The following is a 56,363-nucleotide window of genomic DNA, read 5'->3' on the forward strand; positions in this document are numbered from 1 at the left end:
ATCGGGCGATTATCTGCGTGAAGCGCTGGCGGAAGCCGGGCATCAGGTGGTTGATCGCGCGATTGTGCCAGATAACCGCTATCGCATTCGCGCCACGGTATCGCGCTGGATTGCCAGCGACGATGTGCAAGTGGTGATCGTTAACGGCGGCACCGGTTTCAATAGCAAAAACAGCACGCCAGAAGCGTTGCTGCCGCTACTGGACCGCGAAATCGAAGGCTTTGGCGAGCTGTTCCGCATGATCTCCTATGAAGAGATCGGCAGCTCGACGCTGCAGTCGCGCACGGTGGCTGGATTAGCCAATCAGACGCTGATTTTTGCCGTGCCGGGATCGACCAACGCCTGCCGCAGCGCCTGGGAGCGCATTATCGAAGATCAGCTGGATGCGCGTACGCGTCCGTGTAATTTCGTCTCACATTTGAAGAAGTTGTAAGCATGTCATCGTTAACTCATATCAATGCCGCTGGCGAAGCCCACATGGTGGATGTCTCTGGCAAAACCGAAACGGTGCGCGAAGCGCAGGCCGAAGCGCTGGTGCTGATGAGCGCCGAAACGCTGCAGATGATTATTGACGGCAGCCATCACAAAGGTGACGTGTTCGCCACCGCGCGCATCGCCGGTATTCAGGCGGCAAAACGCACCTGGGAACTGATTCCGCTCTGTCATCCGCTGATGCTGAGCAAAGTGGAGGTTACCTTGCTGGCGGAACCGCAGCATAATCGCGTGCGCGTCACCTCGCTGTGTCGTCTGACCGGCAAAACTGGCGTCGAGATGGAAGCGTTGACGGCGGCATCCGTCGCGGCGCTGACCATCTATGACATGTGCAAAGCGGTGCAAAAAGACATCGTCATCGACCAGCTGCGTTTGCTGACTAAAAGCGGCGGCAAGTCCGGCGACTTCAAGGCGGTGAGCCATGATTAAGGTGCTGTTTTTTGCTCAGGTGCGTGAATTGACCGGCACCAGCTCACTGGATTTGGCTCCAGAATATGAGGACGTCGCGACATTGCGCGCGGCATTAGCGGAGAAGGGCGAACGCTGGGCGCTGGCGCTGGAATCCGGCAAGCTGCTGGCGGCGGTTAACCAAACGCTGGTGCCAATGACGCATCCGCTACGTGCCGGTGATGAAGTGGCCTTTTTCCCGCCGGTGACCGGAGGCTGATGATGGAAACGCGGATTCGTGTCGGATCAGAACCTTTCAACGTCGGCGAGGAGTACGGAAAACTCGCCGCCCATGACAGCGATGGCGCGGTCGTCACCTTTACCGGCAAAGTGCGCAATCACAATCTCGGTACCAGCGTGGCGGCCTTGACGCTGGAGCACTATCCCGGCATGACGGAAAAAGCGCTGGCCGATATCGTTGAAGATGCGCGTCAACGCTGGGCGCTGCAGCAGGTCACGGTAATTCATCGCGTTGGCGAACTGTTCCCCGGCGATGAGATCGTGTTTGTGGGCGTCAGCAGCGCGCATCGGGGCAGTGCATTCGCCGCTACCGAGTTCATCATGGATTACCTGAAAACTCGTGCGCCGTTCTGGAAGCGCGAAGCCACTGCCGCAGGCGAACGCTGGGTTGATGCGCGTGACAGCGATCATCAGGCTGCTGAGCGCTGGAGCTAGCGCGCAAAATCCTCCGGCTCCGATAGCGGCAGGCCACTGAAAACGTTAAGGTACGGTTTTTGTTGGCGTCAGGGAGCAGGATGAACACGAGCAAGATGATGAAAGGCGCAGCATTGCTGGCTGCGCTGGTACTGGTTGGTTGTAGCACTAAAAAAGAGCCGCAGGTGCCAGCGCGTCAGCCCGCCGATGTGAAAAGCCAAATCCAGCAGTTGTTGCCCAGCGACGTGAAGCAAAAATCCGCCTGGGCCGACGACATCTATACCGCGTTCCGCGTGCAGCAAATCGATGCCAGCGTCGGCAACATCTGCGCGGTCATTGCCGTCACCGATCAGGAATCCAACTTCAGTGCTGATGCGGAAGTGCCGGGCTTGCCGAAAATCGCCTGGGGCGAAATCGATCGCCGCGCCGCCAAAGTGCACGTTCCGGCATTTCTGGTGCGCACCGCACTGTTAATCAAATCGCCGAACGGTGAAAGCTATGCCGCGCGTCTGGATAAAGTGCGCAGCGAGAAAGAGCTGAGCGCCATCTTTGATGATTTTATCGATATGGTGCCGATGGGGCAGAAGCTGTTTGGCAATCTTAACCCGATTCATACTGGCGGGCCGATGCAGGTCAGTATTGAGTTTGCGGAAGCGCACGCCAAAGGCTATCCGTATGCGGTTGACGGCTCGATTCGTCGAGAAGTCTTCACGCGTCGCGGTGGTATCTATTTCGGCACGCTGCATCTGCTTGGCTATCCGGCCGATTATAGCCAGCCGCTCTATCGCTTTGCCGACTTCAACGCCGGTTGGTACGCCAGCCGCAACGCGGCATTCCAGGCGGCGATTGCGCGCGCCAGCGGCATCAAGCTGGAACTGGATGGCGATTTGATTATGTATGGCAGCGAGCAGGCCAGCTCCACCGAATTGGCGGTGCGCAGCCTGAGCAAGCAGCTGGATATGAGCAATCGTGAAATCCGCCGCGATTTGGAGAAGGGCGACACTGAAGATTTTGCCAAAAGCACGCTGTGGAAGCAGACCTTTATTCTTGCCGATAAGATGGCCGGAAAACGTCTGCCGCGCGAAATGCTGCCGGGCATCAAGCTGGAGAGCCCGAAAATCACCCGCAATCTCACCACCGCGTGGTTTGCCCAGCGCGTTAATGGCCGCTATCAACAGTGCTTGACGCGCCGTTGACGCAAACGGGTGTACACTCCACACTTACAGAGTTTGTCTAACATTTAATGAGGCGCTTCATGGATCGATATCCACGTAATGATTCAATCGTGCAGCAGGCATCCACTTCGCTGCAGACCTACATGGCGCAGGTGTATGGCTGGATGACCTGTGGCTTGCTGCTCACCGCGTTTGTTTCGTGGTTTGCTGCCCGTACACCTGCAGTAATGGAATTGGTGTTTGCTAACCGTATCACTTTCTTTGGTCTGATCATCGCGCAACTGGCGCTGGTGTTTGTGCTGTCTGGCATGGTGCAACGCATGAGCGGCGCAGTGGCTACCGCGCTGTTTATGCTCTATTCGGCGCTGACCGGTCTGACAATGGCGAGTATTTTCCTCGTCTACACCTACTCATCGATTGCCAGCACCTTCTTTGTGACGGCCGGGATGTTCGGTGCCATGAGCTTCTACGGTTACACCACCAAGCGCGACCTGAGCCGTTTTGGCAGTCTGCTGTTTATGGCGCTGATCGGTATTTTGCTGGCGTCGCTGGTGAACTTCTGGCTGAAAAGCCCGGCGCTGATGTGGGCGATTACCTATATCGGCGTGGTGGTGTTTGTTGGCTTAACCGCCTATGACACGCAGAGGCTGAAGGCGATTGGCGAGAACATCAACGTCAATGACAAAGAGAACCTGCGTCGCGCCTCAATCATGGGCGCGTTAACGCTGTATCTCGACTTTATCAACCTGTTCCTGATGCTGCTGCGCATCTTCGGCAACCGCCGCTAAACCACGCACCAAACTGTTCCCTCTCCCGCGTGCGGTCTGCACCAATCCGTCCCCTCTCCCGCCTGCGGGAGAGGGCCAGGGTGAGGGGAATCCCGCACAAAACTAGCGCGAAACCGATTTCTCCATCTTCTGCTCATTCTTCTGCCGCAAATGCTTCGCGCGGCTCTCCAGCCACAAATAGAGCACCAATGCCACCAACAGCGGCAGGATAAAGTAGAGCACGCGATAAGCCAGCAACGCCGCGATAATGCTGCCGTGCGAGGCATGTTGCCCACTCAGCAGCGCCAAAAATACCGCCTCCAGCACGCCAATCCCCGCGGGAATATGAATAATCACGCCCGCGATACTGCTGATCAACAGCACGCCTAACACAATCGGATAATCCACCTGACGTGCCAGCAGCAGCCAGATAATCATGCCCATCACCATCCAGTTGGCGCAAGAGACGGCAAACTGGAACAGCGCCATGCGCAGCGAAGGCAGCTGCAGATGCTGGCCATTTACCGTCCAGCGGCGCTTCTTCGCGAAGGCGCACGCCCACAAATAGACGGCCACCATCACCAGCAGCACCGCGCCAATAATGCGCAGGGTGGTTTCGCCAATGAACCAACCAGAAGGAATTGGCACCATGCCCGCCGCAAACACCACGCCGGCCAGCAGAATGTAGCCAAGCCAGTTGGTGGCGATGCTCAGCGAGAAGATGCGTGTAATGGTGTTGCCCGGCAAACCGAGACGCGAGTAGAGCCGATAACGCATCGCCACGCCGCCAACCCAGGTGCTGAGCGTCAGGTTGAAGGCATAGCAGATAAACGACACCAGCATCACCTGACGTTTCGCCAGCTTATGGCCGCAGTAGGCGCGTCCAATCAGGTCGTAAAGGCCGTAAGTCAGATAACTCACCACCACCAGCGCGGCGGCGCTCAGCACTACATAGCGGTTGTAGCCGACGATCACTGTATAAACGTCTTCCCAGTTCACCTTACGCGCATACACCACCAGCAGCACAATCACCGCGATAAAAAACAGCCAGGTGAGGATTTTCTTCGCCAGTTGCCAGCGCGGATTCTTTTTCGACATTAGGGTTTCGCTCCTGAATTATCGGCTTCAACCCGATCCTGGGTTTCCATTTCAGGCTGCACCGGCGGCGCAACCTGCGACAAGCGCGGCGTATGCGCAGGTAACCAACCGGCGATGGCCGGGAAGTGGCGTAAAAAGTGGAACACAATCACGCCTTTGGTCAGCTGCCACCAGTTGCGCGGCGGCAGCTTGTCATCTTCCACGCGCACACAGTCCTGCTGAATCAGCAGCTCCAGATTGTCGCGCAGCGTCTGATTGAAGGCGCGATCGTGCACCATCAAATTGGCTTCGAGATTGAGGGATAAACTCAGCGGATCAAGGTTGCTGGAACCGACCGTGGACCACTGCTGATCCTGCACCGCAATTTTGCCGTGCAGCGGGCGGCGGCAGTATTCATACACTTCTACGCCACCATCGACCAAATAGTTGTACAGCAACTCGGCCCCAACTTTAACGATCGGCATATCGGGTTCGCCCTGCACAATCAGCCTGACGCGCACGCCGCGCTGTGCCGCGCTGCGCATCTCGCGCAGCAGACGATAGCCGGGAAAGAAGTAAGCGTTGGCGATGATCACATCCTTCTGTGCCTTGCGCAGCATGGCGAGATAGTGCTGCTCAATGTCGTCGCGGTGTTCGTCGTTATCGCGATAGACAAACAGCACCTGCGCTTCACCGGGCATGGCGTTAACCGCTGGGCGGTGGGAACGCGCACCCCACCAGCGCCGCGTGTGCTGTTCGCTGCCCATCTGTTGCTGCACGTATTGGGCAATATCCAGCACCACCGGACCTTTCACCTCCACCGCATAATCCTGCTTGGCTTCTGCACCGAAATCGATGTTGTGTTCAGCGGAGAAGTTGATGCCGCCGACAAAGGCGATCGCTTCATCAATCACCACAATTTTGCGGTGCAGGCGACGAAACACGTTAGTGCGCATACCGAGCACCAGCGGACGCGGATCGTAATAGATAAAACGCACGCCAGCGGCGGTCAGGCTATCGACAAAGCGATCGGATAGATCCGGCGAGCCGTAGCCATCGACCATCACTTCAACTTTCACCCCGCGCTGCGCTGCGTGCAGCAGAGCTTCGTGCAGGTCGTTGCCCACTTCATCCTCAAACAGGATAAAGGTTTCCAGCAGCAGCGTGCGTTCGGCACGCTGAATCGCGCCCCACACGCGCGGGAAAAATTCGTCACCGTTCTCAAGCAAACGGAGCTGATTACCGTCGCGCCAATTGAAACTCATAGGAAAATCTCCACCGCTAATGGCGCATGATCGGACAGGTGTGACCAGGGTTTAACCGGCAGCGCCCACGGCTTACTGACCGTGGCGTTGCGGATGTAGATACGATCAAGCCGTAACAACGGAAAACGTGCCGGAAAAGTGCGGGCAGGGCGGCCAGTTTTGATACTGAACACTTCCTCTAAGCCCACCGCGCGCTTGAGAAAGCGATTGGCGCTGACCTGCCAGTCATTAAAATCACCGGCCACCACCAAGGGCGCATTGGGCGGCAGCGTATCAATGAAGTCGCACATCATCTTCATCTGCGCCTGACGATGCTTCTCCTTCAGACCGAGATGTACGCAGAACACATGCAGCGGCTCAGCACGATCCGGCAGGCGAATTTGGCAGTGCAACATGCCGCGCTTTTCACTTCCGGCGACGGAAATATCGCGGTTTTCATATTCAACGATGGGAAATCGTGACAATATCGCGTTCCCGTGATGTCCCTCGGGATAAACGGCGTTGCGGCCATAGGCGAAATCGTTCCACATGGTATCGGCCAGAAACTCGTAATGTGAGGTTTCCGGCCAGTTTTCGATGTTCAGTGAATGGATGGCGTGGGTGCCCATCACCTCTTGCAGGAAGACGATATCCGCCGATGTGGCGCGGACTGCGTCGCGCAATTCCGGCAGGATAAAGCGGCGATTAAAGCTGGTGAACCCCTTGTGGGTATTGATCGTCAGGACTTTAAATGAAAATCCTTGCGTATTTTGTGGCATACTTCGACGCGCTCCTTTTCATCATCAACAGCACAAAGTGTAGTCTTTGTCACAAATGGATGGTGTTAAGGGCAGAAAATTAGGGCGTAATCCGAAATTTGCTTTACATTGAGGACGTTCGTCTGGCCTCCAGCCAGATACACTTGGGCGACCTGTTGGGTCTGCCAGGAGAAGAGAATGAAATGGTCTAATCGTGTTCAGATTGTTACCGGACAAACCTGTTTGCACATTGCAATGCACCTGCTGGTGATTGCCGCGCTGGTTTGGGGCTGGAAACATAGGGCGCTGGTTGAAGTGAGCAGTACCCTGGTGGCAGCTTATGCGGTGGTATTCATTACCATGCTGGTCATGCAGCGTAGTGCCCGTTTACGTAGAATGGGTGATTCCCTCGAAGAGGTGACCACCACGTACTACTTTGGCGCAGCGATGTTAACGCTGTTCCTGATCTCCCGCTTTATCCACAACAACCTGCTGATTGGTATTCTCGGCGTGGTGATGTTGGTGGGACCGGCGCTGGTATCACTGCTGGCGAAAGAGCCGGTCCAGCGCATCGAGAAGAAGCGCAGTTGATTGATTAGGGACCGCAACCCTGCGGACCTGACAAAAAGGAGCCGAATGCGGCTCCTTTTTTTATGGATGCTGTACGCGCGGAAAGCTGCTAAACTCGCGCCCTTACGCATGGTAGTTTGTGCCCTTTTCACACGTGAGCCTCGCGCTTGCGTCATATCCCTCCTGAAAACTACATCGCCCACGGCGATCAGGACGGTTCGGAGTAATACACCTGCATGTCATTTGACTCTCTCGGCTTAAGTGCCGATATTTTGCGTGCGGTAGCAGAACAAGGCTACCAAGAGCCGACGCCGATTCAGCGTCAGGCAATTCCTGTGGTGCTGGCTGGTCGTGACCTGCTGGCGAGCGCCCAAACCGGCACCGGTAAAACCGCCGGCTTTACGCTGCCATTGCTGCAGCGTCTGACTGCAAAACCGTCCACGGCGCGTGGCCGTCGTCCGGTGCGTGCGCTGATCCTGACCCCAACCCGCGAACTGGCGGCTCAGGTTGGCGAGAACGTGCGTGAGTACAGCCAATATCTGGATATCCGTTCGCTGGTGGTCTTCGGCGGCGTGAGCATCAACCCGCAGATGATGAAACTGCGCGGCGGCGTTGACGTATTGGTGGCAACACCGGGCCGTCTGCTCGATCTGGCACACCAGAACGCGGTTGATCTGTCACAGGTTGAAATCCTCGTGCTGGATGAAGCGGATCGCATGCTCGACATGGGCTTCATCCACGACATCCGTCGCGTGCTGGCGCGTCTGCCTGCTAAGCGTCAGAACCTGCTGTTCTCGGCCACCTTCTCTGACGAGATCAAAACGCTGGCGGAAAAACTGCTCACCAACCCAGAACAGGTTGAAGTGGCGCGTCGTAACACCGCATCTGAGCAGGTTTCTCAGCAAGTGCACTTCGTGGATAAGAAGCGCAAGCGGGAACTGCTGTCGCTGATGATTGGTCGTGATAACTGGCAGCAAGTGCTGGTGTTCACCCGTACCAAACACGGCGCCAACCACCTGGCTGAACAGCTGAACAAAGACGGCATCACTGCCGCCGCGATCCACGGTAACAAGAGCCAGGGCGCGCGTACCCGTGCATTGGCTGACTTCAAATCTGGCGGCATTCGCGTGTTGGTCGCCACCGACATCGCGGCGCGTGGTCTGGATATCGAAGAGCTGCCACACGTGGTGAACTACGAGCTGCCAAACGTGGCGGAAGATTACGTGCACCGTATCGGTCGTACCGGCCGTGCAGCTGCTACCGGCGCGGCACTGTCGCTGGTGTGTGTGGATGAACACAAACTGCTGCGTGACATTGAGCGTCTGCTGAAGCGTGAAATCCCGCGCATCGAGCTGCCTGGTTTCGAAGTCGATCCAAGCATCAAAGCCGAGCCCATCCAGAACGGTCGTCAGCAGCAGGGCGGCGGTCGCGGCCAAGGTGGACGTGGTCAAGGCCAGGGTCGCGGACAGGGCGGCAACGTCTCTCGTCCACACAGCGGCAATGCACCACGTCCGCAGGGTGAAGCGCGTCCAGCGCGTCGTCCAGCGCAGGCCGCGCCAGCCGCCAACAGCGGTCGTCGTCGCCCGGCACCAAAGAAAACCGGGAACGCCTAACGTCATGAGGGTTTTGCTGGCGCCGATGGAGGGCGTGCTTGATTCGCTGGTGCGTGAGCTGCTCTCCGGGGTTAATGATTATGACTTATGCGTGACCGAGTTTTTGCGCGTGGTCGATCAGCTGCTGCCGGTAAAATCCTTCTATCGTTTGTGTCCTGAGCTGCATAACCACAGCCGCACGCCGTCAGGCACGCGCGTTCGCATGCAGCTGCTCGGGCAATATCCCGAGTGGCTAGCAGAGAACGCCGCGCGCGCGGTGGAACTCGGTTCCTGGGGCGTCGATCTCAACTGCGGCTGTCCGTCGAAGCTGGTAAACGGCAGCGGCGGCGGCGCCACCTTGCTGAAAGATCCCGAACTGATCTATCGCGGCGCGAAAGCGATGCGTGAAGCGGTGCCGGATCATCTGCCGGTGACGGTGAAAGTGCGCCTTGGCTGGGATTCCGGCGATCGTCGCTTTGAGATCGCCGATGCGGTGCAGCAAGCCGGTGCCAGCGAATTGGTGGTGCACGGCCGTACCAAAGAAGATGGCTATCGCGCCGAAAGCATTAACTGGCAGGCGATTGGCGAAATCCGCCAGCGTTTACGCATTCCGGTGATCGCCAACGGTGAAATCTGGAACTGGCAGGATGCGCAGGATTGCATGCGTATTACCGGCTGTGATGCGGTGATGATTGGGCGCGGTGCGCTCAACGTGCCGAATCTGGCGCGCGTGGTGAAGTACAACGAAGCACCGATGCCGTGGCCTGATGTGGTCGCATTGTTACTGAAGTATACCCAGCTGGAAAAGCAGGGCGATACCGGCATGTATCACGTGGCGCGCATCAAGCAGTGGCTTGGCTACCTGCGCAAGGCGTATCACCAAGCCGACGGCTTATTCAGCGAAGTCCGCACCCTCAAAGTCTCCGCCGACATCGCCACCGCAATCGAGCGCCATGCCGCAGCATTAATCAAATCCTCGTAGGGTCGCCATTCATGGCGTAATACTCGTCAGTTAAGAAAGCATGTTGCTTTAAACTGGTGCGGGCTCTGACACATCTGCTGCGTCACGGGCCGTCCTCGCGCCGCTAGCGCGGTGCCTTCGGCTTTCACGTCGTGCCAACGGACCGTTCGCGGATCGGCCGTCCTGGCCGGCCCCGAACTGCCTCACGCATCCATGCGCGAGGCTCCTGGCCCAACGTAAAAGCCGCAGCGCTGCGAATGGCCCTTTTGCCGCAGCAGACGCGCCAGCGCCTCTCAAAATTGAGCCGTTTTCAACAACACGCACGGAAGCTAAGAAGCAGGCCGGGGTCGCTTTTGGGCAGGCAATCCGCAGCGCTGAACGAAGCGAGGAAGCCAGGAGAGCCCGCAGGACGCGGGCGAAAGGCGGAGCCGGGACATGGAGGTCCCGTCTCCGCCGGTCCGTCAGGCAGACGAGCAAAGTGAAGGTACCGCGATAGCGGCGCGAGGACCGCAGGACCAAAAGTGGCCCCGGCCTGCGCACTCATCGTTGGCTTAACTGACAAGCATTACGCCATTCATGGTGACCTCTCCTAAAAAAACGATTAAAACTTTATAACTAAAAAATCCGCGATCTCTTAGCACGCTAAGGTTATAGTTGTCGTTCAATTTCATCATCATGCCCGACGCCACCTTCCATGTCTGACGCCGCTGTACTGAGTAACGCTCAGTTAAATAAACGTATTCTCTCCGTCATTGTCTTCACCTTCTTTTGCTACCTTTCGGTGGGTTTGCCGCTGGCAGTGCTGCCGGGATTCGTGCATAACCAGCTTGGATTCAGCTCATTCATCGCCGGATTGATTATCAGCCTGCAGTACTTCGCCACGCTGTTAAGTCGCCCGCACTCCGGTCGTCTGGCGGATCGGTACGGTCCAAAACGCGTGGTGATGATGGGATTGGTCTTCTGCGGCATGAGCGGCGTGTTATCGATTATCGCCGCGCTGTGCAGCGATATGCCGCTGCTAAGCCTGGCGCTGCTGGCGGCGGGGCGCTTATTCCTCGGCGTCGGCGAAAGCTTCAGCAGCACCGGATCGACGCTGTGGGGCATGAACATTGTCGGCCCGCTGCAAACCGCGCGCGTGATCTCGTGGAACGGCGTGGCGACCTATTTCGCCATGGCGATTGGTGCGCCGCTTGGCGTGCTGCTTAATCAGTGGTTTGGCATCAGCGGCTTTGCCGGTTTGGTGGCGATCATGGGCGTTGCCGGATTCTGGATGGCGAGCTGCAAAGCGGGCGTCAGCGTTACCGCCGGCGTGCGCATTCCGTTTCATCGCGTGGTTAGCCGCGTGTGGATGTTTGGCCTGGCGCTCGGTTTTGGCACCATCGGCTTCGGCGTGATCTCCACCTTTATCACCCTCTATTTCGCCAGCCGCGACTGGAGCGGAGCCGCGTTCGCGCTGACGCTGTTCAGCCTTGGCTTTGTGATTGTGCGCCTCGGTTTTGGTCGTTACATCACGCGTTTTGGTGGCCTGAAAGTGGCGCTGGTGTCGTTTGTGCTGGAGTGTGCCGGATTGCTGCTGATTTGGCAGGCCGACAGTATCTGGCTGGTGGATTTGGGCGCGTTCCTTACCGGCGGCGGTTTCTCGCTGGTGTTCCCGGCGCTGGGCGTGGAAGCGGTGAAGCGCGTCCAGCAGCAGGATCAGGGTTCGGCGCTCGGCACCTATTCGGCGTTTCTTGATTTAGGGCTGGGATTAACTGGGCCGGTAGCGGGCTTGCTGATGGGTCATTGGGGCATGCAATCGGTCTATCTGGCGGCAGCGCTGATGGTGTTGGGCGCGTTTATGATTACGCTGCGCCTGCACCAGCAGCACCGCAGCCAGACGGCCGCGCAAGCGCTTTAGTATTTCTCCGGCACCACCATGTGCTCGGGTACCGGTGCGCGGCGATAGTCTTCAGAACGTTCGCGCGGCGGTAACATAATCGGTTTGGCTTCGCTCTCTTCGTACGGCATCTGCTGCAGCAAATGGCTGATGCAGTTAAGGCGCGCGCGTTTCTTGTCCACGCCTTGCACCACCCACCACGGTGCTTCGGGGATGTTGGTGCGATCCAGCATCTCCTCTTTTGCCTCGGTGTAATCTTCCCAGCGACGACGGCTTTCGAGATCCATCGGGCTCAGCTTCCACTGTTTAAGCGGATCGTGAATACGGCTGAGGAAGCGCAGCTCCTGCTCCTCATCGGTGATCGAGAACCAGTATTTGATGATCTGGATGCCGCTGCGCGTCAGCATTTTTTCAAACTCCGGCACGCTGCGGTAAAACTCTTCCACTTCATCTTCGTTACAGAAACCCATCACGCGCTCAACGCCCGCGCGGTTATACCAGCTGCGGTCAAACATCACGATCTCACCGGCTGCCGGCAGATGGGCGATATAGCGCTGAAAATACCACTGCGTTTTCTCGCGATCGTTAGGCGCGGGCAGAGCGGCTACGCGACAGGTGCGCGGATTGAGGCGCTGGGTGATGCGTTTGATGACGCCGCCTTTCCCCGCCGCATCGCGCCCTTCAAACAGAATCACCACGCGATGTCCGGTGCGCATCACCCAATCCTGCAGCTTCACCAGCTCGCCTTGCAGATGCAGCAGTTCGCGGAAATAGCGGCGACGAAAGGCTTTATCGTCATCCGCCTGCGGCTCGCCGCTGTCATTAAAACGCAGGTCATCCAGCTCCATCTCCAGCTCTTCGTCGTAGCTGTCGTAAAACTCCTGCAGCAGACGCTGATTAAAGGTCTCGCTGTGGAAGCTATTGTCGTGGGTCGCCATCATTTTCTCCCGTTACAGGTGGATAAACAGGGCGTAAAGGAGCCCCGAAAGTAAAACAGAAACCGGCAGCGTCAGCACCCACGCCATCGCCAGATTGCGAATGGTGGAAAGTTGCAAACCTGAACGGTTGGCGGCCATCGATCCGGCGACGCCCGAAGAGAGCACATGCGTGGTGGAAACCGGCAGGCCAAACACATCCGCCGCGCCGATGGTCGCCATCGCCACCAGTTCGGCGCTGGCTCCTTGCGCGTAGGTGAGATGGGTTTTACCGATGCGTTCGCCCACCGTGACCACAATGCGACGCCAGCCAACCATGGTGCCGAGGCCCAGCGCTATCGCCACCACCACTTTCACCCACATCGGGATAAAGCGCGTCGCGGCATCCAGCTCTTTCTTCACCGCCGCCAGGTTGCGTGCGGTCTCTTCCGGCAGCGTCACTTTGGCATTTTGCAGATGCTTGATGGTTTCCGATGCCAGATACATGTCGTTTCGCGTGTTAGTCACCGCCTGCGCCGGAATATTCTCCACCGCGCCGTAGCGGCGAATCTGATCGCCAATATCGCCGAGCATCATGCCGAGCGCCGGTAACACTTGCGGGCGATTTTGGTTGGTACGCACGAATTCGGTCAGCACTTCACGCGGTGCGGGCATGGCGGCGGGCGCTGGTTGCAGCATCAACAGCTGCTGTTCCGTCACCTGAGTTAAGGCGGCGACGCGCGGAATCTGTTCCGGCGGCAGCGAGCGGTTCAGCGCATAGGCAATCGGCATGGTGCCGACCAGAATCAACATGATTAAGCCCATGCCTTTTTGGCCGTCATTCGAGCCATGCGCGAAAGAGACGCCGGTGCAGGTGAGGATCAGCAAGCCGCGAATCCATACCGGCGGCGGCTGATTGCCCTTCGGCGCTTCATACAGCTGGCGATTGCGGATAAAGGCTTTCATCGCCAGCAGCAGCAGCGCGGCGCAGACGAAGCCAACAATCGGCGACAGCAGCAGCGCGTAACCGACTTTAATCGCCTGATCCCAATCCACGCCGCTGGTGCCGCTGCGGCCATGCAGCAAGGCGTTCGCCACGCCGACGCCGATGATCGAACCGATCAACGTATGCGAAGAGGAGGCCGGCAAACCGAAATACCAGGTGCCGAGGTTCCAGATAATCGCCGAGAACAGCAGCGCATACACCATGGCGAAGCCGTGGCCGCTGCCCGCCTGCAGAATCAGCTCCACCGGCAACAGCGAGATAATGCCGAACGCCACCACGCCGCTGGAGAGCAGCACGCCCAAAAAGTTACAGAAACCGGACCACATCACCGCCACGCCCGGCGACAGCGAATGGGTGTAGATCACCGTAGCCACGGCGTTGGCGGTATCGTGGAAACCGTTCACAAATTCAAAGCCGAGCGCGATGATCAGCGCCACGCCAAGCAGTACGAACGGCGTATAACTGGTGACCGGCGCGCCGGTCTCTTCCACGTCGTTAAACAGGTTAATGCCGGCATACATCAGCCCAGCAATCAGCAACAGTACAAAGATCAGGCGTGAGGCTGGACCGTTGCCGCGGTTAAGGTTCGGGCGTCCGCTGTGGGACGAGGAGGTCGATGCAGGTAAACTGTTTTCAGCCATAAAACACCTCAGTGTTAAATCACGATGCTCGAACGGCATCCGTTAATGGCAGTGTGATACGTGGTTTGTATGACAGAATGATGATGGCGATCACGCTGTGTCATCGTGCTGCAACAAAGCTGTCGCACGCTGTGGATCTGACCGCTGCGGAATGACCTGCTAATGCTCCAGCCCGTACTACCACTCGCCTCGCTGCCGGACTTCAATAATGAAGTCGCCGGATTGATTCACGGTTATCTGTTTACCCCCGCGTCGCCGCCCCAGCGCCTCAATGCGCGCGAAGCGGCCCAGCTGGCGCAGCAGCAGCTGCCGGAGTCGTACTTTATCTGGCTGCACATCAACCTGAATCACGCGCGAGCAGAGCGTTGGGTTCAGGACCACTTTGGCGTAGACCATGACTTTTTCGATGAGATACATTCGGCTTCGCCGCGCACCCGTTTAGCCCATCAAAACGATGCGCTGCTGGCGGTGCTCAATGACGTGACTTTCAGTAAGGAGGAGCGCAGCACGCAGAACGCCACGCTGTGGATGTGGTGCTGCCCGCGAGTGGTGGTCACCGCGCGTTTTCGTCCGGTTGGCATGATTGAGCGCATGCATCAGCAGATGGATCGCCTGAAGTTCGCCGAGCCGGATGCGATGCTGCTGTGGCTGCTCGGCGAGCAGGAAGCGCAACTGGAGCAAGTGGTACGGCGATCCAGTCAGGCGGTGGATGCGATTGAAGAGCGGTTGCTGAGTGCAGCGATCAAAACTAATCGCCGCGAGCTGGGGCAACTGCGCCGTATGCTGCTGCGCGTGCAGCGTTTGCTGGCACCGGAACCGGCGGCGCTGTTCCGCCTGTTGAATCGTCCGCCCAAATGGCTGAAGCGCGAACCGTTAGGCGAGCTGCGGATTTTTACTGAAGAGTTCAGCGTAGCATTGAATGATTTGGCGAGTTTGATGGAGCGGATTCGTTTGTTGCAGGAAGAGATCGCCGCGCGTTTGATGGAGCAGAGCAACCGCACGCTGTTTTTGCTGACGGTGATTACCGTACTGGCGCTGCCGATCAATATCGTGGCGGGATTTTTTGGTATGAATGTGGGCGGGATTCCGCTGGCGAATAATCCGCACGGTTTTTTGCTGCTGGTGTTGGTGGTGCTGGCGTTTACGCTGGTGGCGGGGTGGCTGGCGTTTCGACGACCGCGTGATTGATTTGGCCAGGTCGCCATAAATGGCGACCCTACAAAACCCGGAACGGACGCTTTCGCCATAAATGGCGATCTTGCCGTTTCCGTAGGGTCGCCATTCATGGCGACCTTGTTAATGCGCGCACAAAAAAACCAGCCCGCAGGCTGGCTCTTCACATCTTCAACCGTGATTACAGGCTGGAGGTCGGCTGCGCCGCTGGCGCTGCACCGTTGATACCTTGCGGTGTCATTGGCTCTTCTTTCGGCAATGCGTCAGAAGACTCCTGAACCGGAACCGGTGCTGGCTGAACCTCGCCTGCTGGACCGTTAATCTTGATCGGCATACCGTTACGCGCCTGGATAGCGTTGTTGACCGCATCCTGGTTGGTGCTGGCATCGGCAATCACTTTGGTCACCGCGGAAGTCAGGTTAATCGGCACCACTTCGCGTGAGTTGAACTGCTCTTCGGTGGTCGACAGCGGATTGTGCACTTCCACATAACGCGAACCATCTGGCTCAACGGTGGCTTTCACCGGCTGATCGATGAACTGAACGCGCGTGCCAACCGGCACGTTGTCGAACAGCCATTTAATGTCGTCAGCACGCAGACGCACGCAGCCGTGGCTCACGCGCAGGCCGATACCGAAGTTGGCGTTAGTACCGTGAATCGCATACAGGCGGCCAATATACAGCGCGTGCAGACCCATCGGGTTATCCGGGCCAGCCGGGAACACCGCAGGAATGCTCTCGCCGCGTGCCGCATATTCTGCGTGCATCGCTTTGGTTGGCGTCCAGGTTGGGCCATCTTTCTTACGCTCAACCGCCGTTGTCCAGTTGACCGGCGTATCTTTACCCAGCTCGCCGATACCGATTGGCAGCACGACCACGGTCTTGGTGCCTTTCGGGTAGTAGTAAAGACGCATCTCAGCGCTGTTGATCACGATGCCTTCACGCGGCGCGTCAGGCAGAATCAGCTGCTGTGGGATGATCATTTTAGTGCCAGCTTTTGGCAGATAAACGTCAACGCCCGGATTGGCTTCCAGCATATTGCTGAGGCCCATCTGATACTGTGCAGCAAAGGCTTCCAGCGGAAGTTTGCTGTCATCAGGGACAGTGATTTCAATGTTTTCGCCGATCAGACGGCTGTTAGCCGGCGGCAGCGGATAGACTACTGCAAATGCCGACTGGCTGAACGCCGCCAGTGCGAGGGCGAGTGAAGCGAACGCGCGAATGCTCATTTTCATGTTTTTCAAGTCGTTATGGCCATGTTTCAGGCTTGTCAATGTGTCGAATCCATCGTGGTCAGTATGACCCGCTGCGCATTATATGTGCATTGGCGCATTGATGGAAATCAGGATTTTTACTGGCTGCAGATACTTTACGCAATTCCTTGTCTTTACCCGACAAATCCCTTCGATCCGCAGCCCAAAATGTGAATTTTTACGGCTGCCACAGCGTCACTTCATTACTCAATTTACGATTGAGGAAAAAAGCGGCACTGATTAAGGCCAGATGCGTCAACGCCTGCGGCATGTTACCCAACGCTTCGCCGTGTGAGGTGAACTCTTCGGCGTACAAACCAAGCGGATTGGCGTAACTCAGCAGCTTTTCAAACTCAAAATGCGCCTCATGTACGCGACCGGCTCGCGCCAGACACTCCACATACCAGAATGAGCAGGCACCGAAAGATCCTTCTCCGCCGGTTAAAGCATCGGCAGGCGTCTCGTGAATGTTATAGCGTCGGACTAAACCGTCGCTCACCAGATGCGTTTTAATCGCGTCCAGCGTCGAAATCCAGTCGGGATCGGTGGAGCTGACAAACCGCACCAGCGGCATCAGCAGCATCGAAGCATCCAGGAAATTACCGCCGCGCGTCGCGGTGAAATGGCCCAGCTCCGGGTTCCAGAAGTTCTGCCAGATATCGTCGCGGATCTCGCTGCGCACCTTATCCCAGCGGTCGTACGGCATCGGCAGCGAACGTTTCAGGCCAAGGCGCAGTGCGCGATCGAGCGCGACCCAACACATCAGGCGTGAATGCAGGAAATGTTCCGGCTCGCCGCGCATCTCCCAGATCCCGGCATCGGGCTGATTCCAGTTCACGCAGACGTAATCGATCATATCGGACACATACTTCCAGCCGCGATGCGAAATCGCTTCGCCATATTTGTTGGCGAGATAAATGGCATCCATCAGCTCGCCGTAAATATCGAGCTGCGTCTGACGCCAGGCATCATTGCCGATGCGCACCGGGCGTGAATTGGCGTAGCCAGAGAGATTGAGCAGCTCGGTTTCGTGCAGCTCGGTACCGCTGTCGAGGCGATACATCACCTGTAAGTGCGGCGTGTCGTCGTGGCTGTGCTCGACGCAGCGGCCGACCCATTTGGTGAAGTCACGCGCTTCTTCGGTGTATCCGAGGCGCATCAGCGCGTACATGCTAAATGAGGCATCGCGGATCCACGAGGCACGATAATCCCAGTTTCGCTCGCCACCCAACTCTTCCGGTAAACCAAAGGTGGCGGCCGCGGCGATTGAACCGTGCTGATGCGAGGTGAGCAGCTTCAGCGCCAGCGCCGAACGCGTCACCATCTCCTGCCAGCGGCCGCGATAGGAACTGTGGCTGCTCCAGCGCCGCCAGTACTGGAGCGTGTCATGGAAACACTGTTCGGTGGCGATCCTGGCCACGTTGGCATCGTCATCGTTGCCAAAGACAAATTCAGCGGTTTCACCGGCTTTCAGGGTGAATTCCGCTACCGCGCTGTGATTTTCGCGCGTCATCACCACCGTAGCGCTCAGGCGCAACGTGGGTTGTCCGGGTGCCAGAAACGCAATGCCGCCGGGGCGCAGTTCGGTGGTGGTTTCGGCGCGGGCATAGTCATGGCGCGGGGCGCACAGCAGATGAAATTTTGCCGTACCGCGTACCATCTTCACGCGACGCACGATACGCGGCACTTTGCTGTGTTCATCGCAAATCGGCATGTAATCGGTGATCTCTGCCACGCCCGCGTCATCCAGCCAGCGGGTTTGCAGAATATTGGTATCCGGCAGGTAAAGCTGCTGCTGGCGGGCATGTTTCCAGTCCGGCGCGAGGGAGAAAAGGCCAGCCTCATCGCTGTCGAGCAGGGCGGCGAAAACCGACGGGCTATCGAGCTCCGGCCAGCATAAATAATCGATGGTGCCGTCATTCGCGATCAGGGCGCAGGTGCGTAAATCACCGATCACACCGTGGTCGTCTATTCTTCGTTTTATCTCGCTCATCGTGCCCCCTAATCCGTATGTAATTGTTAACTATAGACGAAACGGCAGATTCGGCGGCGCCGAGGCACAGAAGGATAACTTCTATACTGTTAAGACACCCTCAATCAGGAGAATGTTATGAGTTCAGGAAAACAGAAAGTCGCTGTGGTCACCGGATCCAGTTCTGGCATTGGTCGCAGCTGTGCGGTGATGCTGGCCGAAGCGGGCTATACGCTTGGCATCACCTGGAGTTCGGATGAAGAGGGCGCCCAGGAAACCGCACGCATGGTGGAGAGCCGTGGACAGCAGGCGCAGGTAAGGCAGGTTAATCTTGCCGATCCGCAAGCTGGCGCACAGCAACTGGCGCAGCTGATCAACTCGCTGGGACGTATCGATGTACTGGTGAGCAATGCGGGCGTGATGACCAAAGCCGACTTTCTCGACGTCACCTTTGAGGATTGGCGCAAAGTGTTCAATGTGGATGTCGATGGCGCGTTTCTGTGCGGGCAGATTGCCGCGCGCCATATGGTGGATCAGGGCGACGGCGGACGCATCATCAACATCACCTCGGTGCATGAACACACGCCGCTGCCGGATGCCACCGCCTATACCGCCGCGAAACATGCGCTTGGTGGCCTGACCAAGTCGATGGCATTGAGTCTGTTGCCGCACCATATTCTGGTGAACGCGGTCGCGCCGGGCGCGATTGCCACCGCAATGAACGATATGAAAGATGATCAGCAAGGGCGACGTATGCCGGAAATCCCGATTGGGCGTCCCGGCGATACGCGCGAAGTGGCGAGTTTAGTGGCCTGGCTCTGTTCGGAGTGGGCAACCTATACCACCGGACAATCGTTTATTGTCGACGGTGGTTTTATGTTGGCCAATCCGCAGTTTAAGGGTTACCACCAATAATTAACCGGCGCGGCGGCGGTTCCAGTGGCGAATGATAAAGCGCAGGACAATGCCGAAAATCACCGCTGCCGCCAGCCACAATACCGGCTTGAGGTGCTGATCGATCTTGTGCAGCCAGGGCGCAACGATCTGTCCGGCGAAGTAGCCCAGCGAGACAAAGATCAGTGACCACAGCGCCGCGCCAATCACATTCAAAATAAAGAAGCGCAGCGGCTTGAGATGGCTGGTACCGATGATGATCGGCCCGACAATACGGAAGCCATACATAAAGCGCACGCCAATCACGAACAGGCTGGGATGTTTGCGAATCAGCCGATTAGCTTTGCCGATAGTTTCCTGATGTTTACTGAAACGACGCAATATACGCGTGCCATAACGACGTCCCAGCCAGAACAGCAGTTGATCGCCAATGATGCCGCCCGCCATTGCCGCCAGCACCACGCCGCTGAAGTGCAATAAGCCTTCATGCGCCGCCACCCCGCCCAACAGCGTGAACGTTTCCCCTTCAGCGATACAGCCAATCAGCAGCGCCAGATAACCGTATTGGGTGATTAATCCATTGATATCGAGATGCAAATTATCCTCCCTGCAAAGTGTGAAATCGTTATTAGTGTATACCAGCGGCTTAATTTGTGTGGCGACCCGCAAAAACGGCGCTGACGATTATACTTGAGTTAACGCTGCCTCCGTTGATCAGGCCGTTAGCTGTAAGGGCAGCCCATCGCAGCAAAGGAGTAGATGTATGAATCATGTCTGGGGTTTACTGGCGCATCCAGGTCAGGAAATGCGCGATATTAAACAGGAAAATGAGAGCGTTTCGCACCATTACACCCATCATGTTCTGTTAATGGCGGCGATCCCGGTGATCTGCGCCTTTATCGGGACCACGCAACTGGGCTGGAATCTGGGCGAAGGGCAATTCGTACAACTCAATCTACTGACCGGTATCGGTCTCGGCATTCTGTTCTATCTGATTATTCTCGGCGGCGTGGCGGTAATGGGGCGGGTGATCCACTGGATGGCACGTAACTACCCGCAGCGTCCTAGCCTGCAGCGCTGCACGGTGTTTGCCGGCTATGTGGCAACGCCGCTGTTCCTCAGCGGGCTGGTGGCGCTCTATCCATTAGTATGGCTTTGCGTGCTGGCGGGCGCGGTGGCGCTGGTTTATACCGGTTATTTGCTTTACGTCGGCATTCCGGTGTTCCTGAGCATCGACCGTGAAGAGAGCCTGCGTTTCTCCGGTTCAACGTTGGCGATTGGTGTGCTGGTGTTTGAAGTGCTGCTGGCGCTGACGGTGGTTCTGTGGGGTTACGGGCCACGGTTGTTCTGAGGTTAGCCAGGTCGCCATAAATGGCGGCCCTACAAAAAAATGCAGTAACCCGCAAGGTCGTCATTCATGGCGTAATGCCGATCAGTTAAGCCCGAAATGATCGGTTGAACGATCCTCCAGTTCTGCAAAAATCCGTAATCTCACAGGAATTACGGATTTTTTTATGTTACTCAGTCAGGCTCTCGATGCCGTTCTTAACTTTACGCCCAAAGAGTTCTCCGCGCTCTCCGATCTGCTCTCGCCTGAACTCATCGACGAATGCCTGGCTGATACTGGTATCGTGACCGTGCGAAAACGCCGTCTTCCAATGGAGATGATGGTCTGGGCCGTTACCGGCATGGCCCTGTTCCGCTCGCTTTCCATGAACCAGATTGTTTCTCATCTGGATATCGTTTTGCCGGGCAAGCGCCCATTCGTCGCGACCAGCGCGGTTGTGCAGGCGCGTCAGCGGCTCGGAGAAGACGTGGTCCGCCGGGTCTTTGAAAAGTCACGCCAGCTCTGGTTTGATAAAACACCGCTGTCACACTGGAACGGCCTGACACTGCTGGCGGTCGACGGCACGCTGTGGCGGGCCCCCGATACGCCGGAAAACGATAAGGCCTTTGGGCGGACGGCAAATGCACACAGTCAGTCTGACTGGCCTCAGCTGCGCATGGTCTGCCAGATGGAGCTGACAAGCCATCTCTTATCGGGCGTGAGCTTTGGCAGCGTGACCGAAACCAGCGAGGTTGATCTTGCGGCACAACTGGTGGGACAGACGCCGGATCACTCGCTAACGATCCTGGATAAAGGCTTCTATGCGCCCGGCTTCCTGCATTACTGGCAGACTTCGGGGGTGGAAAGACACTGGATGCTACCTCTGCGCAACGATGCAAAATATCGTGTTCTGCAAAAACAGGGCTCAGGCAGCGAGCTGATAGAACTGGACCTGTCGTGGCAGGCGCGTAAAAAATGGAAAGATGTGCCGGAAACGCTGACGGCGCGACTGATAAGCAAAAAGGTTAACGGGAGAGTGGTGAAAATCCTGACGTCAATGTGCGATCCATTGCGATATCCGGGAGGGGATATCGTTGATCTTTATGGACATCGCTGGGAAATAGAACATGGCTTCCGGGAGATGAAGCAGCATCTGTTGAACAACGAGCTCACGCTGAGAAGCAAAACACCGGAACTGGTGAAGCAGGAGTTATGGGGCGTTGCGCTGGCGTATAACCTGCTGCGTTTTATGATGGCGCAGATGGCCTATAGCCTGAAAAACGTGGAGCCTTATCAGCTGGGGTTTAAGCAGGCGGCACTGTACCTGACAGGTCAACTGAGACTCCTGCCTGCGGTAGCGCCGGGAAAAATCCCGAGAATAATAGATGAAATAATGGCGATGGCGGGAAGCTTCGTGCTGCCAACCCGGCGGACGAGACATTATCCGCGAGCGGTGAAAAAGAAGCCGAAACGCTATGCGTTCCGGCATGATTAAGTCTTAACTGACGAGCATTACGTCATTCATGGCGACCTTTTTAACGCCCGGAAACAATCTCTATAAGAAATTTCTCAGGTAAGTGCGTATGATACTGCTGCCAGCCCGCATCCTGTCTGGATTGTTGCGGGCGGCCTGTGTCTCAACACAGCGCAAACTCCTTACCGGATTTTTTTGACACGATGTCTGCAAAAATGCGTATTTCCTTGCTGTCGCTGGCGCTGTTTGTCGCCGCGCCAGCCGCTGTAACGCCCGCGTACGCTGCGCCGGCGGCACTCTCGAACCTGGCGCCGATTGCTCAACCGCAAATCGCCTCCGGCAGTGCCATGATTGTTGATTTGGAAAACGGCAAAGTGCTGTTTTCCAGCCATCCTAACCGCGTACGTCCAATCGCTTCACTTACCAAAGTAATGACGGCGATGGTGGTATTGGATGCCAAACTGCCGATGGATGAAATGCTGTCGGTGGATATCAGCCATACCGCTGAGATGCGCGGTGTGTTCTCCCGCGTCAAACTGAACAGCGAAATTAGCCGCCGCAACATGCTGCTGCTGGCGCTGATGTCCTCGGAAAACCGTGCTGCCGCCAGCCTGGCGCATCACTATCCGGGCGGTTACGATGCGTTTATCCGCGCCATGAACGCCAAAGCGCGTGCACTTGGCATGACGCACACGCGCTATGTGGAGCCGACGGGCCTGTCGATTCAGAACGTTTCCAGCGCGGAAGATTTGGTTAAGCTGGTGAAAGCCACGCGTCAGTACCCGCTGATTGGCGAACTGAGCACCACCAAAGAAGATACTGCGGTATTTAAACATCCGAACTACGCGCTGCCGTTCCGTAACACCAATCATCTGGTGTACAAAAACGACTGGCGTATTCAGCTGACCAAAACCGGTTACACCGACGAAGCTGGGCACTGCCTGGTGATGCGCACGGTGATCAACAACCGTCCGGTAGCGCTGGTGGTGCTGGATGCCTTTGGCAAATACACCCATTTCGCCGATGCTAATCGCCTGCGCGACTGGCTGGAAACCGGCAAAGCCGCACCGGTTCCGGCCGCGGCGCTGGCGTATAAAAAGCAGAAGTCCGGTTTGACGGCCAATAACGAATAATTCTCCCGCAGGTGCTTCCGGGCACCTGCAAAAACGCTTATTGTTAGCGCCAAAGTTTTACACCTTCATTCCTATAGTTTCAGTGTCGGCAACGTCTTAAACTAGCCGCCATTCACGATCGCACTTGCGTTTATCGGCTGTTATTGCGCTGGAATCTCATTCATATGTTCAAGTTTCGTCATCTGTTTACCCCGTTTTTACTGCTATTCGTGCTGTTAGCCCCCACGCTGAGCGTGGCCGCCGACACGCCGCCCAACGATCAGGCAGAAGACGCCGCACCGAAGGTTAATGCCTCGGTCGAGCTGCCTAAGATGCAGAAAATTCTCGACAAAATTAAAGGTCAGGTCTCAGGCGATACCAATGAAAGTCAGCTCAACCAGCTTAATGAGATGGCGCTCGAGCTTTCCGGTAATGCCGAAACCCTCGGCCAGGCGTTGATCCCGCAGGGGCAGCAGCTGGATGCCCAGTTAGCGGTGCTCGGCCCGGCCCCCAAAGCCGACAGCGGCGTGAAAGAGACGCCCGAAGTGACGCGCAAACGTGCGGCGCTGGAGAGCCAGAAAGCCAAGCTGGACGATCAGATCAAACAAGCCGATGGCATCAAAAATGGTGCACTGGTGCTGTCATCACAGATCGTCAACCTGCGTCGTGACCAGCTGAAAAGCCAGCTGGCGCTGAACTCCGGCAGTATCCTCGGCCCGCGTTTCTGGGCGCCGGTGATGAGCAGCCAGGATCTGGATGGCGAGAAGATCAGCGATTTTATCGCCGAATTGCAGGACACCGCCGCGCTGTCGTGGGAATCGGGTTGGCGTTTTGGCACCATCGCCTGGCTGTTTGCGGCGATGCTGGTGATGACGCTGGGACGCCGCTACAGCGAAGAGTTCTTTGCCTGGGTCAGCATTCATAAAATGCCGGAAGGACGCTTACGTCGCAGCTTCCTCGCCGCCACCACCGCGCTCACCACGCTGGCGGCGGTGGTACTCACCTTCAACTTCATCGCGCTGGCCTTTACGCGCCGCGACGAAGTCTCTGGCGATGTGCAGGATTTTGTCGAGCGTCTGGTGCAGCTCAGCGTCTATTGCGGCTTGATTGCCGGTTTAGGCCGCGCGTTCCTCTCAACGCGTCGCCCAAGCTGGCGTCTGCCGGCCATCTCCAACGAAGTAGCGCTGGCACTGAAGCCGTTCCCGCCATTCACCGCCGCGCTGGTGTTTGTTTTCCAGACGGTGGAAGCCTTCAACTACAGCGTCGGCACCAGTCTGAACACCACTATTTTTGCTAACGGCTTGACCGCGCTGTTGATTGGCAGCACCGGACTGGCGATCGGCATGCGCATCAACCGCGTACGCCGCCGCATGGTGCAGGAAGGTCATCAGCCTGAAGCGCGCTCAACGCTGGTGGGATTGGTGCAGCTGGCGCTGATGCTGACGGCGCTGGGCATCCTGGTTTCGCTGATTATTGGTTACGTCACGCTGGCACGCTTCCTCAGCTATGAAGTGATTTGGTGCGGCATCTTGTTTGGTTCGTTCTACTTCCTCAGCCATCTGGTAAATGACGGCTGCGAAAGCCTGTTCTCAACCAGCAATGCCACCGGAAAGCGCCTGCAAACCACGCTGAATATCGATGAGCGCTACCTGCAACAGGCGGCGACGCTGCTCAGCGCGCTGGGTAAAACCTTGCTGATTGCGATTCTGGCGCTGGCGCTGCTGAACGGCACGTTTGCCTCATCAACGCCGATTGAGCTGATCCAGAAGGTGATTGAATTCTGGGGCGGTAAAGGGCTGGAGTCGCTGAACATTGTGCCGGCGCACATGGTCAATGCGATTCTTTGTCTGGTGGTGGGGATTTACGTGCTGCGTTCGGTGCGTCGCTGGCTGGATAAAGATTTCCTGCCAAAAACCACCATGGACGTTGGCATGCGCGTGTCGCTGGTGACGCTGTTCAGCAACATCGGTTACGTGCTGATTATCCTGCTGACGCTATCGATCATGGGCCTGCAGTGGAACAAGCTGGCGTGGATCGTCAGCGCCTTGTCGGTCGGTATCGGTTTCGGTTTGCAGGAGATTGTGAAGAACTTTATCTCCGGCCTGATTCTGTTGACCGAACGTCCGGTGAAAGTCGGCGATCTGGTGAGCATCAGCGGCATTGAAGGGGATATCCGTCGCATCAACGTGCGCGCCACCGAAATTCAGCTGGGCGACAAATCAACGGTGATTGTGCCGAACTCGCAGTTTATCTCGCAGAACGTGCGTAACGCCACCATGGGCAATGCGCAGGGCGTGGTCACCATCTTGCTGACCTTCCCGCTGGATATCGATCCGGTGCGGGTGCGGGAAATTCTGCTGGAAGTGTATCAGGAGAACGAACGTATTCTGGAGACGCCGGAGCCGTCCGTGTCGTTCAAAGATTTGACGCCGGCGGGCATCGTTTTGAGCGTCACCGGCAACGTGGCGGGTCAGCGCCAGATTTCCGGCGCCAAGAGTGATTTGCTGTTCGATATTCTGACGCGTCTGCGCAAAGAGGGCATTATGCTGTCAACGCCGCAAACCATGATTATCGAGCGCCGCGCCATGGCTGCGGCACAAGATCAGCAAAGCGATCCGTTGCCATAAATCCGTAGGGTGGCCATTCATGGCCACCTTTACCACAACCGCACTGAATCAAACCTTCACCGCCCAACCCTTCTGCTTACTGGTTTTACCAATCCCCGGATTAAAACTGTTGGTAGGATCGAGCTGCTGATAAAACGCCTGCAGCTGCGGTTTCGCCTGATACAGATGGCCGACGTTATGTTCGGCCGGGTATTCGGCACCGCGCGCGGCTAAAATCGCCAGCATCTTCTCTTTCAGCGCGTGCGCATCCACGCCTTTTTTCACGATGTAATCCTGATGGAACACGTGGCAGAAGAAGTGGCCGTAATAAAGACGATGGCTTAAATCCTTATCGAACTCGGCTGGCAGGCGCTCAAACCACTCTTCATCATTACGACGCAGCGCGATATCCAGCGCCAGAATGTCTTCCACTTCATCGGCATGCACCGCGTGATAGCGCACTGCAGCACCGGCGGCAGCAAAGCGATGCAGGAACGCGTGCGCACCCTCTTTGGCGTCGCAGGCGAAAAACGCGCCGCCGCCTTCGCGGAAATATTCGGTCAGATAGGCCTGCGCTTCGGCCACGCCGTCGCCAGACATCTTGAGCATCAGGTGATGCTCATATTTGTCGCGATACAGTTTAAGGCGTTTGGGCAGATGCGCCGGCAGCCAGCCGCTAACGCGCTGTAATAAACGATCGCTGAGATGTGGTTTCACCCAGCTCAGCTTGCTCAGCCAGGCATCGACGCGGCCTTTGAGGGTGAAAAACAGCGGCATTTTATCGGTGCCGAGTTTATCGATCATCACGAAAGTATCTTTGCCGTACACCTCGGCGATGTCGAAAATGTCGCGGTGCATATATTCGCCCGCTACCGGCAGATGGGTAAACTCCGCCAGAATATGGCGACGAATATCGCCCAGCTCCGCTGGATTGTTGGTGCCGATATAGAACACCTGCTGCTGCGGTTCAGTGGGGAAGGTATCCAGACGCACGGCAAACACCGCCAGCTTCCCGGCGCAGCCGGAGGCTTCAAACAGGCGACGCTCATCGGCGTTAAAGCGCGCTGGCGTCTGCGCTTTAATATCGCGCACGCGCTCGGCGTAGTCGTGATCCGAGGCGTGACGTTCATCCCAGCGCACATCACTCTGCTGCCAGCGATCGTCATCCAGCCGCCCCAACATCTCTTCCGGCGAATGGCCAAGATCGATGCCGAGATGGTTCACCAGCTTGAGTTTGCCGCTGGCATCGATCTGCGCAAACAGCGCCATTTCGCTGTAGGCCGGACCGCGTTTGATCAGCGATCCGCCCGAGTTATTGCAAATGCCGCCCATCACCGAGGCGCCAATGCAGGAGGAACCGATCACCGAATGCGGTTCGCGTCCAAGCGGCTTCAGCGCCTTTTCCAGCTGATACAGCGTGCTGCCGGGGAAGGCGAGGATCTGTTTGCCGCTGTCGATCAGCTGCAATTTATCCAGACGCAGGGTGCTGATGATCACTACCGGACGATCGTAATCGTTGCCGTTTGGCGTGGAACCTTCGGTCAGGCCGGTGTTGGCGGCTTGCATCAAGATGATCGCATCGGCGCTCACCAGCGCCTGCAACGCACGCCACAGCTCAAGCAGCGAACCGGGAAAAATCACCGCCAGCGCCTCGCCTTCGCCTGAGCGAAAACCTTTGCGGTAGCGCGCGGTTTGTTCCGCGTCGGTTAACAGGTTCGACGATCCGACCAGACGACGCAGTTCGGCGAGCAGAGTAGGGTGCGAAGTGTTGTTATTCATTGGCCTATCCTTGTCTTTAACATGGCGCATTTACTGTAGCACGCGTCAGCGACAGGGTCGCGGTGTGACATGGCGGCTACCTGCTATCCTCATCTTGTGGCAAACTGCCCCGGTTATTTCGATATTGCGCAGTCACTTAAGAGAACCCGACCTGATGAAATGGATTTACTCTGTTAGCCTCGCTGTCTCCTTAGCCATTCAGCCCGCTTTCGCGGACGACTTGTTTGGCCCACATCCGATGACTGAACAGGCGCGCGACGCCTTTGTGAATCAGCTGCTCAGCAAAATGACCCTTGATGAAAAAATCGGGCAGATGCGTTTGATCAGCGTAGGACCGGATACGCCAAAATCGGCGGTTCGCGACATGATTCAGCACGGTCAGGTCGGGGCAATTTTTAACACCGTGACGCGTCAGGATATTCGCGCCATGCAGGATCAGGTGATGCAGCTCAGCCGCCTGAAAATTCCGCTGTTCTTCGCCTATGATGTGGTGCACGGTCAGCGCACCATCTTCCCGATTCCACTCGGCCTGGCGGCGAGCTGGGATCTGGATGCCATCGCCGAGGTGGGACGCGTCTCTGCTTATGAAGCCGCAGATGATGGCCTGAATATGACGTGGGCTCCGATGGTTGATGTGTCACGCGAACCCCGTTGGGGGCGCGGCTCAGAAGGCTTCGGCGAAGACACCTTCCTCAGCGCGCAAATGGGCAGCAGCATGGTGAAAGCCATGCAGGGCAAAAGCGCGGCGGATCGCTTCTCGATCATGACCAGCGTGAAGCACTTCGCGGCCTACGGCGCAGTGGAAGGCGGACGAGATTACAACACCGTCGACATGAGCCCGCAGCGCCTGTTCCAGGATTATCTGCCGCCGTACAAAGCATCACTGGATGCCGGCAGCGGTGGCGTAATGGTGGCGCTCAACTCGCTGAATGGCACGCCAGCCACGGCAGACAGTTGGCTGCTGAAAGATATCCTGCGCGGCGACTGGAAGTTCAAAGGCATCACCATTAGCGATCACGGTGCGATTAAAGAACTGATTAAACACGGTGTGGCCAGCGATCCGCAGGATGCGGTGCGCATTGCGATGAAATCAGGCATCGACATGAGCATGAGCGACGAATATTACAGCAAATACCTGCCGGGCCTGGTGAAGAGCGGCGCGGTGAGCATGGCGGAAGTGGATGATGCCGCGCGCCATGTGCTGAACGTCAAATATGACATGGGCCTGTTTAACGATCCTTACAGCCATTTAGGACCGAAGGAGAGCGATCCGCAGGACACCAATGCCGAAAGCCGTTTGCACCGCGCCGAAGCGCGTGATGTAGCGCGCAAAAGCATTGTGTTGTTGAAAAACTGGCGTGAAACGCTGCCGCTGAAAAAAGACGCCACCATTGCGTTGGTGGGACCGTTAGCGGATAGCCAGCGCGACATCATGGGCAGCTGGTCGGCCGCTGGCGTGGCGAAACAATCGATCCCGCTGCTGCAAGGCATGCGCAATGCGATGGCGGGCAAAGGCACGGTGCTGTACGCCAAAGGCGCTAACATCAGCGACAATAAAGGCATTCAGGACTTCCTCAATCTGTATGAGCAAGCGGTAAGCGTGGATAAGCGCTCGCCGCAGGAGCTGATTGATGAAGCGGTAGCACAGGCGAAAAAAGCCGATGTGGTGGTGGCCGCCGTCGGTGAAGCGCAAGGCATGGCGCACGAAGCCTCTAGCCGCAGCGATCTCGTTATTCCACCTGGCCAACAGAAGCTGCTGGCGGCGCTGAAAGCCACCGGTAAACCGCTGGTGATCGTGCTGATGAACGGCCGTCCGCTGACGGTGGTGAATGAAGATAAGCAAGCCGATGCGATGCTGGAAACCTGGTTCAGCGGCACCGAAGGCGGCAACGCCATCGCTGATGTGCTGTTTGGCGATTACAACCCGTCAGGCAAATTGCCGGTCTCCTTCCCGCGTTCCGTGGGCCAGATTCCGATTTACTACAACCATCTGCCAACCGGTCGTCCGTACAACTTTGCTAAGCCGAACAAGTACACTTCGCATTACTACGATGCGGTGAACGGTCCGCTTTATCCGTTTGGTTACGGTCTGAGCTACACCACCTTCAGCGTATCGCCGGTGAAGATGTCGTCACGCACCATGCCGCGTAACGGTTCGGTGGAGGCGTCAGTGACCGTCACCAACAGCGGTAAACGCGATGGCGCGACCGTGGTGCAGCTCTATCTTAACGATCCGGTGGCCAGCATTAGCCGTCCGGTGCAGGAGCTGCGCGGCTTCCAGCGCATCATGCTGAAAGCCGGTGAATCACAGACTGTGAAGTTTAAAATCGACGTTGATGCGCTGAAATTCTGGAACCAGAAGATGCAGCACATCGCCGAGCCGGGCAAAATCAACGTAATGATTGGACTGGATTCGGTGCGCACTCAGGATGCGCAGTTTGATTATCTGTAATCGCTGATGCCCCTCACCCTAACCCTCTCCCGCACGCGGGAGAGGGAACCGATGGGTGCGGAATTCAATCCCGTCGCGATCCTCTCCCTCTCCCGCTTGCGGGAGAGGGCCGGGGTGAGGGCATTAACCGCACAAGCACAAACCCATGAACATCCGCGAACGCATCCAACAGCAAGTCTTCCGCCTTAACGGCCTGTCACTCAACGAATTCGACATCTCGCAACCGCCTGGCGATCCCGGCTTATTTGGCCCGGACCACGTTATCTGGCGCGTCCACGGCGACTTCACCTCCATGCTGTGCGGCGGCATCAGCGCCTTGATGCTGCAAATGCTGCATCCGGCGGCGCTGGCGGGCGTATGGGATCACTCCAATTTCCGTCAGGACATGATGGGCCGCCTGCGCCGCACCAGCCAGTTTATTGCCGTCACCACCTTCGGTAATACCGCCGATGCCCATATCCTGATCGACCGCGTCAAACGGATTCACCTGCGCGTCACCGGTGTCGATAACGCGGGCAAGCCGTATGCCGCCAGCGATCCGCATCTGCTCACCTGGGTGCACGTCGCGGAAACCAGCCGTTTTCTGGCGGCGCATCTGCGCTACAAAAATCCGCAGCTCAGCCTCGCCGATCAGGATCGTTACTATCAGGAAGCGGCATTCGTTGCCGAAGCGCTGGGTGCGCAGCAGGTGCCGAAAAGCGTGCAGGCGGTTGAGGCGTATCTTCAGAGGATGCGGCCTGAGTTGATCTGCGATGCGCGTACGCTGGAGGTGATGCAGTTATTAATCAACGCGCCCGCACCCAGCTGGCAGGCAAAACCGGCCATGCGCGTGATGCTGAAAGCGGGGATGGGATTGTTGCCGGACTGGGCGCAACAGCAGATCCAGCAGCCGGTTGCGCCGCTGACGCAGTGGCGAGTGGATCGGGAAATGGCGGTGATCGCCGCACTGCTGCGCTGGTCGATTCAGCGCGGCGCTTATAGCCGTGCGATGCAGCGCATGGGCCGCTGAAGGTTACAGATGCAGCTCATCCTGCTTGTTTGTGTAGGTGCGCGGTGTGCGCGCTTGACGTTTTAGCGCCAGCTGACGTTGCTGATAATGGTGCAGCAACATGCCGAGCCCGAGGCCAATCAGCGCCAGCGGCAGCAGGCTGTAATAGATATCAATCGGTAATAACACCAGCAATGCCACGCCACTTAATAACAAGGTCAGCGACGACATCACCCATGTATAGCGGATAAACAGCCACACCAACATCACGAAAATAACCACATCCCGCAGGTTCAGATCGAGGTTTTGCAGCACCATGATGGCAGCTCCAAAGAGGCGAATGTGCAAACAATATCACGCGAAATGGTAAATGAATCGCAAATTAATCTGAAGCTTGTCAGCCAGTTAAGCGGCGATTTATAAGCCGCTCTCATCTATTTCCCACCGCACTTTGAGAGTTTTACCCTTGTGTCACATGGCACGAGTGCCGATCCTGCTCTATTCTCGGGGAAAATGGATTCCTCCAGGTAATATCGAGGCGTTATGACCCACCAACCTCTGATTGCTGAGGTGCCGAATCAGCAACACACACTAACCGCGATCGTCGAACAGGATGCGCGTACGGCCTATTTTTATATCTGGCCGAATGACCTGTTTCGCAGCCAATACGCGGTGCGCGGCTGCTGGCTGCGCAACCTGCTGCCTGCACCCGCGCAGGAAGATCGTGAAGCGATGGAGCAGGGCATCGCGCCGCTGCTGAGTGCCGAATATTGCCGCACGCTGGAGGCCGAGCCGATGCTCGATCCGGCGGGATTACAGGTGCTGTGGGAGCCCAGCGACGACGGCGCCGCGCTGTGGTATTACGGCCAATTGCTGGCGGTGATCCCCGGCTGGAGCCTGTATCAGGATAAGCAGGTGAGTTTTTCTGCTGCCTGCATCAAAGAGAATCGCCTGACCGCGCCGCTCGGATCGGCCTCCACCAACGAATACTACGCGCGCGCTGAACAGCAGCGTCACTTTTGGCGCGACTGGCACGACGGCCATTTGTGGGATGTGGTGCAGCGCGAGCTGATGCAGTGTTATCAGGCGCAGTTTGGCGAGTCGGTAAAATATTACTCCATCGATCAGGGCAACTGGCCGCCGATGGCGATTTCGCAGCACTTGCATAACGGCGTTTGGTACTTCCTCACCCTGGGCATGGGAATCCGCCCGATGCCGCAGGTGGATCATCTGTTTGACGAGCTGGCCCCGCAGTATCGCCGCGTCGAGCTGGCGATGGCGGTAGACGGTGAAGTGATGACTGAAGCCAATGCGGTGCAGATGGCGAGCGCGCTGGCGGAGTTTGCCCATCTGCCGTGGGCGCGTCTGACCTGGATTGGCGAAGGGCATACGCTGGCGTCGGAAGTGGCACCGGTGGGCTTTGAAAGCTTCCTGCTGGCGAATGATTTAGCGCCCGAAGCGGCGCAGTTCCGCCTGCCGAAACGCGATGGTGATCGCGTGAATCTGCTGTGGTCCACGCCGATTACCGAGGCCGAACGCCAGTTCGCCCAGGCTGACGATCGTGGTGGACAGCAGCTGCTGCAACGTTTGCTGGCGGACGGTAATAATCATGTGTTTCGGCCACGGCAGGAAGTGGTGGAAACCCCCGCACCGTAAATCAGGTCGGCACCAATGCCGACCCTACGATTTTAAATTATCACCCAAATCAACTATTTCATTGCTTTGTGATCGCGCTCACCTCAAGTTCCCCATTAACACGCCGTTAACCTCGATCAGGCAACTCGCCAACCAGGGTAAGGGCACACATAATGTTCAAAACAACACAATCCCGTTTCACCGCGACGCTTGTCGCCTTTTTTGCCGCTCTGATGCTGGTTACCGTACTGGTAATCAATCAGTTCATCGCGCCGCAACTCACTGAAAATGAAAGTCGTCTGGTGCGTTACGAAGTGGACGGCCTGGCCGGACGCATCGTCGAGCAGATGAACCGCGTGCAGGCGCAGCAACGCGCCATTACCGAAGCCGCAGGCGTGATGGACAGCGCAGCCATCGATACCTTGCTGCCCGCCTTAGTTAACCAATATCAGGACAGCAATGTGTTCGGCGGCGGCATCTGGCCGTTACCAAACCGTCGCGATCCCGCCAAAGAGAAAAACAGCTCATTCTTTGCGCGCAACGCCAGCAACCAGCTGCAGGTCAACACCTACTGGAACTCGGATGCCGCCGACAAATACTGGGAGCAATCCTGGTATAAAGATGGTTTAGCCGCGCCCAAAGGCCAGTGCGCCTGGGCGAAAGCCTATCAGGATGCCGCCAGCCCGCAGCCGCGTACCAATTGCGCAATGGCAATCTATCGCGATGGCACCGCGTGGGGCGTGGCGACCATTGACGTGACACTCGGCTTCTTCAACCAGCTGGCAAAACAGATGGGTGAGGCGATTCAGGGCCGCGTACTGATCGTTGAAGCTGATGGCAAAGTGGTGGGTAACGCTGCGCTGGTGGATGGCGCGCCGAAGCTGGAAAACCTCGCGGATACTCAGCTGCCGATGGCGTCCGCGCTGAAAGGTCTGTTGGCGCAGGCGGGCAGTCAGCCCGCGCAAACCACCTTTGCAGGTGAAGATGGCGAACACACGCTGTTCGTACAGGCGATTGCTGGCAGCCCGTGGTATCTCGCCAGCGATGTGCCGTCGAGCTTGCTGGATGCACAAACCCACAGCATGTTGACGCGTCTTGGTCTGGTGCAGATTCCGCTGGCGGTGATCCTGCTGCTGGTGCTGCTGGGCTTCGTGCGAGCCATGATGAAACGCCTCGCCGTGCTGAACAGCAACATTGAAGCCTTATCAACCGGCGGCGCCGATTTGACGCAGCGTCTGCCTGCCAGCAACAGCCCGGAATTCAACGCCGTGGCGCAGAGCTTCAACCAGTTCATCGCCTATCTGCAAGGCCTGATGCGTCAGGTGGGCGACAGCGCGCTGGCGATCACGGCGGCTTCGCGTGAAATCGCCAGCGGCAACGCCGATCTCTCGGCACGTACCGAATCGCAAGCCAGTTCGATTGTTGAAACGGCGGCGTCGATGGAAGAGCTGACCGGCACGGTGCGGCAGAACGCCGACAACGCCACGCATGCGAACCAGCTGGCGGACGGCGCGTCGCAGGTTGCCGCACGCGGCACTGAAGTGGTGCGTCAGGTGGTCACCACCATGGGCGCGATCAATCACTCATCGCGTAAAGTGGTCGATATCATCAGCGTCATTGATAGCATTGCCTTCCAGACCAACATCCTGGCGCTGAACGCCGCGGTCGAAGCGGCGCGCGCCGGTGAACAGGGTCGCGGTTTTGCCGTGGTAGCATCGGAAGTGCGTAACCTGGCACAGCGCTCGGCTAACTCGGCGCGTGAAATCAAAAAGCTGATTGAGGAGTCGGTGGCGAATATCGATACCGGCAGCCAGCTGGTGGAGCAGGCCGGGCAAACCATGGATGAGCTGATGCAGGGCGTGAGCAGCGTGACCACGCTGATGAGCGAAATCATGTCGGCCAGCCGCGAGCAGAGCATGGGCATCGATCAGGTGAACGTGGCGATTACTCAGCTGGACGGCAGTACGCAGCAGAACGCCGCGCTGGTCGAGCAGGTTTCCGCCGCCGCGCAGTCGATGCAGCAGCAAAGCGTGCAGCTGGAGCAGGTGGTGCAGAGCTTTAAGTTGTAAGTTTTGTGGAAGCGGTCGTCATAAATGGCGGCCGGGCACAACACTCCCGTAGGGTCGCCATTTATGGCGACCTTCTCACACACCGCACACATCTCCTCCGTTAACGCCATTCCACACCTTTTTATGCTGAATTGTCCGCAGGCTGCTACGCTTTAGTGTGCCCACGTTAACGCACGGAATGTGCGCTATTTCCTCCATCAACACGTTGGAGGTTGTGTACAATAGCTGCGAATTTTCCGAAGGAGTTGTCATGCCCGCCATTGAAGTTATTCTCGTTGACCACCTCGATCGCCCTATCGGCAAAATGGAAAAGCTGGAAGTGCATGAAAAAGGATTGCTGCATCGCGCGGTGACGGTTTACGTGTTCAATTCGCGCCATGAAGTGCTGCTGCAACGCCGTGCCAGCACGAAATATCACTGTGGAGGATTGTGGAGTAACACCTGCTGCAGTCATCCCTATCCGCAGGAATCGACGCGCGACGCGGCTGAGCGCCGTTTGCGTGAAGAGATGGGCATGAATCTGGCGTTAACGCCGGTGTTTGAGCTGAGCTACAACCTGCCGCTGAGTAACGGCTTAACCGAGCATGAGTATGGTCACGTGTTCTTCGCCATCAGCGATGAGCAGCCGGTCCTCAACCCGGAAGAGGCCGATGCGTGGTGCTATTGCTCGATTGCACAAATTCAGCAGGAAATGCAGGAGAATCCGGCGCAGTTCACGCCGTGGTTTCTGCACACCTTCCCGCGCATCCCTCATACGCTTGGTGAGTTTCGCCTGACGGCATAGAAGCATGGACATTGCTTTGTGGGGGCGACGTTCATAAGTTCCGTTTAAAGATAGCCGGTGCGCCGGCGAAGAGGGCGTTCTCTGACACATTCGCTGTAACAACGCTATTTGCTGCGATAACGCTATTATCTCCGATTGTTACGCCGGGTAAGACCACGACGCCGGCCCCTAACCACACATTTTTTCCGAGAGTTATCGGGGCTGTAATCAATTGATAGCTTCTTTGAGCCGGGCCACATGGATGGCTTGCTGTCGATAGCGTCACGTTCGGCCCTATCAATGAATTATCCCCAATCGTTATTGCCGAATTATCGAGAAAAACGCAGCCGGCATTAATGTATACGTGGCAGCCAATCGCTATATTGCCAAATTCATAAAAGAAAGGCGTTGTAACGATGCTTTCATCCCCAATTTTTACCCCAGATTTGGCCAAAAGGCGATTGTGTCGTTTACGGGATAAATTTCTGCTGTTGATAAGATTTCGGGCTACAGGAACCTCAACATATTTTACGAAGTGAGACAGGAAATACATCAGCATATTTTTTAATCTTCCATAATTTTGGCTCAACGATACAAATCGCAAGCATTTAATTTAATCCTTTTCTTTCTACCAATTCGAAAATTTCTTTGCAATAAATGCTGCAAGGCATAAAAAGTATTTATTACACTCTTTGACACTCCTCATTTCACAGTGAAATTCTTTACATTCCTTTTGGCTATATGAGCTGCGTTTTGGTTATAGCCAATACGATATTGATAGCAAAAAAAGCACGAAGTAAGCCGCTTGACCGCGCCCATCCCGATTCGCCAGGCTACGCTTGATAGTCACACAATGAAAACAAATGAGGGAAGCGAGATGATAAAGCAGGGTTTATTGGGAATGATTGCATTGGCAATGAGCGTGGGTGCAGCGCAGGCGGCGGATCCGGTCAAAGTCGGTTCCAAGATTGATACCGAAGGCTCGCTTCTCGGCAACATTATTCTGCAGGTGCTGGACAAACACGGGGTAAAGACCGTCAACAAAATCCAGCTCGGTACCACGCAAGTGGTGCGCGGTGCGATCACCGCCGGCGAGCTGGATATCTACCCGGAATATACCGGCAACGGCGCCTTCTTCTTCAACGATGAGAAAGACACGGCATGGAAAAACGCCCAGCAGGGCTACGAGAAAGTGAAAAAACTCGACGCCGAGAAAAATCATCTGGTGTGGCTGACACCCGCGCCAGCTAACAACACCTGGACGATTGCGGTACGCGGTGACGTAGCGCAGAAGAACAACCTCAACTCGCTGGACGATCTCAGCGCCTACCTGAAAAAAGGCGGCACTTTCAAGCTGGCCGCCTCGGCGGAATTTATCGAACGCAGCGATGCCTTACCGGCGTTTGAAAAAGCCTACAACTTCAAACTCGAGCAGGCGCAGCTGCTGTCGCTGGCCGGTGGCGACACCGCCGTGACCATCAAAGCGGCGGCGCAGCAAACCTCTGGCGTGAACGCGGCGATGGCGTACGGCACCGACGGTCCGGTGGCGGCGCTGGGCCTGCAAACGCTGAGCGATCCGAAAGGCGTGCAGCCGATTTACGCCCCTGCGCCGGTGATCCGCGAAAGCGTGCTCAAGCAATATCCGGACATCGGCAACTGGCTGCAGCCGGTCTTCAGCAAGCTGGATGAGAAAACCCTGCAGCAGCTGAATGCACAGATTGCGGTGGATGGTCAGGATGCCAGCCAGGTCGCGAAACAGTGGTTACAGACCAATAAGTTGCTGTAAGCAGTGTCATCGTTGTTACTCAGACCGCGCCAGCAGCCGGTGCTGCTGGTGTTAATCACGCTTATCACGCTGGCGCTGTTTGCCTTGCCGCTACTGAGCTATGCCGCCAATCGGCTGGTCTCTGGCCAACCGCTGACCTTCTGGCAGGTGACCAACAGCGCACTGCTGTTGATTCCGCTGCTGTGGCTTTGGCAGAGCTTGTGGTGGTCGCCGCGCCGCATTCACGCGATAACGGTGCTGCTGGCGGCGGAGTTGCTGCTGGCCTTGCTCATCTGGCTCGCCGGACAGCAAGCCAGCGAACTGGCGAACAGCGGCAGCCCGCTGGCACGCACCGCGTTTGGTAGCGGCTTGTGGTGCGCGGCGGCGCTGGCGCTGCTGCTGGCGGCGGAAGCGGTTCGGCAAATCACGCGCAGTACGCCGTGGCGCATTGTGCTCAATCTGCAAATCTGGCTGTTGCCGCTGGCGCTGTTACTCAGCGGTCATCTCGATCGTCTCTCGCTTATGAAAGAGTACGCCAACCGCACGGCGGTGTTTGATGCGGCCTTCACGCAGCATTTGTGGCTGCTGGGCGGCACGCTCCTGCCGACGGTAATCATCGGTTTGCCGCTCGGCCTGGCGATTGCGCGCCGTCCGCGCTGGCAAAATGCTGCGTTTAGCCTGCTCAATCTGATCCAAACCGTGCCGTCGGTGGCGCTGTTCGGCTTGCTGATTGCGCCGCTGGCGGGATTGGTGGCGCATTTTCCGCTGCTGGCGCGTTGGGGCATCAGCGGCATCGGCATCGCACCGGCTATGATTGCGCTGGTGCTCTACGCGCTGCTGCCGCTGGTGCGCAGCGTGGTGGCCGGTTTGCAGCAGGTGCCGCAGGAAGTGCGTGAAACCGCGCGCGGCATGGGCATGAGCGCGTGGCAACAGTTCTGGCACGCCGAGTTGCCGCTGGCGCTGCCGGTGTGGCTCTCCGGGCTGCGTGTGGTGGTGGTGCAAACCGTTGGTCTGGCGGTGGTCGCAGCGCTGATTGGGGCAGGCGGATTCGGCGCCATTGTTTTTCAGGGATTGCTGAGCAGCGCGCTGGATCTGGTGCTGCTGGGTGTGATTCCGGTGGTGGCGCTGGCGGTGATTTTTGATGCACTGCTGCGTTTACTGTCGGCACTGCTGGAGAGACGTCATGATTGAATTTCACCAGGTGAGCAAAGTGTTCGCCGGGAAAGAGGCGATACGTAACCTGTCGCTGAAGATTGAGAAGGGCAGTTTTACCGTGCTGATCGGCACGTCGGGTTCCGGCAAATCGACCACGCTGAAGATGATCAATCGGCTGGTAGAGCACGACAGCGGCGAAATTCGCTTCGCCGGAGAAGCCATCGAAAACATGGATGCGCGCGCGCTGCGTCGCCGCATCGGTTACGCCATTCAGTCGATTGGTCTGTTTCCACACTGGAACGTGGCGAAGAACATCAGCACCGTGCCGTCGCTGCTCGGCTGGCCGCAGGCAAAAATCAACCAACGCGTTGAAGAGCTGCTGGCGCTGCTCAATCTTGATAGCCATCTGGCGACGCGCATGCCGCATCAGCTGTCGGGCGGACAGCAGCAGCGCGTCGGCGTGGCGCGTGCGCTGGCAGCGGATCCTGAATTGCTGCTGATGGATGAACCTTTTGGCGCGCTTGATCCGGTCAACCGTCTGGCGCTGCAACACGAAATGTTGCGCATTCAGAAAATGTCCGGTCGCACCGTGGTGCTGGTGACGCATGACATCGACGAAGCGCTGACGCTGGCCGATCAACTGGTGCTGATGGACGGCGGCGAAATCGTGCAGCAGGGCAGGCCGATCGATCTGCTGACGCAGCCGGTGAATGATTTTGCCCGCGAGTTCTTTGGCCGCAGTGAACTCGGCGTGCGTTTGCTGGCGCTGGGGCGTGCGGGCAGCGCGGCGCGACGCGGTGAATGGCTCGATGCCGAACCGATTGCCGCATCGCTGACGCTGCGTGAAGCGCTGTCGCAGTTTATTGCGCGCCGCACCGACAAATTGCCGGTGATCGATCAGCATCAGCAACCGCTCGGCGTGCTGCACTTCAGCGATTTGCTGCGCCAGCGGGAGGCGAGCTGATGCGGCTGTTACGCGATCCGCTCTACTGGCTGATGGCGGCCTTTCTGCTGTTGCTGTGGGGCTTGCCGCACAGCGGCCCGCTGTTTGCCCACTGGTTTCCGCAGCTGGAGCGTCCGCTCTATCAGCAGGAGAGTTTCTGGCGATTGGCGCTGGCGCATCTGGCGTTAGTGGTCAGCGGCAGCCTGCTGGCGTTGCTGGTCGGCGTCGGCTGTGCGGTGTTTGCTACGCGTAACGCCGGACGCGCCTTTCGTCCGCTGCTGGAAACCGTGGCGGCGGCCGGGCAAACCTTTCCGCCGGTTGCGGTGTTAGCAATTGCGGTGCCGGTGATGGGATTTGGCGCGACGCCCGCGGTGATGGCACTGTTTCTCTACGGCTTGCTGCCGATTTTGCAGGGCACGCTGGCGGGCTTAGATAGCGTACCAGCCAGCAATCGCGAAATCGCGGTCGGCCTCGGCATGGGGCCGTGGAAACGCTTGTGGCAGATTGAACTGGCGCTGGCAGCACCGGTGATTATGGCGGGCGTGCGAACCTCGGTGATGATCAATATCGGCACGGCAACCATCGCTTCCACGGTGGGCGCGGAGAGTCTGGGATCGCCGGTGATTATCGGTTTGAGCGGCTTTAACACCGCCTATGTGATTCAGGGCGCGCTGCTGGTGGCGCTGTTGGCGTTGATCTGCGATCGCCTGTTAGAGCGCGTGCAGCGTAAACTTAGTGGGTATGCACAATGAGGCTGTAGCCGACCAGCATCATACCGCCCATGCCGCCAAGCGCCATAATGGCAAACAGGGAACCGATAAGGAGTTTATTCCAGTTCATGAGGAGACCTGAGAAAAGAAATTTAGGGCGGCATGATAACGCGCACACCACGCCAGGCAAAGGCCGTGTGTGCGATTTTTACTTATGCGGGATCGTGCAGGTGAATGGCAAAACCTTGTGCCTGCCAGTGTTCAAACTGCTCGACCTGGCGACGCGTTGGCTTTTTGCCGGTCCAGATAAACAGATTTTGTCCGGGGAATAACTCAGGGCGCGGCATGTCCAGCGGCTCCGCCAACACATCCATGCGCCAGCCTTGCTGCGACAAACGCCAGGCTTCCAGCCAGATGCGGGTACGATCTTCCACCGCCCAACCCAGCATCAAGGCATCTTTACCGGCTTTTTTACGTCCACAGGCCAGACAAAACGCCACATAATCAATCAGCGCGCCATCAAGCAGACTGCACATGGTACGCGCGGTGTTCTGATCTAAACCGAGACGCTGGCGAACCGGCACGAATACGTGATCGATTAACGCATCCACCGGATGTTCCCGGCCAATAGTGGCAATTTTAACGCGCAATTTCGCCGGCCGAACGTGGCGCAGTACGCTCATCAACTCTTCCTGCAGCGCCGACCAACCGTCATCCACATTGACGGTGGCGCCTTCCAGCAACGCTTTCACTTTGCCAACGGGCACGCCACTCTCTATCCAGCGTTTTATCTCTTCGATACGCTGAACATCTTCATCATCAAACTGCCGATGACCACCTTCGGTACGCTGGGGTTTTAACAGACCGTAACGTCGCTGCCAGGCGCGAAGCGTTACCGGGTTGATTCCACAGCGTTCGGCCACATCCCCGATACTGTATAAGGCCATAAAGTCCTCAAAAATACTGACCTGCATAACAACACCTTAACCCTCAGGCTTGGGTTGTACAACGATTTTTTAGTTGTACAACTTGACCGTGTTGAGGATTCGTAGTGTTATCTCATATGTGAGATTTATTTCCCATAAATGAGAGGTAAAGATGTCTGCTTCGGATACCGACGATCGACTGGCGGCACGACTGGCCGAATTACGCGTACAACGCGGTTGGTCATTAGATGATTTGGCGATGGCGACCGGCATCAGTCGGGCGTCATTGTCGCGCATTGAACGCGCTGAAACGAGCCCAACAGCCGCTTTGCTTAACCGCCTTTGCGTAGCCTACGGATTGACCATGTCGCGCCTGCTCAGCGAGGTGGAAGAGGAAGCCGCGCTGCTGCTGAAAGCGGAGCAACAGCCGGTGTGGCGCGACGACGCCAGCGGGTTCCTGCGCCGCAACGTATCGCCGCCCGGCAGCCACTTTAAAGCGGAAGTGGTGGAAGGCGTACTGCGTCCCGGCGCGCGCATTGATTACGACGCGCCGCCGATTCAGGGGCTGGAGCAACATATCTGGCTGCAATCGGGCGAGCTGACCATCAGCATGGACGATCAACACTGGACGCTGCAGGCGGGCGACTGTCTGCGCTTCCATCTTACCGGCAAATCCGCGTTTGCCGCTCATGCCGAAGGCGGCGCGCGCTACATTTTGGTGGTATGCAAACCATGATTGAAATCGAACGTCTCAGCGCCACCCAGGCGCAGCCGCTGCTGGCGGCATTATGTGATGTGCTGCAGGGCTGTGTCGCCGACGGTGCCAGCGTGGGCTTTATTGATGCCGACGATCGCGCGGCCATTGCGCGCTTCTGGCAGGACAAAATTTACAGCCTGGCGAGCGGTGACAACCAGCTGCTGGTGGCCTATCAGCAGGGCGTTATTGTGGCGACGGTGATGGTCGGTTTCAGCGCGATGCCGAATGGTCGCCATCGGGCGGAGATCAGCAAGCTGCTGGTGCATCCGCGCGCCAGACGGCAGGGCATTGCGCGCCGCCTGATGCAGCAGGCCGAACAACTGGCGGCAGCGCAGGGCAAAACCTTGCTGGTGCTGGACACGCGCAGCGGCGACGTGGCGACGGATTTGTATTTGTCGATGGATTGGCAGATTGCGGGGTCGATTCCCATGTATGCCGAGTCAACAGAAGGTGTGCTGGATGCGACCACGGTGATGTTTAAGGTTTTGCGGTGATTATGATTGTGCCTGCTGTCCCCCATCCCGGCCTTCCCCCACGAGTGGGGGAAGGAGACGCTGCCACATGCCATTTCCCAACTCACATATAGCAGCATCTTCCTCCCCCATTTATGGGGGAGGACCGAGGAGGGGGACAGCAAGCACGATCACCAACACGCACCAAATCAGTGCGCCGCCTCCGCCTCTGCCACGCCCAGCGCCTGCATAAACAGCCGGATAATCGGGTTTATTTTGCGGCCCTTCTTCATCATCAAACAAAACGGGTTTTCACGGCGAATCGAATCATCGCCCAACTCACACAGCTGACCACGCGCAATAAACGCGGCGGCATAATGTTCCGGTAAATAACCAATAAAATGGCCGGTTAAAATCAGCATGGCGACAGATTCAACCTGAACCGCCTGCACGCCGCTGTCCTGCAACGGAATGATGCGACGATCGTCGCGCGGCGTCACATATAAATGATTAATAATTTTCTGCTCACGTAATATGTCCGTCGATATATTTTTATCGCACGATCCAGAATATAAAGGATGTGACATGGAGCAATATAATTTTGAATATTCCTTATAAAGCGGGAAGTAATCAAAATCACTTTTCATTTCATAAACTGGTGCAATACCACAATGAAAACGGCCTTCACTGATGCCGCGCTCAATATCATCTAACTGTGAGGTTTGCAGTCGAATTTGTACCTTTGGCGCTTTCTGGTGCAGCTGTTGCACCGCCGCGGTGACCGGCGATTGCGGATCGGAAATGGTGTTATCCACCACGCAAATCGCAATGTCGCCCAGCAGTTCATTGCGGCTGTTGTGTAAGCGCTCGCGAAACAGATTCAGCGAGACGAACAGCTCCAGCGTGGCCTGATACACGTTGATGCCGTATTGCGTCAGCTCAAAACCTTCGCGTCCGCGGCTGCATAATGTCATGCCGAGACGAATTTCCAGATCGGAAACCTGTTTACTGATCGCCGCCAGACCAATATTCAATTCGTGACTGGCAGCGGTTAATCCGCCGGCTTCTACTACGCATTTAAATACCCGCAGTAATTTTAAATCGATATTACTCAGTGACAGAACCGCATTATCGCTGCGATTATTTGCATTGTTTCCGGACTGGGAAACTTTACTTTCCATTTTTGCTATTCAACTCCGGAATAATTGCGGTGAAAGTACAGTGAACCTGAAATAGGCCCTGTTTACCAGTGTAGCCATAAAATAAGCTTTCATTATCTCAACTGGCTCATCCATATCTTTTTCATATCGCTGATGATTATCTGTAAGGGGAAATAGCATGTCTGATAATGCCGAACTGTTATGGGGCGCGCGTTTTAAAGCGGCACCGGCGGCGAGTTTAACCGCGCTGTCTCGTAGCCCGGATTATTACTTTGCATTGGCACCTTACGATTTGGCGGGCTGCCGGGCGCATGCCCGAGAACTGGCGCGCGGCGAGCTGCTGAGTGCCGAAGAGCTCAGCACCATGCTGGCGGCCATTGACGCGTTAGATGCCGATTATCGCGCCGGTCAGCTGCATCCGATTGCCGCCGACGAAGATGTGCACACCTTTATCGAACGCGCGCTGACCGAGCGTTTAGGTGCGCTGGGCGGCAAGCTGCGCGCCGGGCGTTCGCGTAACGATCAAACCGTTAACGACCTGCGTCTTTACCTGCGCGACAACGGTCGCAAGGTGGTGAGCGCGTTGTTGGCCTTGCAGCAGGCGCTGGTCGAGCAGGCGGCACAGCACACCGAAAGCGTCGCGCCTGGTTTCACGCATCTGCAGCAGGCGCAGCCGATTGTTTTTGGTCATCAACTTTTGGCTCACGCGCAATCCTTTGCCCGCGATATTGAACGTATGCAGGATTGGGATCGCCGCAGCGCACGCTGTCCGCTCGGTGCCGCGGCGATGGCCGGTTCCGCCATTGCGCGCCAGCCGGAGCAGGCCGCCGCCGATCTTTCCTATCTCGCGCCGTGCGAAAACTCCATTGATGCCGTTGCCAGCCGCGACTATGCCGCTGAATTCCTGTTTGTCACCAGCATGATCGGCATCAACCTGTCACGCCTGTGCGAAGAAGTGTGCATGTGGGCATCGCGCCAGTTCCGCTGGGTCGAGCTGCATGACAGCTACGCCACCGGCAGCTCCATCATGCCGCAGAAGAAAAACCCGGACATCGCCGAACTGACGCGTGGCCGCTCTGGCCGCCTGGTTGGCAACCTGATGGCGCTGCTCACCACCATGAAAGCGATGCCGCTCTCCTACAACCGCGATCTCAGCGACGACAAACGCAACGTGATCGATGCGGTGGATACGCTGCTGCTGGTGCTGCCAGCGATGGCGGGCATGATGTCGACGCTGAAATTCAACACCGACGTGATGCGTGAGCAGGCGCCGGACGGCTTCACGCTGGCGACCGAAGTGGCCGACTGGCTGGCGATGCGCGGTGTGCCGTTCCGCGAAGCGCATGAGATCACCGGCCAGCTGGTGCAGCTGTGCGAGCGCGAAAACTGCGGTCTGTCCGATCTCAGCGATGCGCAGCTGCACGCGGTGGATGCCCGCTTAACGCCGGAGGTGCGCAGCGCCCTGACGCTGGAAGCCGCGCTGGCGGCCCGCAGCGGCTACGGCGGTACCGCACCGGCACGCGTGCGTGAGCAGTTGGCACGTCTGCAAACTCTGATGCAGGACCAGCAGCGCTGGACCGAAGATTACGCTGGCCCACGCGCCTGAGGAGAGCTTTATGTCGCAATCAACGCCGATTGAGCCGAGTTTGAACAACAGCCGCGAGCAGACGCATTACGATCTCGATCGTTATCAGGTGGTGCCGCGCCGTTATTACGGCCGCATTACCGCGTCGGCGGTGATTCTGGTGCTGCTGGCGTTGCTGGTGAACGCCTTTGCCCACGGCAATATCGAATGGTCGTTTGTTGGCCAGTTCTTTACCGCCCAGGCGATTCTCAATGGCGTGGTCAACACGCTGATCATGTCGGTGCTGGCGATGGGGCTTGGCGTGCTGTTTGGCGTTATCACCGCCATCATGTACATGTCGCCGAATCCGGTGCTGCACTACATCGCCGTGGGCTACGCGTGGATTTTTCGCGGCACGCCGCTGATTTTGCAGCTGCTGCTGTGGTTCAACCTCGCGCTGGTGTTTCCCACCATCAGCATTCCCGGTGTGTTCAGCGTGCAAACCGTCACCATCATGACGCCGTTCCTCGCCGCGCTGCTCGGTTTGAGCATCAATCAGGGCGCGTACACCTCGGAAGTGGTGCGTGCGGGCTTGCTGTCGGTGGATACCGGGCAATACGAAGCGGCGAAAGCCATCGGCATGCCGCGTCTGCAGGCGCTGCATCGCATCATTCTGCCGCAGGCGATGCGCGTGATTCTGCCGCCGGTCGGCAACGAATTTATCAGCATGATCAAAACCACCAGTCTCGCCAGCATGATTCAGTACTCCGAACTGCTCTACAACACGCAAACCATCTACTTCGCCAACGCGCGCGTAATGGAACTGCTGTTCGTGGCAGGCATTTGGTACCTGATTGTGGTCACGGTGTTGTCGTTTGGACAGAGCCGACTGGAACGTTATTTCTCACGCGGCCATCGTCAGCGTCAGTAATCAGGAGCCCAACATGAGAAACATCGTGCGCGCCGTCAAGGTGAACAAATATTTCGACCAGTTCCACGCCCTGAAGGATGTCAGCCTCGAAGTGAACTACGGCGAGGTGATGTGCATCCTCGGTCCCTCCGGTTCCGGCAAAAGCACCTTTTTGCGCTGCATCAACCAGCTTGAGAAGGTCGATAAAGGCGGGATTTGGGTCGACAACGAGCTGGCGGGCTATCGCATCGCCGGGAACAAACTGCATGCGCTGAGCGACAAGCAGATTGCGCGTCAGCGCCTGCAAACCGGCATGGTGTTCCAGCGCTTTAACCTGTTCCCACACAAAACCGCGCTGGAGAACATCATCGAAGGGCCGTGTCGCGTGCTGCTGCGTCCAAGACGTGAAGCCAGCGAAGAAGCCATGGCGCTGCTCGATCGCGTCGGTCTGGCGCACAAAGCGCACGACTATCCGCAGTCGCTCTCCGGCGGCCAGCAGCAGCGCGTGGCGATTGCCCGCGCGCTGGCAATGAAACCCAAACTGATGCTGTTTGACGAACCCACCTCGGCGCTGGATCCGGAGATGGTGGGCGAAGTGCTGGCGGTGATGCGTCAGCTGGCAAAAGAGGGCACCACCATGCTGGTGGTCACCCACGAAATGGGCTTTGCCCGTGAGGTGGCCAATCAGGTGGTGTTTATGGACGAGGGACGCATTATCGAGCAGGGCGCACCGGAAGACATTCTGCTGAACCCGCAAAATCCACGGATGAAAAACTTTATTAACGCGATTCTTCTTTAACATTACCGGGGTGAATATGAAAAAGCTGTTATTGAGTGCCATCAGTGCCGCCGTATTGCTGCAATCCTCTGCCTGGGCAGATATCGCGGTTCCTGCTGCGATCAAAGAGAAAGGGCTGACCGTGGCGATCATGCCGAACTACCCGCCGATGGATTTTAAAGATCCGGCCACTAACCAGCTGACCGGCGTGGATTACGATCTCGGCCAGGCGATTGGTGAAAAGCTCGGCGTGAAGATTAACTGGCAGGAGATCGCCTTCGAGCAGATGGTGAACGCGGTGGTGACCAAGCGCGTTGATCTGGTGATGTCCGGCATGACCGACACCAAAGAGCGTCAGCAGGTGGTTAACTTTATCGACTACTTCAAAACCGGCCCGCAGTTCTATACCCAATCCGCGCGCAGCGATATCAACAGCGCAATGGATCTGTGCGGCAAGAAAGTCGGCACCAGCCGTCGCACCACCTTCCCGCTAGAGATTGCCAACTGGTCAAAAGCGCACTGTGAAGCGGCCGGTAAGCCAGCGATCATCGTGGTAGGCGCCGAAGGCACCGCCGATGCGCGTACTCAGCTGCGCCAGAACCGTCTGGATGGCGTGGTGCAGGGCAGCGAAACCCTGCCGTACATCATGGTTCTGGAAAAGGGCAAATATAAGGCGCTGGATAAAGCCTTCTCCTTCCAGTACACCGGCATGGCGATTGGTAAAGATGCGGGCGAGCTGACCACGGCGATTCAGGCGGCGATCGACGCGATGATTGCCGATGGCTCTTACCAGAAAATCCTCGGCAAATGGGGCCTGGCAGACAACGGCGTGGCGAAGGCTACCGTTAACCAGGGCTAAGGAGCGCGCAGATGCAACAACCGGGCGCAGTGCGCTGGCCGCAGGGTAAACGCGGCTGTATGGCGCTGGCGTTTGACCTCGACGGTCCCACCGGCGATGCCATGCTGAATGGCAGCCTGTGGTCAACGCCAGAGTATTTTACCTTTGGGGCCTACGGGCCGTACCGCGCGCTCGGGCGTCTGCTTGACCTGCTGCGCGCTTTCGAGCTGCCCGCCACCTTTTTTGTGCCGGCGTGGGTGGTGGAGCAGTGGCCGCAGCAGTGTCAGGCGATTATCGAACAGGGCCACGAAGTGGCCTATCACGGCTATCGCCACGAATCTTTCTGGGCGATTTCACCGGATGAACAGCGCGCGGTAATGGCGAAATCTGCTGAAATCTTCACACAACATCTTGGCATTACCGCCTGCGGTTTTCGTACGCCGTCGGGCGACTGGCATGCCGAAACGCCACAAATCCTGCGCGACGCGGGCGTGATTTATTCCAGCAGCATGCGCGGCGACGATCGTCCTTACAGCATGCCGGTGGCGGGCCATACGCCGCTGGTGGAGATCCCCGGAAAATGGGAGATGGATGATTACGCCTCGCTGGCCTACACGCGCCAGCCCGATTTCCCCAAAGGCGGCGACCGCATCGCCAGCTATGCGCACACGCGTGATAACTGGCAGCGCGAGTTCGATGGCGCGATGGATGAAGGCTTGTGCCTCACCACGCTGTTTCACCCGAAAATCTCCGGCCAGCCGGGACGCATTTTGCTGCTCGAACAGCTGTTTGAACATATGACGGCGCGCGATGACGTGTGGTTCGCGCGCTGCGATGCGGTGGCGCAGTGGTATTTGCAGGAGCAACAGCATGACTGAACCTTCACGCTGGCCGCTGGGCTTCCAGTCGGCGGCGATCCTCACCATCGACTTCAACGACATTCACGGCATTCTCACTCAAGCACCGGCGGTAGCGGGGCGCGATAAAACCCTGTCGGTGTGGCGCTACGGCACGCTGCGCGGCGTTGATCGCTTGCTGGCGCTGCTGGCGGAAAAGCAGCTCAAAGCCACATGGTGTATGCCGGCGATTGTCGCCGAAGAGCAGCCGGAACTGGTGCAGCGCATGGTGGCCGACGGCCATGAAATTGCCTGCAGCGGCGATACGCATGAAGATTTCTCGCTACTCACGCTGGAGCAACAAATTGCCAGCGTGACGCGCGGCTGCGACAAACTGGCGCACATTACCGGTAGCCCAATCGTCGGCTTCCGCACGCCCGCCGGGCAGTGGAAACCGGGATTGGCCGAGGCGCTGATAGAACGCGGTATTCGCTGGTCATCCAGTTGGCGCGGCGACGATTTGCCGTACTTCCATCCCGGCACGCGTCTGGTGGAGCTGCCAATGCACTACACGCTGGAAGATGAGCCGTACTTCGCCTTCAACCTCAGCCCGGCGATTCCGCCGGGCCAATCGCGTATCGCGCCTTATGCGGAAACGCTGGCGAATATGACGCAGGATTTCCACGGCTTCCACCGCTTTGGGCTGTGCTACCTGCTGCGCCTGCATCCGGAAATTATCGGCACCGCCGGACGTATTGGCCTGCTGCGGGCGCTGCTTGACACGCTGCAACAGCACAACGTGTGGATCGCCACTGCCGAGCAGGTGGCGGCGCACTGGCAGACGCAGCCGGATAACGATGTCTCCCATCCGGCGGAAGTGTTTACCCGCATCATCGGAGGTGCGCATGACGAGCACGCTTGATCAACTGGCGGCCTTTATCGCCGAGACGCGTTATGCACAACTGCCTGCGCCGCTGGTGGAGCAGGCGAAACGCCATCTGCTGGATACGCTCGGTGCTTCGCTGGCGGGCTGCGACAGCCCGATTTGGCGCGAATGTCTGGCTCTGGTGCAGGCCGAAGGTGGACGCGAGCAGGCGCAGATTTGGGGCAGCGCGCAACAGGCCAATCCGCGTCAGGCGGCATGGCTGAACGGCGTGGCGGCTCACATGTATGAACTTGATGATACGGGCGGCTGCGATCACTCCGGCGCGGTAGTCATTCCGGCACTGCTGGCGGCCTTGCCACTGGCGACGCAGCCGGTGGACGGGCCAGCGCTGCTGGTGGCGATGGTGATTGGTTATGACGTCGGCCGCCGGGTGCTAGAAGCCTGCGGCGGTTACTCGGCGCACAACGGCGCAGGCTGGCACTCTACCGCCAGCTGCGGCGTATTTGGTGCGGCGGCGGCGGTGTGTTCGTTGCTGCAGTTGGATCGCGCGCAGTGCGCGTCTGCGCTGGGCATTGCCGCCAGCTTCAGCGGCGGGTTGTGGGGCTTTATTCACGACGGATCGCACACCAAAAAACTGCATGCCGCGCGTGCCGCAGAAGGCGGCGTGCAAGCCGCATTGCTGGCACAACGCGGTATCAGCGGTCCTTCGGCGGTGTTTGAACCGCGTTGGGGCGGCTTCCTGCAAACCTTAGCGGCAGATACTCAGCAGCCACAGGCCTTGACGGCGGATCTCGGTGAGGTATGGAAACTGGCGCGCTGCTCGATCAAACCTTACGCCTCGTGCCGTGGTACCCACGCGGCGATTGATGCGCTGGGGATCCTGCTGCAACAGCATGATGTGCGCGTAGAGCAGATCGCGCGCATTGTGGTGGGCGTGAATCCGTTCCTGCTGGAGATGTGCGGCGGTCGTGAGTTACACAGTCTGGCGGCGGCGCAAATGAGCTTGCCGTATGCGCTGGCGGCGCGAGCGCTTTACGGCTCGGCCGAGCTGGCGAGTTATGACGACGCCAAACGGCTGCATCCTGATGTGGAAGCGTTGCTGGCGCGTATTGAGCTGGTGATCGATGAACAGCAGAGCCGCGACGACGAACCGTGGGTGCGGCTGGAAACCGAGCAGGGCGTACAGTGGCAGCAGCATGTGCCGGTGTCGTCAGGCGCGCCAACCAATCCGCTCACGCTGGATGCGCTGCTGGCGAAGTACCGCAGTTTGGCCGCACGCGTATTGCCGCTGGATCAGGTCGAACGGCTCGAGGCGGTGTGTCTGGAGCTGGATGAAGTGGCGGATGTAAGGGAAGTGGTGGGGTTGTTGGCGCAGGGATGATTTTTCCCTCACCCTAACCCTCTCCCGCAAGCGGGAGAGGGGACCGATCGAGCTATTACTTGCATGTGGCAGCGTCTCCCTCTCCCTGTGGGAGAGGGCTGGGGTGAGGGCATCACACCGCAGAGGACAACCCCTCAATCCGCACCATCGCCGCCAGCAAGCGCGCTTCGGTCACCGCTTCGGCCATATTTTCCATATCCGGCGCATGCACCGATTCGCGCACAATCAGTGCCAGCTCATGCTCATCCAGCTCGGCAATCTCGCTCAGCGTCAGCGGCACGCCGCAGTCGCGTGCCAGGCGCATCTCATCCAGCACCTCCTCATCGGCGCGATTCTCCAGCGCCAGCAAACAAAGATTGCCGAAGCCGACCAGCAGGCCATGACCAAACTCGCGGGTTTTATCGCAGAAGGTAAAACCTTCATAAATCGCATGCGAAGCCGCTGCGTGTGCGCCATTGCTCATCAGCGAGGTTAATCCTGCCCAGGTGAAAATCGCATCCAGCACCTGATCAAGCGACGCGCTGCTCTCACCACGCAGCACTGCGGCATAGGCCGCCGGGCCGTGTTCGGCAATCACGTCATAACAGATCTGGCTGTGCGCCAGTGACGACAGCGCATTGCCGTCGCATGCCGGATGGCGTGCGCTGACCGCACGGAACTCGTACCACTTCGCCAGCGTATCGCCCAGCCCGGCGGCGAGCCAGCGCGCGGGCGCTTTTGCCAGCAGCTCGCTGTCAATAATCACTGCCGCCGGTGCCTGCGGCAGCGGGAAGATGTCGAAGAAATTGCCGTTATCGTCATAGCGAATACTCAACGGCGTTACCGCAGAACAGGTGGCGGCGATGGTTGGCAGCGTTACTACCGGCAAGCCGAGCTGTGCGCCCACCGCTTTCACCGTATCCAGCGATTTACCGCCGCCGACGCCAATCAGCACCTCGGCCTGCAGTTCAGTCGCCAGCGCTGCTAAACGGTTGATGTGATTGATCGAGGTTTCGCCGCCAAACCACTCTTGCGCCAGCAGCGTGACGTTGGCTGCCAGCAGTTGCGCGCGAACCTGCGCTTCTACCGCCTGCAACGCCTGATGGCCGCCAATCAGCAGCGCACGCTGGCCCAGCCCGGCGCAGATCGCGCCTAATTGGTTGATCACGCCCGCACCGCGCAGCACGCGCGCCGGGAACACCAGATTCTGTTGTGTCATCACTTGTTCTCTGTGTAACGGACGCCGGGCAACACGCACAGCATCTCATAAAGGATATTGGTCGCCAGCTGCGAGGTCATGCCGCTGATGTCATACGGCGGCGAGACTTCCACCAGATCGCCGCCCACCAGATTGAGTCCACGGCAGCCGCGCACGATCTCCAGCCCTTGCATTGAGGTTAAACCGCCCACTTCCGGCGTACCGGTGCCGGGCGCCCACGCCGGATCAAAGCTGTCGATATCGTAAGAGAGATACACCGGGCCGTTGCCGATACGCGCGCGCACCTCGGCCATCAGCGGCGTCATGGAGCGATACCAGCACTGCTCGGCGGGCACCAGATGGAAACCCTGATCGACGCCCCACTGAAAATCATCGGCGGCGTAGCCTTGCGCACGTTGTCCAATCTGCACCACGCGCTGACAGTCGAGCAGGCCTTCTTCCACCGCACGGCGGAACGTGGTGCCGTGCGCAATCTTCTCGCCAAACATCTCGTCGTTGGTATCGGTGTGCGCATCAACGTGAATCAGCCCCATCGGGCCATGCTTCTTCGCCAGCGCGCGCAAAATCGGCAGCGTTAGCGTGTGATCGCCGCCCAGCGTTAACGGGATAATCGGCCAGGTATTCAGCTCGGTATAATAGTTTTCGATGATATCAACCGATTTCAGCAGGCTGTAGGTGTTGATCGGCACATCGCCGAGATCGCCGACGCGCAGCGAATCAAAGGGCGCGGCGCCGGTGGCCATGTTGTATGGACGGATCATCACGGAATCGGCGCGGATGGCGCGCGGGCCATAGCGCGTGCCGCTGCGCTGCGAGGTGCCGATATCCAGTGGAATGCCGACGAACGCCACATCCAAATCGGCCGGTGTCTCAGCGGCGGGCAAACGCATCATGGTGCCGCGTCCGGCAAAACGGGGCATCTCGTTACCGCCTTGCGGCTGGGGGAAATCGGTCATCACGCACTCCTTCAGTCAGGTGAAACCCATCATTACCCAGCCCGCGCGCCGGAAAAATCCTTGACAGCCGATAATCACTTCAGAGATTACTTAACTTTAGTCAGCAATCACTGAAGGAAAAATCGGTGCAGACGCTTCCCAATCTTAAACTGTTGCAGGTGTTCGCCAGCGTGGTGGAAAATCAGGGCTATTCGCGCGCGCAGCAAGCGCTGAACATGACCACGCCGGCCATCAGCGCCTACATGAGCGAGCTGGAGAGCCAGCTCGGTTTTATCCTCTGCCAGCGCGGACGCGGCGGCTTTACCCTGACCAGCAAAGGCGAGCTGTTTTATCGCTACAGTCAGGAGATGCTGGCGACGCTGGCGGGTTGGCAGGAGCAGGTAGAAACGCTGAAAAGCGCGCAGGGCGGGACTTTCTCGCTTGGCGTGGTGGACGCCACCGTCACCGACAGCACGCTGGATCTGCCCGCTGCCATCGCCCGCTTTAATCAGCGCTTTCCGGCGGTGTTTTTTAATCTGAGCGTGCGCGATCCCAATGAGTTACAGCAGCAGTTGCTGGAGGATCGGCTCGATTTGGCGATTGGTCACTTCCCGCTGCGCGCCAGCAATCTGGTGACCATTCCGCTGTATGAAGAGCAGCATTGGCTCTATTGCAGCCCGCAACATCCGCTGGCTGAAGGCCATCCGGATGTGCGCACCGTGCAGCAAACCGGCATGGTGACGCGGCGTTACTGGAATCAGCAGGAACTGAACAAGCGCGGCTTCCGCCAGAGCAACGCATCGGTGGAGAGCATCGAAGCGCAGCTGACGCTGATTCTCTCCGGCCGCTTCATTGGCTATTTACCCGAACACTACGCGCGCAGCGGGGAACAGCAGGGCACGCTGCGCCGTCTGCTGCCGCACCATTTCCACTTCCGCGCGCCTTTCTCTTTTGCGTTCCGCCGTGGGCGCGCGCGGGAAACCTTGATTCGTGCGATGCGTGAAATTCTGAATCCAGCGCGAAAAAATAGCAGCGAAAGCTGACGCTGCGCCAATACTGTGTAAAAATACAGGCCAATTCAGCAAACAGTAACGAAAATGGCCCTGACAGCAGCGATAAAAAGCCAGATTGCGCAATGGTATAAGGCGCTGCAGCAGCAGGTTCCTGACTTTATCCCGCGCGCGCCGCAGCGCCAGATGATTGCCGAAGTGGCGAAAAGTCTGGCCGGTGACGAAGGGCGTCATCTGGCGATTGAAGCGCCCACCGGCGTCGGCAAAACCCTCTCTTATTTGATTCCCGGTATTGCGGTGAGCCGCGCCGAGGAGAAGCGGCTGGTGATCAGCACCGCCAACGTGGCGTTGCAGGATCAGATCTTCACCAAGGATCTGCCGCTGCTGAAGAAAATCATCCCCGATCTTACCTTTACCGCTGCCTTTGGCCGTGGACGCTATGTTTGTCCGCGCAACCTTGCGGCGCTGGCGGCGACCGAAGATCAGCAGGGCGATTTGCTGCTCTATCTTGATGAAGAGGCGGTGACCGGCTCGAAAGAGGAGCAAAAATTCTGCGCCAAGCTGGAGAAGCAGCTCAGCAGCTACCGCTGGGATGGCTTGCGCGATCACACCGATGTCAACATTGACGACAGCTTGTGGCAACGCCTCTCCACCGACAAAGCCAATTGTCTCGGGCATCACTGCCGCTGGTATCGCGAATGCCCGTTCTTTGTCGCACGTCGCGAAATTGAGCAGGCGGATGTGGTGGTCGCCAACCATGCGCTGGTGATGGCGGCGATGGAGAATGAATCGGTGCTGCCACCGGCGAAAAACCTGATGCTGGTGCTGGACGAAGGCCATCATCTGCCGGAAGTGGCGCGCGATGCGCTGGAGATGAGCGCGGAGATCACGCCTGGCTGGAGCAGTTTACAGCTCGATCTGTTTGTGCGGCTGGTGGAAACCATCATGGCGCAGTTCCGCCCAAAATCGCCGCCGCCGCTCACCAATCCGGAACGCCTGAAAGGCCACTGCGATGAAATGCGCGAGCTGCTGCAGATTCTCTGCGATGCCCTCAACCCGCTGCTGCCTGGCCATAATCAGCCGGGCGAGTTCCGCTTTGTGCTGGGTGAATTGCCGGAAGAGCTGCTGAGCTTGTGCGCGCGGCTGTTCAAACTGAGCGATGCGCTGCGTGGCCTGAGTGAAGGCCTGCTCAACGAGTTGGGCGATCAAACCGGTAAAGCCGATATCATGCGGCTGCATAAAGCGATTATTCAGCTCAATCGCCACTTCGGCTGGTTCGAATCAATCAGCAAGCTGTGGCGGCTGGCGGCGATGGAGAAAGCCTCGAATGCGCCGGTGTCGAAGTGGATTACGCGTGAGATCCGCGAAGGCCAGGCGCATCTGCTGTTCCACTGCGCGGGCATTCGCGTGAGCGATCAGCTGGAAAAAATCCTGTGGCGCAAAATCCCGCATGTGGTGGTGACCTCCGCCACGTTGCGCTCGCTCAACAGCTTCAACCGTTTGCAGGAGATGTCTGGCCTGAGCGAGAAAGCCGGCGACCGCTTCGTGGCGCTGGATTCACCGTTTAACCATATCGATCAGGGCAAACTGGTGATTCCGCAGATGCAGTTTGAGCCGCAGATGGCGCAGGAAGCGGAGCACATCGCCGAGATGGCGCGCTTCTTCCGCCAGCAGATTGCCGAAGAGAAGCACAAAGGCGTGCTGGTGCTGTTTGCCAGCGGCCGCGCGATGCAACAGTTTGTTGCACACATTCCGGATCTGCGTCTTTCGATGCTGGTGCAGGGCGATCAGCCGCGTTCGCGCCTGGTGGCGCTGCACCGGGAACGCGTTGAAGCCGGTAAAACCAGCATTTTAGTTGGCCTGCAATCGTTCGCCGAAGGGCTGGATTTGAAAGGCGATCTGCTGTCGCAGGTGCATATTCACAAAATCGCTTTTCCACCGGTGGACAGTCCGGTAATTTTGACCGAGGGCGAATGGCTGAAGAGCCTGAAACGTTATCCGTTCGAGGTGCAGAGCTTGCCGAGCGCCTCCTTTACCTTGATTCAACAGGTAGGACGTTTGATTCGCAGCCACAGCTGCTTTGGCGAAATCGTGATTTACGATCGCCGCCTGCTCAACAAAGCTTATGGCAGCCGACTGCTGGCCGCGTTACCGGTGTTCCCGATTGAGCAACCGCCGATGCCGGAAGCCAGCAGTGACAAGCCGAAAAAACGTCGCAGTAAGAAAATCTAACTTTGGCAGCCGCATGGCGGCGCGCCCTGGAAGCGGGAATGCCTGATGGAACTGAATAAAATCATTAAAGAGATTGGGCGCGGTAAAAATCACGCGCGCGATATCGATTTCGACACCGCGCAGGCGCTCTACAGCGCGATGCTGGCCGGTGAAGTGCCGGAGCTGGAATTGGGTGGCGTGCTGATTGCGCTGCGCATCAAGGGCGAAGGCGAAGAGGAGATGCGCGGTTTTTACCACGCGATGCAGCAGCAGATGAT

53 protein-coding genes (2 of these 53 only partly in view) are annotated in these 56,363 nt (G+C 57.8%); 37 read left to right on the forward strand and 16 right to left on the reverse strand.

The window, feature by feature from the left end:
- The 6 genes from moaB to AC6I8A_RS06435 all read left to right on the forward strand — a co-directional run.
- Positions 1-433: the 3' portion of a molybdenum cofactor biosynthesis protein B gene (gene moaB, locus AC6I8A_RS06410; protein ID WP_497818200.1), read on the forward strand. The gene continues 83 nt to the left of window position 1, outside the view; only the last 433 of its 516 coding nucleotides appear in the window; the start codon falls outside the window, past its left edge; it ends in the stop codon at positions 431-433.
- Between the two features lie 2 nt (positions 434-435).
- Positions 436-921, forward strand: a complete 486-nt coding sequence (gene moaC, locus AC6I8A_RS06415; RefSeq protein ID WP_110865768.1) for a cyclic pyranopterin monophosphate synthase MoaC — start codon at positions 436-438, stop codon at positions 919-921.
- Positions 914-1,159 carry a molybdopterin synthase sulfur carrier subunit gene (moaD, locus tag AC6I8A_RS06420; RefSeq protein WP_256695970.1) on the forward strand — a complete coding sequence of 82 codons (246 nt, stop codon included), beginning with the start codon at positions 914-916 and terminating at the stop codon, positions 1,157-1,159. The genes moaC and moaD overlap by 8 nt, the downstream gene beginning before the upstream one ends.
- Entirely contained in the window at positions 1,159-1,614 is a 456-nt protein-coding gene (gene moaE / locus AC6I8A_RS06425; protein WP_293796380.1) for a molybdopterin synthase catalytic subunit MoaE, read from the forward strand. Before moaD ends, moaE begins: the two co-directional genes overlap by 1 nt.
- Before the next feature lie 80 nt (positions 1,615-1,694).
- Positions 1,695-2,789: a DUF1615 domain-containing protein gene (locus AC6I8A_RS06430; protein WP_497818201.1), complete on the forward strand. Its 1,095-nt coding sequence runs from the start codon at positions 1,695-1,697 to the stop codon at positions 2,787-2,789.
- Positions 2,790-2,848: 59 nt separating this feature from the next.
- Positions 2,849-3,556 carry a Bax inhibitor-1/YccA family protein gene (locus AC6I8A_RS06435; protein ID WP_176970992.1) on the forward strand — a complete coding sequence of 236 codons (708 nt, stop codon included), beginning with the start codon at positions 2,849-2,851 and terminating at the stop codon, positions 3,554-3,556.
- A 102-nt stretch (positions 3,557-3,658) separates the two neighbouring features.
- Here AC6I8A_RS06435 and AC6I8A_RS06440 read toward each other — a convergent pair whose 3' ends face one another.
- The 3 genes from AC6I8A_RS06440 to AC6I8A_RS06450 are packed head-to-tail and all read right to left on the reverse strand — an operon-like array spanning position 3,659 to position 6,635.
- The gene (locus tag AC6I8A_RS06440; protein WP_497818202.1) at positions 3,659-4,633 is read right to left on the reverse strand and encodes a lysylphosphatidylglycerol synthase domain-containing protein; all 975 of its coding nucleotides are present in this window, start codon (positions 4,631-4,633) and stop codon (positions 3,659-3,661) included.
- Positions 4,633-5,877 carry a cardiolipin synthase ClsB gene (clsB, locus tag AC6I8A_RS06445; RefSeq protein ID WP_265297345.1) on the reverse strand — a complete coding sequence of 415 codons (1,245 nt, stop codon included), beginning with the start codon at positions 5,875-5,877 and terminating at the stop codon, positions 4,633-4,635. Before clsB ends, AC6I8A_RS06440 begins: the two co-directional genes overlap by 1 nt.
- Positions 5,874-6,635, reverse strand: a complete 762-nt coding sequence (locus AC6I8A_RS06450) for an endonuclease/exonuclease/phosphatase family protein (RefSeq protein WP_256695973.1) — start codon at positions 6,633-6,635, stop codon at positions 5,874-5,876. Before AC6I8A_RS06450 ends, clsB begins: the two co-directional genes overlap by 4 nt.
- A 177-nt stretch (positions 6,636-6,812) precedes the next feature.
- On the opposite strand from AC6I8A_RS06450, the gene AC6I8A_RS06455 reads away from it, so the two are divergent.
- The 4 genes from AC6I8A_RS06455 to AC6I8A_RS06470 all read left to right on the forward strand — a co-directional run bounded on the left by AC6I8A_RS06455 (position 6,813) and on the right by AC6I8A_RS06470 (position 11,634).
- Complete coding sequence (locus AC6I8A_RS06455; protein ID WP_007890591.1) at positions 6,813-7,205, forward strand: YbhQ family protein; 393 nt, start codon at positions 6,813-6,815, stop codon at positions 7,203-7,205.
- Between the two features lie 215 nt (positions 7,206-7,420).
- Positions 7,421-8,797: an ATP-dependent RNA helicase RhlE gene (rhlE, locus tag AC6I8A_RS06460; RefSeq protein ID WP_497818203.1), complete on the forward strand. Its 1,377-nt coding sequence runs from the start codon at positions 7,421-7,423 to the stop codon at positions 8,795-8,797.
- A 4-nt stretch (positions 8,798-8,801) separates the two neighbouring features.
- Positions 8,802-9,758, forward strand: coding sequence for a tRNA dihydrouridine(16) synthase DusC (gene dusC, locus AC6I8A_RS06465; protein WP_256695975.1), 957 nt, complete (start codon positions 8,802-8,804; stop codon positions 9,756-9,758).
- 673 nt (positions 9,759-10,431) lie between these two features.
- Positions 10,432-11,634, forward strand: coding sequence for an MFS transporter (locus AC6I8A_RS06470; RefSeq protein WP_497818204.1), 1,203 nt, complete (start codon positions 10,432-10,434; stop codon positions 11,632-11,634).
- On the opposite strand, the gene ppk2 is transcribed toward AC6I8A_RS06470, so the two are convergent.
- Together ppk2 and AC6I8A_RS06480 are read right to left on the reverse strand one after the other, a co-directional pair.
- A complete protein-coding gene (ppk2, locus tag AC6I8A_RS06475) occupies positions 11,631-12,551 on the reverse strand; it encodes a polyphosphate kinase 2 (RefSeq protein WP_497818936.1) in 921 nt (306 codons plus the stop codon). The genes AC6I8A_RS06470 and ppk2 overlap by 4 nt on opposite strands.
- Positions 12,552-12,563: 12 nt before the next feature.
- Complete coding sequence (locus AC6I8A_RS06480; protein WP_293796353.1) at positions 12,564-14,174, reverse strand: inorganic phosphate transporter; 1,611 nt, start codon at positions 14,172-14,174, stop codon at positions 12,564-12,566.
- Positions 14,175-14,336: 162 nt separating this feature from the next.
- Here AC6I8A_RS06480 and AC6I8A_RS06485 point away from each other — a divergent pair, with 162 nt between their 5' ends.
- Positions 14,337-15,362: a transporter gene (locus tag AC6I8A_RS06485; RefSeq protein WP_008102665.1), complete on the forward strand. Its 1,026-nt coding sequence runs from the start codon at positions 14,337-14,339 to the stop codon at positions 15,360-15,362.
- A gap of 166 nt (positions 15,363-15,528) precedes the next feature.
- On the opposite strand, the gene AC6I8A_RS06490 is transcribed toward AC6I8A_RS06485, so the two are convergent.
- Both AC6I8A_RS06490 and AC6I8A_RS06495 read right to left on the reverse strand, forming a co-directional pair.
- Positions 15,529-16,581: a L,D-transpeptidase family protein gene (locus AC6I8A_RS06490; protein ID WP_265297335.1), complete on the reverse strand. Its 1,053-nt coding sequence runs from the start codon at positions 16,579-16,581 to the stop codon at positions 15,529-15,531.
- 196 nt (positions 16,582-16,777) lie between these two features.
- The gene (locus AC6I8A_RS06495) at positions 16,778-18,592 is read right to left on the reverse strand and encodes a glycoside hydrolase family 15 protein (RefSeq protein WP_497818205.1); all 1,815 of its coding nucleotides are present in this window, start codon (positions 18,590-18,592) and stop codon (positions 16,778-16,780) included.
- A 117-nt stretch (positions 18,593-18,709) separates the two neighbouring features.
- Here AC6I8A_RS06495 and AC6I8A_RS06500 point away from each other — a divergent pair, with 117 nt between their 5' ends.
- Complete coding sequence (locus tag AC6I8A_RS06500; RefSeq protein ID WP_293796347.1) at positions 18,710-19,486, forward strand: SDR family oxidoreductase; 777 nt, start codon at positions 18,710-18,712, stop codon at positions 19,484-19,486.
- Here AC6I8A_RS06500 and AC6I8A_RS06505 read toward each other — a convergent pair whose 3' ends face one another.
- Positions 19,487-20,062 (reverse strand): DedA family protein, encoded by a 576-nt coding sequence (locus AC6I8A_RS06505; RefSeq protein WP_008102658.1) that lies wholly within the window; start codon positions 20,060-20,062, stop codon positions 19,487-19,489.
- A gap of 166 nt (positions 20,063-20,228) precedes the next feature.
- On the opposite strand from AC6I8A_RS06505, the gene AC6I8A_RS06510 reads away from it, so the two are divergent.
- From AC6I8A_RS06510 to AC6I8A_RS06525, 4 genes are all read left to right on the forward strand, one after another.
- A complete protein-coding gene (locus AC6I8A_RS06510; protein WP_258144801.1) occupies positions 20,229-20,816 on the forward strand; it encodes a Yip1 family protein in 588 nt (195 codons plus the stop codon).
- A gap of 163 nt (positions 20,817-20,979) precedes the next feature.
- The gene (locus tag AC6I8A_RS06515; RefSeq protein WP_265303508.1) at positions 20,980-22,287 is read left to right on the forward strand and encodes an IS4 family transposase; all 1,308 of its coding nucleotides are present in this window, start codon (positions 20,980-20,982) and stop codon (positions 22,285-22,287) included.
- Between the two features lie 182 nt (positions 22,288-22,469).
- Positions 22,470-23,399: a D-alanyl-D-alanine endopeptidase gene (gene pbpG, locus AC6I8A_RS06520; protein ID WP_265297326.1), complete on the forward strand. Its 930-nt coding sequence runs from the start codon at positions 22,470-22,472 to the stop codon at positions 23,397-23,399.
- Positions 23,400-23,563: 164 nt separating this feature from the next.
- The gene (locus AC6I8A_RS06525; protein WP_256695983.1) at positions 23,564-26,005 is read left to right on the forward strand and encodes a DUF3772 domain-containing protein; all 2,442 of its coding nucleotides are present in this window, start codon (positions 23,564-23,566) and stop codon (positions 26,003-26,005) included.
- Positions 26,006-26,053: 48 nt separating this feature from the next.
- Here the strand turns inward: AC6I8A_RS06525 and dld are convergent, their stop codons facing one another.
- On the reverse strand, positions 26,054-27,763 hold the full coding sequence (gene dld / locus AC6I8A_RS06530; protein WP_497818206.1) for a D-lactate dehydrogenase: 1,710 nt from the start codon (positions 27,761-27,763) through the stop codon (positions 26,054-26,056).
- 154 nt (positions 27,764-27,917) lie between these two features.
- Between dld and bglX the strand changes: the two genes are divergently transcribed.
- Together bglX and AC6I8A_RS06540 are read left to right on the forward strand one after the other, a co-directional pair.
- Entirely contained in the window at positions 27,918-30,215 is a 2,298-nt protein-coding gene (gene bglX / locus AC6I8A_RS06535; protein WP_265297320.1) for a beta-glucosidase BglX, read from the forward strand.
- A gap of 145 nt (positions 30,216-30,360) precedes the next feature.
- Entirely contained in the window at positions 30,361-31,224 is an 864-nt protein-coding gene (locus tag AC6I8A_RS06540; protein ID WP_256695986.1) for an oxygenase MpaB family protein, read from the forward strand.
- Between the two features lie 3 nt (positions 31,225-31,227).
- Here the strand turns inward: AC6I8A_RS06540 and AC6I8A_RS06545 are convergent, their stop codons facing one another.
- Positions 31,228-31,521: a hypothetical protein gene (locus tag AC6I8A_RS06545; RefSeq protein WP_008102643.1), complete on the reverse strand. Its 294-nt coding sequence runs from the start codon at positions 31,519-31,521 to the stop codon at positions 31,228-31,230.
- Positions 31,522-31,746: 225 nt separating this feature from the next.
- Here AC6I8A_RS06545 and AC6I8A_RS06550 point away from each other — a divergent pair, with 225 nt between their 5' ends.
- From AC6I8A_RS06550 to idi, 3 genes are all read left to right on the forward strand, one after another.
- Positions 31,747-32,859, forward strand: coding sequence for a suppressor of fused domain protein (locus AC6I8A_RS06550; RefSeq protein ID WP_256695987.1), 1,113 nt, complete (start codon positions 31,747-31,749; stop codon positions 32,857-32,859).
- 152 nt (positions 32,860-33,011) lie between these two features.
- Complete coding sequence (locus tag AC6I8A_RS06555; RefSeq protein ID WP_256695988.1) at positions 33,012-34,907, forward strand: methyl-accepting chemotaxis protein; 1,896 nt, start codon at positions 33,012-33,014, stop codon at positions 34,905-34,907.
- Positions 34,908-35,157: 250 nt separating this feature from the next.
- Positions 35,158-35,691, forward strand: a complete 534-nt coding sequence (gene idi / locus AC6I8A_RS06560; RefSeq protein WP_256695989.1) for an isopentenyl-diphosphate Delta-isomerase — start codon at positions 35,158-35,160, stop codon at positions 35,689-35,691.
- A 31-nt stretch (positions 35,692-35,722) separates the two neighbouring features.
- Here the strand turns inward: idi and AC6I8A_RS06565 are convergent, their stop codons facing one another.
- A complete protein-coding gene (locus AC6I8A_RS06565) occupies positions 35,723-36,229 on the reverse strand; it encodes a DapH/DapD/GlmU-related protein (RefSeq protein WP_497818207.1) in 507 nt (168 codons plus the stop codon).
- A 318-nt stretch (positions 36,230-36,547) separates the two neighbouring features.
- On the opposite strand from AC6I8A_RS06565, the gene osmF reads away from it, so the two are divergent.
- From osmF to AC6I8A_RS06585, 4 genes are read left to right on the forward strand one after another with little or no spacing between them, the layout of a single operon-like run.
- Positions 36,548-37,456, forward strand: a complete 909-nt coding sequence (gene osmF / locus AC6I8A_RS06570) for a glycine betaine ABC transporter substrate-binding protein OsmF (RefSeq protein ID WP_008102632.1) — start codon at positions 36,548-36,550, stop codon at positions 37,454-37,456.
- Positions 37,457-37,459: 3 nt separating this feature from the next.
- Complete coding sequence (locus AC6I8A_RS06575) at positions 37,460-38,626, forward strand: ABC transporter permease (protein ID WP_497818208.1); 1,167 nt, start codon at positions 37,460-37,462, stop codon at positions 38,624-38,626.
- Entirely contained in the window at positions 38,619-39,554 is a 936-nt protein-coding gene (locus tag AC6I8A_RS06580) for an ABC transporter ATP-binding protein (RefSeq protein WP_256695993.1), read from the forward strand. The genes AC6I8A_RS06575 and AC6I8A_RS06580 overlap by 8 nt, the downstream gene beginning before the upstream one ends.
- Positions 39,554-40,285, forward strand: coding sequence for an ABC transporter permease (locus AC6I8A_RS06585; protein WP_497818209.1), 732 nt, complete (start codon positions 39,554-39,556; stop codon positions 40,283-40,285). The genes AC6I8A_RS06580 and AC6I8A_RS06585 overlap by 1 nt, the downstream gene beginning before the upstream one ends.
- On the opposite strand, the gene AC6I8A_RS06590 is transcribed toward AC6I8A_RS06585, so the two are convergent.
- Both AC6I8A_RS06590 and AC6I8A_RS06595 read right to left on the reverse strand, forming a co-directional pair.
- Positions 40,266-40,373 carry a YohO family small membrane protein gene (locus AC6I8A_RS06590; RefSeq protein ID WP_494338314.1) on the reverse strand — a complete coding sequence of 36 codons (108 nt, stop codon included), beginning with the start codon at positions 40,371-40,373 and terminating at the stop codon, positions 40,266-40,268. The genes AC6I8A_RS06585 and AC6I8A_RS06590 overlap by 20 nt on opposite strands.
- An 82-nt stretch (positions 40,374-40,455) precedes the next feature.
- Positions 40,456-41,190 carry a MerR family transcriptional regulator gene (locus tag AC6I8A_RS06595; protein WP_256698384.1) on the reverse strand — a complete coding sequence of 245 codons (735 nt, stop codon included), beginning with the start codon at positions 41,188-41,190 and terminating at the stop codon, positions 40,456-40,458.
- 151 nt (positions 41,191-41,341) lie between these two features.
- Here AC6I8A_RS06595 and AC6I8A_RS06600 point away from each other — a divergent pair, with 151 nt between their 5' ends.
- Entirely contained in the window at positions 41,342-41,905 is a 564-nt protein-coding gene (locus tag AC6I8A_RS06600; protein WP_497818210.1) for a helix-turn-helix domain-containing protein, read from the forward strand.
- The gene (locus tag AC6I8A_RS06605) at positions 41,902-42,420 is read left to right on the forward strand and encodes a GNAT family N-acetyltransferase (RefSeq protein ID WP_479486848.1); all 519 of its coding nucleotides are present in this window, start codon (positions 41,902-41,904) and stop codon (positions 42,418-42,420) included. The genes AC6I8A_RS06600 and AC6I8A_RS06605 overlap by 4 nt, the downstream gene beginning before the upstream one ends.
- Positions 42,421-42,587: 167 nt before the next feature.
- Here the strand turns inward: AC6I8A_RS06605 and AC6I8A_RS06610 are convergent, their stop codons facing one another.
- The gene (locus tag AC6I8A_RS06610) at positions 42,588-43,559 is read right to left on the reverse strand and encodes a LysR family transcriptional regulator (RefSeq protein ID WP_497818211.1); all 972 of its coding nucleotides are present in this window, start codon (positions 43,557-43,559) and stop codon (positions 42,588-42,590) included.
- A 157-nt stretch (positions 43,560-43,716) separates the two neighbouring features.
- On the opposite strand from AC6I8A_RS06610, the gene argH reads away from it, so the two are divergent.
- From argH to AC6I8A_RS06645, 7 genes are read left to right on the forward strand one after another with little or no spacing between them, the layout of a single operon-like run.
- On the forward strand, positions 43,717-45,144 hold the full coding sequence (gene argH / locus AC6I8A_RS06615) for an argininosuccinate lyase (RefSeq protein ID WP_497818212.1): 1,428 nt from the start codon (positions 43,717-43,719) through the stop codon (positions 45,142-45,144).
- Positions 45,145-45,154: 10 nt separating this feature from the next.
- Positions 45,155-46,033 (forward strand): amino acid ABC transporter permease, encoded by an 879-nt coding sequence (locus AC6I8A_RS06620; RefSeq protein WP_176970961.1) that lies wholly within the window; start codon positions 45,155-45,157, stop codon positions 46,031-46,033.
- Positions 46,034-46,046: 13 nt separating this feature from the next.
- Positions 46,047-46,811: an amino acid ABC transporter ATP-binding protein gene (locus AC6I8A_RS06625; RefSeq protein ID WP_008102604.1), complete on the forward strand. Its 765-nt coding sequence runs from the start codon at positions 46,047-46,049 to the stop codon at positions 46,809-46,811.
- Between the two features lie 16 nt (positions 46,812-46,827).
- Positions 46,828-47,649, forward strand: coding sequence for an ABC transporter substrate-binding protein (locus AC6I8A_RS06630; protein WP_497818213.1), 822 nt, complete (start codon positions 46,828-46,830; stop codon positions 47,647-47,649).
- Between the two features lie 11 nt (positions 47,650-47,660).
- Positions 47,661-48,506: a polysaccharide deacetylase family protein gene (locus AC6I8A_RS06635; RefSeq protein ID WP_497818214.1), complete on the forward strand. Its 846-nt coding sequence runs from the start codon at positions 47,661-47,663 to the stop codon at positions 48,504-48,506.
- Positions 48,499-49,386: a polysaccharide deacetylase family protein gene (locus tag AC6I8A_RS06640; protein ID WP_497818215.1), complete on the forward strand. Its 888-nt coding sequence runs from the start codon at positions 48,499-48,501 to the stop codon at positions 49,384-49,386. Before AC6I8A_RS06635 ends, AC6I8A_RS06640 begins: the two co-directional genes overlap by 8 nt.
- On the forward strand, positions 49,370-50,731 hold the full coding sequence (locus tag AC6I8A_RS06645; RefSeq protein WP_497818216.1) for an MmgE/PrpD family protein: 1,362 nt from the start codon (positions 49,370-49,372) through the stop codon (positions 50,729-50,731). Before AC6I8A_RS06640 ends, AC6I8A_RS06645 begins: the two co-directional genes overlap by 17 nt.
- A gap of 112 nt (positions 50,732-50,843) precedes the next feature.
- On the opposite strand, the gene AC6I8A_RS06650 is transcribed toward AC6I8A_RS06645, so the two are convergent.
- On the reverse strand, positions 50,844-51,929 hold the full coding sequence (locus tag AC6I8A_RS06650) for an iron-containing alcohol dehydrogenase family protein (RefSeq protein ID WP_479486854.1): 1,086 nt from the start codon (positions 51,927-51,929) through the stop codon (positions 50,844-50,846).
- Entirely contained in the window at positions 51,929-52,885 is a 957-nt protein-coding gene (speB, locus tag AC6I8A_RS06655) for an agmatinase (RefSeq protein WP_497818217.1), read from the reverse strand. Before speB ends, AC6I8A_RS06650 begins: the two co-directional genes overlap by 1 nt.
- A 125-nt stretch (positions 52,886-53,010) precedes the next feature.
- Between speB and AC6I8A_RS06660 the strand changes: the two genes are divergently transcribed.
- The 3 genes in view from AC6I8A_RS06660 to ybiB are tightly spaced (at most 54 nt apart) and all read left to right on the forward strand, a layout consistent with a single transcriptional unit that may run on beyond the window.
- On the forward strand, positions 53,011-53,907 hold the full coding sequence (locus AC6I8A_RS06660) for a LysR family transcriptional regulator (protein WP_497818218.1): 897 nt from the start codon (positions 53,011-53,013) through the stop codon (positions 53,905-53,907).
- A 54-nt stretch (positions 53,908-53,961) separates the two neighbouring features.
- Positions 53,962-56,106, forward strand: coding sequence for an ATP-dependent DNA helicase DinG (dinG, locus tag AC6I8A_RS06665; RefSeq protein WP_497818219.1), 2,145 nt, complete (start codon positions 53,962-53,964; stop codon positions 56,104-56,106).
- Between the two features lie 45 nt (positions 56,107-56,151).
- A protein-coding gene (gene ybiB, locus AC6I8A_RS06670) for a DNA-binding protein YbiB (protein WP_497818220.1) crosses the window boundary here: on the forward strand, positions 56,152-56,363 show its start. The gene runs 757 nt beyond the window's last position; the window shows 212 of its 969 coding nt (coding positions 1-212); the start codon lies at positions 56,152-56,154; the stop codon falls past the right edge of the window.

The sequence above is a fragment of the Pantoea sp. X-Soil-ISGK-275 genome, assembly GCF_059730795.1.

What these genes read in the sequence shown, in the direction of transcription:
- moaC (WP_110865768.1), top strand. Translation starts at nt 436, where the DNA reads ATGTCATCGTTAACTCATATCAATGCCGCTGGCGAAGCCCACATGGTG.
- moaD (WP_256695970.1), top strand. Translation starts at nt 914, where the DNA reads ATGATTAAGGTGCTGTTTTTTGCTCAGGTGCGTGAATTGACCGGCACC.
- moaE (WP_293796380.1), top strand. Translation starts at nt 1,159, where the DNA reads ATGATGGAAACGCGGATTCGTGTCGGATCAGAACCTTTCAACGTCGGC.
- AC6I8A_RS06430 (WP_497818201.1), top strand. Translation starts at nt 1,695, where the DNA reads ATGAACACGAGCAAGATGATGAAAGGCGCAGCATTGCTGGCTGCGCTG.
- AC6I8A_RS06435 (WP_176970992.1), top strand. Translation starts at nt 2,849, where the DNA reads ATGGATCGATATCCACGTAATGATTCAATCGTGCAGCAGGCATCCACT.
- AC6I8A_RS06440 (WP_497818202.1), bottom strand. Translation starts at nt 4,633, where the DNA reads ATGTCGAAAAAGAATCCGCGCTGGCAACTGGCGAAGAAAATCCTCACC.
- clsB (WP_265297345.1), bottom strand. Translation starts at nt 5,877, where the DNA reads ATGAGTTTCAATTGGCGCGACGGTAATCAGCTCCGTTTGCTTGAGAAC.
- AC6I8A_RS06450 (WP_256695973.1), bottom strand. Translation starts at nt 6,635, where the DNA reads ATGCCACAAAATACGCAAGGATTTTCATTTAAAGTCCTGACGATCAAT.
- AC6I8A_RS06455 (WP_007890591.1), top strand. Translation starts at nt 6,813, where the DNA reads ATGAAATGGTCTAATCGTGTTCAGATTGTTACCGGACAAACCTGTTTG.
- rhlE (WP_497818203.1), top strand. Translation starts at nt 7,421, where the DNA reads ATGTCATTTGACTCTCTCGGCTTAAGTGCCGATATTTTGCGTGCGGTA.
- dusC (WP_256695975.1), top strand. Translation starts at nt 8,802, where the DNA reads ATGAGGGTTTTGCTGGCGCCGATGGAGGGCGTGCTTGATTCGCTGGTG.
- AC6I8A_RS06470 (WP_497818204.1), top strand. Translation starts at nt 10,432, where the DNA reads ATGTCTGACGCCGCTGTACTGAGTAACGCTCAGTTAAATAAACGTATT.
- ppk2 (WP_497818936.1), bottom strand. Translation starts at nt 12,551, where the DNA reads ATGGCGACCCACGACAATAGCTTCCACAGCGAGACCTTTAATCAGCGT.
- AC6I8A_RS06480 (WP_293796353.1), bottom strand. Translation starts at nt 14,174, where the DNA reads ATGGCTGAAAACAGTTTACCTGCATCGACCTCCTCGTCCCACAGCGGA.
- AC6I8A_RS06485 (WP_008102665.1), top strand. Translation starts at nt 14,337, where the DNA reads ATGCTCCAGCCCGTACTACCACTCGCCTCGCTGCCGGACTTCAATAAT.
- AC6I8A_RS06490 (WP_265297335.1), bottom strand. Translation starts at nt 16,581, where the DNA reads ATGAAAATGAGCATTCGCGCGTTCGCTTCACTCGCCCTCGCACTGGCG.
- AC6I8A_RS06495 (WP_497818205.1), bottom strand. Translation starts at nt 18,592, where the DNA reads ATGAGCGAGATAAAACGAAGAATAGACGACCACGGTGTGATCGGTGAT.
- AC6I8A_RS06500 (WP_293796347.1), top strand. Translation starts at nt 18,710, where the DNA reads ATGAGTTCAGGAAAACAGAAAGTCGCTGTGGTCACCGGATCCAGTTCT.
- AC6I8A_RS06510 (WP_258144801.1), top strand. Translation starts at nt 20,229, where the DNA reads ATGAATCATGTCTGGGGTTTACTGGCGCATCCAGGTCAGGAAATGCGC.
- AC6I8A_RS06515 (WP_265303508.1), top strand. Translation starts at nt 20,980, where the DNA reads ATGTTACTCAGTCAGGCTCTCGATGCCGTTCTTAACTTTACGCCCAAA.
- pbpG (WP_265297326.1), top strand. Translation starts at nt 22,470, where the DNA reads ATGTCTGCAAAAATGCGTATTTCCTTGCTGTCGCTGGCGCTGTTTGTC.
- AC6I8A_RS06525 (WP_256695983.1), top strand. Translation starts at nt 23,564, where the DNA reads ATGTTCAAGTTTCGTCATCTGTTTACCCCGTTTTTACTGCTATTCGTG.
- dld (WP_497818206.1), bottom strand. Translation starts at nt 27,763, where the DNA reads ATGAATAACAACACTTCGCACCCTACTCTGCTCGCCGAACTGCGTCGT.
- bglX (WP_265297320.1), top strand. Translation starts at nt 27,918, where the DNA reads ATGAAATGGATTTACTCTGTTAGCCTCGCTGTCTCCTTAGCCATTCAG.
- AC6I8A_RS06540 (WP_256695986.1), top strand. Translation starts at nt 30,361, where the DNA reads ATGAACATCCGCGAACGCATCCAACAGCAAGTCTTCCGCCTTAACGGC.
- AC6I8A_RS06545 (WP_008102643.1), bottom strand. Translation starts at nt 31,521, where the DNA reads ATGGTGCTGCAAAACCTCGATCTGAACCTGCGGGATGTGGTTATTTTC.
- AC6I8A_RS06550 (WP_256695987.1), top strand. Translation starts at nt 31,747, where the DNA reads ATGACCCACCAACCTCTGATTGCTGAGGTGCCGAATCAGCAACACACA.
- AC6I8A_RS06555 (WP_256695988.1), top strand. Translation starts at nt 33,012, where the DNA reads ATGTTCAAAACAACACAATCCCGTTTCACCGCGACGCTTGTCGCCTTT.
- idi (WP_256695989.1), top strand. Translation starts at nt 35,158, where the DNA reads ATGCCCGCCATTGAAGTTATTCTCGTTGACCACCTCGATCGCCCTATC.
- AC6I8A_RS06565 (WP_497818207.1), bottom strand. Translation starts at nt 36,229, where the DNA reads ATGCTGATGTATTTCCTGTCTCACTTCGTAAAATATGTTGAGGTTCCT.
- osmF (WP_008102632.1), top strand. Translation starts at nt 36,548, where the DNA reads ATGATAAAGCAGGGTTTATTGGGAATGATTGCATTGGCAATGAGCGTG.
- AC6I8A_RS06580 (WP_256695993.1), top strand. Translation starts at nt 38,619, where the DNA reads ATGATTGAATTTCACCAGGTGAGCAAAGTGTTCGCCGGGAAAGAGGCG.
- AC6I8A_RS06585 (WP_497818209.1), top strand. Translation starts at nt 39,554, where the DNA reads ATGCGGCTGTTACGCGATCCGCTCTACTGGCTGATGGCGGCCTTTCTG.
- AC6I8A_RS06590 (WP_494338314.1), bottom strand. Translation starts at nt 40,373, where the DNA reads ATGAACTGGAATAAACTCCTTATCGGTTCCCTGTTTGCCATTATGGCG.
- AC6I8A_RS06595 (WP_256698384.1), bottom strand. Translation starts at nt 41,190, where the DNA reads ATGGCCTTATACAGTATCGGGGATGTGGCCGAACGCTGTGGAATCAAC.
- AC6I8A_RS06600 (WP_497818210.1), top strand. Translation starts at nt 41,342, where the DNA reads ATGTCTGCTTCGGATACCGACGATCGACTGGCGGCACGACTGGCCGAA.
- AC6I8A_RS06605 (WP_479486848.1), top strand. Translation starts at nt 41,902, where the DNA reads ATGATTGAAATCGAACGTCTCAGCGCCACCCAGGCGCAGCCGCTGCTG.
- AC6I8A_RS06610 (WP_497818211.1), bottom strand. Translation starts at nt 43,559, where the DNA reads ATGGAAAGTAAAGTTTCCCAGTCCGGAAACAATGCAAATAATCGCAGC.
- argH (WP_497818212.1), top strand. Translation starts at nt 43,717, where the DNA reads ATGTCTGATAATGCCGAACTGTTATGGGGCGCGCGTTTTAAAGCGGCA.
- AC6I8A_RS06620 (WP_176970961.1), top strand. Translation starts at nt 45,155, where the DNA reads ATGTCGCAATCAACGCCGATTGAGCCGAGTTTGAACAACAGCCGCGAG.
- AC6I8A_RS06625 (WP_008102604.1), top strand. Translation starts at nt 46,047, where the DNA reads ATGAGAAACATCGTGCGCGCCGTCAAGGTGAACAAATATTTCGACCAG.
- AC6I8A_RS06630 (WP_497818213.1), top strand. Translation starts at nt 46,828, where the DNA reads ATGAAAAAGCTGTTATTGAGTGCCATCAGTGCCGCCGTATTGCTGCAA.
- AC6I8A_RS06635 (WP_497818214.1), top strand. Translation starts at nt 47,661, where the DNA reads ATGCAACAACCGGGCGCAGTGCGCTGGCCGCAGGGTAAACGCGGCTGT.
- AC6I8A_RS06640 (WP_497818215.1), top strand. Translation starts at nt 48,499, where the DNA reads ATGACTGAACCTTCACGCTGGCCGCTGGGCTTCCAGTCGGCGGCGATC.
- AC6I8A_RS06645 (WP_497818216.1), top strand. Translation starts at nt 49,370, where the DNA reads ATGACGAGCACGCTTGATCAACTGGCGGCCTTTATCGCCGAGACGCGT.
- AC6I8A_RS06650 (WP_479486854.1), bottom strand. Translation starts at nt 51,929, where the DNA reads ATGACACAACAGAATCTGGTGTTCCCGGCGCGCGTGCTGCGCGGTGCG.
- speB (WP_497818217.1), bottom strand. Translation starts at nt 52,885, where the DNA reads ATGACCGATTTCCCCCAGCCGCAAGGCGGTAACGAGATGCCCCGTTTT.
- dinG (WP_497818219.1), top strand. Translation starts at nt 53,962, where the DNA reads ATGGCCCTGACAGCAGCGATAAAAAGCCAGATTGCGCAATGGTATAAG.